At 64.0% G+C, this 55,894-nt stretch carries 55 protein-coding genes (1 of these 55 cut by a window edge); 33 read left to right on the top strand and 22 right to left on the bottom strand.

The features are described 5' to 3' along the window. From R3280_RS01650 to ubiE, 9 genes are all read right to left on the bottom strand, one after another. A protein-coding gene (locus tag R3280_RS01650; protein WP_318996836.1) for a 16S rRNA (uracil(1498)-N(3))-methyltransferase crosses the window boundary here: on the bottom strand, positions 1-220 show its beginning. 503 nt of this gene lie to the left of the window's left edge; only the first 220 of its 723 coding nucleotides appear in the window; the start codon lies at positions 218-220; the stop codon falls past the left edge of the window. Further along, complete coding sequence (gene tatC / locus R3280_RS01645) at positions 217-1,005, bottom strand: twin-arginine translocase subunit TatC (RefSeq protein WP_318996835.1); 789 nt, start codon at positions 1,003-1,005, stop codon at positions 217-219. The genes R3280_RS01650 and tatC overlap by 4 nt, the downstream gene beginning before the upstream one ends. Then, positions 1,002-1,511: a Sec-independent protein translocase protein TatB gene (gene tatB / locus R3280_RS01640; protein WP_318996834.1), complete on the bottom strand. Its 510-nt coding sequence runs from the start codon at positions 1,509-1,511 to the stop codon at positions 1,002-1,004. Before tatB ends, tatC begins: the two co-directional genes overlap by 4 nt. Positions 1,512-1,522: 11 nt before the next feature. Further along, the gene (gene tatA / locus R3280_RS01635) at positions 1,523-1,759 is read right to left on the bottom strand and encodes a Sec-independent protein translocase subunit TatA (protein WP_318996833.1); all 237 of its coding nucleotides are present in this window, start codon (positions 1,757-1,759) and stop codon (positions 1,523-1,525) included. A 78-nt stretch (positions 1,760-1,837) separates the two neighbouring features. Beyond that, complete coding sequence (locus tag R3280_RS01630; RefSeq protein ID WP_318996832.1) at positions 1,838-2,170, bottom strand: phosphoribosyl-ATP diphosphatase; 333 nt, start codon at positions 2,168-2,170, stop codon at positions 1,838-1,840. Next, positions 2,163-2,597: a phosphoribosyl-AMP cyclohydrolase gene (gene hisI, locus R3280_RS01625; protein ID WP_318996831.1), complete on the bottom strand. Its 435-nt coding sequence runs from the start codon at positions 2,595-2,597 to the stop codon at positions 2,163-2,165. The genes R3280_RS01630 and hisI overlap by 8 nt, the downstream gene beginning before the upstream one ends. A 48-nt stretch (positions 2,598-2,645) precedes the next feature. Next, positions 2,646-4,289 (bottom strand): ubiquinone biosynthesis regulatory protein kinase UbiB, encoded by a 1,644-nt coding sequence (gene ubiB, locus R3280_RS01620; RefSeq protein WP_318996830.1) that lies wholly within the window; start codon positions 4,287-4,289, stop codon positions 2,646-2,648. Beyond that, positions 4,286-4,957 carry an SCP2 domain-containing protein gene (locus R3280_RS01615; protein ID WP_318996829.1) on the bottom strand — a complete coding sequence of 224 codons (672 nt, stop codon included), beginning with the start codon at positions 4,955-4,957 and terminating at the stop codon, positions 4,286-4,288. Before R3280_RS01615 ends, ubiB begins: the two co-directional genes overlap by 4 nt. After that, positions 4,957-5,748: a bifunctional demethylmenaquinone methyltransferase/2-methoxy-6-polyprenyl-1,4-benzoquinol methylase UbiE gene (gene ubiE / locus R3280_RS01610; RefSeq protein ID WP_318996828.1), complete on the bottom strand. Its 792-nt coding sequence runs from the start codon at positions 5,746-5,748 to the stop codon at positions 4,957-4,959. The genes R3280_RS01615 and ubiE overlap by 1 nt, the downstream gene beginning before the upstream one ends. A 173-nt stretch (positions 5,749-5,921) precedes the next feature. Between ubiE and R3280_RS01605 the strand changes: the two genes are divergently transcribed. Beyond that, a complete protein-coding gene (locus R3280_RS01605) occupies positions 5,922-6,203 on the top strand; it encodes a polyhydroxyalkanoic acid system family protein (protein ID WP_318996827.1) in 282 nt (93 codons plus the stop codon). On the opposite strand, the gene R3280_RS01600 is transcribed toward R3280_RS01605, so the two are convergent. Next, positions 6,166-6,990, bottom strand: coding sequence for an FFLEELY motif protein (locus R3280_RS01600; protein WP_318996826.1), 825 nt, complete (start codon positions 6,988-6,990; stop codon positions 6,166-6,168). The two genes, R3280_RS01605 and R3280_RS01600, sit on opposite strands and share 38 nt — an antisense overlap. A gap of 104 nt (positions 6,991-7,094) precedes the next feature. Beyond that, positions 7,095-8,018: an alpha/beta hydrolase gene (locus R3280_RS01595; RefSeq protein ID WP_318996825.1), complete on the bottom strand. Its 924-nt coding sequence runs from the start codon at positions 8,016-8,018 to the stop codon at positions 7,095-7,097. A 368-nt stretch (positions 8,019-8,386) separates the two neighbouring features. On the opposite strand from R3280_RS01595, the gene R3280_RS01590 reads away from it, so the two are divergent. The 4 genes from R3280_RS01590 to R3280_RS01575 all read left to right on the top strand — a co-directional run bounded on the left by R3280_RS01590 (position 8,387) and on the right by R3280_RS01575 (position 15,136). Next, complete coding sequence (locus tag R3280_RS01590; RefSeq protein WP_318996824.1) at positions 8,387-9,739, top strand: WS/DGAT domain-containing protein; 1,353 nt, start codon at positions 8,387-8,389, stop codon at positions 9,737-9,739. Positions 9,740-9,989: 250 nt separating this feature from the next. Continuing rightward, positions 9,990-11,111 (top strand): porin, encoded by a 1,122-nt coding sequence (locus R3280_RS01585; RefSeq protein WP_318996823.1) that lies wholly within the window; start codon positions 9,990-9,992, stop codon positions 11,109-11,111. Positions 11,112-11,373: 262 nt separating this feature from the next. Further along, a complete protein-coding gene (gene nosP / locus R3280_RS01580; protein WP_318996822.1) occupies positions 11,374-12,543 on the top strand; it encodes a nitric oxide-sensing protein NosP in 1,170 nt (389 codons plus the stop codon). Continuing rightward, entirely contained in the window at positions 12,521-15,136 is a 2,616-nt protein-coding gene (locus R3280_RS01575; protein WP_318996821.1) for a NahK/ErcS family hybrid sensor histidine kinase/response regulator, read from the top strand. Before nosP ends, R3280_RS01575 begins: the two co-directional genes overlap by 23 nt. Before the next feature lie 53 nt (positions 15,137-15,189). Here R3280_RS01575 and R3280_RS01570 read toward each other — a convergent pair whose 3' ends face one another. After that, positions 15,190-15,864 (bottom strand): response regulator transcription factor, encoded by a 675-nt coding sequence (locus tag R3280_RS01570; protein WP_318996820.1) that lies wholly within the window; start codon positions 15,862-15,864, stop codon positions 15,190-15,192. Positions 15,865-15,959: 95 nt separating this feature from the next. After that, positions 15,960-16,562: a rhodanese-like domain-containing protein gene (locus R3280_RS01565; RefSeq protein ID WP_318996819.1), complete on the bottom strand. Its 603-nt coding sequence runs from the start codon at positions 16,560-16,562 to the stop codon at positions 15,960-15,962. 255 nt (positions 16,563-16,817) lie between these two features. Here R3280_RS01565 and R3280_RS01560 point away from each other — a divergent pair, with 255 nt between their 5' ends. From R3280_RS01560 to R3280_RS01550, 3 genes are read left to right on the top strand one after another with little or no spacing between them, the layout of a single operon-like run. After that, entirely contained in the window at positions 16,818-17,702 is an 885-nt protein-coding gene (locus tag R3280_RS01560; protein WP_413468728.1) for an ABC transporter substrate-binding protein, read from the top strand. Next, complete coding sequence (locus R3280_RS01555) at positions 17,699-18,460, top strand: ABC transporter permease (protein ID WP_318996817.1); 762 nt, start codon at positions 17,699-17,701, stop codon at positions 18,458-18,460. Before R3280_RS01560 ends, R3280_RS01555 begins: the two co-directional genes overlap by 4 nt. After that, complete coding sequence (locus R3280_RS01550) at positions 18,453-19,115, top strand: ABC transporter ATP-binding protein (RefSeq protein WP_318996816.1); 663 nt, start codon at positions 18,453-18,455, stop codon at positions 19,113-19,115. Before R3280_RS01555 ends, R3280_RS01550 begins: the two co-directional genes overlap by 8 nt. Before the next feature lie 8 nt (positions 19,116-19,123). On the opposite strand, the gene R3280_RS01545 is transcribed toward R3280_RS01550, so the two are convergent. From R3280_RS01545 to R3280_RS01530, 4 genes are all read right to left on the bottom strand, one after another. Then, positions 19,124-19,933 carry an ABC transporter permease gene (locus tag R3280_RS01545; protein WP_318996815.1) on the bottom strand — a complete coding sequence of 270 codons (810 nt, stop codon included), beginning with the start codon at positions 19,931-19,933 and terminating at the stop codon, positions 19,124-19,126. Then, positions 19,930-20,658 carry an ABC transporter ATP-binding protein gene (locus R3280_RS01540; protein WP_318996814.1) on the bottom strand — a complete coding sequence of 243 codons (729 nt, stop codon included), beginning with the start codon at positions 20,656-20,658 and terminating at the stop codon, positions 19,930-19,932. The genes R3280_RS01545 and R3280_RS01540 overlap by 4 nt, the downstream gene beginning before the upstream one ends. Before the next feature lie 13 nt (positions 20,659-20,671). Beyond that, a complete protein-coding gene (locus R3280_RS01535) occupies positions 20,672-21,640 on the bottom strand; it encodes a YVTN family beta-propeller repeat protein (RefSeq protein WP_318996813.1) in 969 nt (322 codons plus the stop codon). Between the two features lie 72 nt (positions 21,641-21,712). After that, on the bottom strand, positions 21,713-22,930 hold the full coding sequence (locus R3280_RS01530; protein ID WP_413468727.1) for an ABC transporter substrate-binding protein: 1,218 nt from the start codon (positions 22,928-22,930) through the stop codon (positions 21,713-21,715). Between the two features lie 340 nt (positions 22,931-23,270). On the opposite strand from R3280_RS01530, the gene pedF reads away from it, so the two are divergent. From pedF to R3280_RS01445, 17 genes are all read left to right on the top strand, one after another. Then, positions 23,271-23,693, top strand: coding sequence for a cytochrome c-550 PedF (gene pedF / locus R3280_RS01525; RefSeq protein WP_318996812.1), 423 nt, complete (start codon positions 23,271-23,273; stop codon positions 23,691-23,693). 60 nt (positions 23,694-23,753) lie between these two features. After that, the gene (locus R3280_RS01520; protein WP_318996811.1) at positions 23,754-24,680 is read left to right on the top strand and encodes a transporter substrate-binding domain-containing protein; all 927 of its coding nucleotides are present in this window, start codon (positions 23,754-23,756) and stop codon (positions 24,678-24,680) included. Between the two features lie 6 nt (positions 24,681-24,686). Further along, positions 24,687-25,475: a quinoprotein dehydrogenase-associated SoxYZ-like carrier gene (locus R3280_RS01515; protein ID WP_318996810.1), complete on the top strand. Its 789-nt coding sequence runs from the start codon at positions 24,687-24,689 to the stop codon at positions 25,473-25,475. Between the two features lie 2 nt (positions 25,476-25,477). Next, positions 25,478-26,416: a quinoprotein relay system zinc metallohydrolase 1 gene (locus R3280_RS01510; RefSeq protein ID WP_318996809.1), complete on the top strand. Its 939-nt coding sequence runs from the start codon at positions 25,478-25,480 to the stop codon at positions 26,414-26,416. Positions 26,417-26,605: 189 nt separating this feature from the next. Beyond that, complete coding sequence (locus R3280_RS01505) at positions 26,606-28,384, top strand: PQQ-dependent methanol/ethanol family dehydrogenase (RefSeq protein ID WP_318996808.1); 1,779 nt, start codon at positions 26,606-26,608, stop codon at positions 28,382-28,384. A gap of 215 nt (positions 28,385-28,599) precedes the next feature. Further along, positions 28,600-30,120 carry an aldehyde dehydrogenase family protein gene (locus tag R3280_RS01500; RefSeq protein WP_318996807.1) on the top strand — a complete coding sequence of 507 codons (1,521 nt, stop codon included), beginning with the start codon at positions 28,600-28,602 and terminating at the stop codon, positions 30,118-30,120. Between the two features lie 418 nt (positions 30,121-30,538). Next, positions 30,539-30,610: a pyrroloquinoline quinone precursor peptide PqqA gene (pqqA, locus tag R3280_RS01495; protein WP_007153157.1), complete on the top strand. Its 72-nt coding sequence runs from the start codon at positions 30,539-30,541 to the stop codon at positions 30,608-30,610. A gap of 59 nt (positions 30,611-30,669) precedes the next feature. Continuing rightward, positions 30,670-31,599 carry a pyrroloquinoline quinone biosynthesis protein PqqB gene (gene pqqB / locus R3280_RS01490; protein ID WP_318996806.1) on the top strand — a complete coding sequence of 310 codons (930 nt, stop codon included), beginning with the start codon at positions 30,670-30,672 and terminating at the stop codon, positions 31,597-31,599. Continuing rightward, entirely contained in the window at positions 31,596-32,360 is a 765-nt protein-coding gene (gene pqqC, locus R3280_RS01485; RefSeq protein ID WP_318996805.1) for a pyrroloquinoline-quinone synthase PqqC, read from the top strand. Before pqqB ends, pqqC begins: the two co-directional genes overlap by 4 nt. Then, positions 32,360-32,623 carry a pyrroloquinoline quinone biosynthesis peptide chaperone PqqD gene (gene pqqD, locus R3280_RS01480; protein ID WP_318996804.1) on the top strand — a complete coding sequence of 88 codons (264 nt, stop codon included), beginning with the start codon at positions 32,360-32,362 and terminating at the stop codon, positions 32,621-32,623. The genes pqqC and pqqD overlap by 1 nt, the downstream gene beginning before the upstream one ends. Continuing rightward, positions 32,620-33,768: a pyrroloquinoline quinone biosynthesis protein PqqE gene (gene pqqE / locus R3280_RS01475; protein ID WP_318996803.1), complete on the top strand. Its 1,149-nt coding sequence runs from the start codon at positions 32,620-32,622 to the stop codon at positions 33,766-33,768. Before pqqD ends, pqqE begins: the two co-directional genes overlap by 4 nt. Positions 33,769-33,844: 76 nt before the next feature. Beyond that, entirely contained in the window at positions 33,845-35,593 is a 1,749-nt protein-coding gene (locus R3280_RS01470) for an alpha/beta hydrolase family protein (protein ID WP_318996802.1), read from the top strand. Positions 35,594-35,698: 105 nt separating this feature from the next. After that, positions 35,699-36,862, top strand: a complete 1,164-nt coding sequence (gene ercA / locus R3280_RS01465; protein ID WP_318996801.1) for an alcohol dehydrogenase-like regulatory protein ErcA — start codon at positions 35,699-35,701, stop codon at positions 36,860-36,862. Then, entirely contained in the window at positions 36,846-38,624 is a 1,779-nt protein-coding gene (locus R3280_RS01460) for a NahK/ErcS family hybrid sensor histidine kinase/response regulator (protein WP_318996800.1), read from the top strand. Before ercA ends, R3280_RS01460 begins: the two co-directional genes overlap by 17 nt. A 76-nt stretch (positions 38,625-38,700) precedes the next feature. Beyond that, the gene (locus R3280_RS01455) at positions 38,701-38,979 is read left to right on the top strand and encodes a hypothetical protein (RefSeq protein ID WP_318996799.1); all 279 of its coding nucleotides are present in this window, start codon (positions 38,701-38,703) and stop codon (positions 38,977-38,979) included. 100 nt (positions 38,980-39,079) lie between these two features. Next, entirely contained in the window at positions 39,080-40,462 is a 1,383-nt protein-coding gene (locus R3280_RS01450; protein WP_318996798.1) for a class II fumarate hydratase, read from the top strand. Positions 40,463-40,483: 21 nt separating this feature from the next. Next, positions 40,484-41,002, top strand: coding sequence for a CDP-archaeol synthase (locus R3280_RS01445; RefSeq protein WP_318996797.1), 519 nt, complete (start codon positions 40,484-40,486; stop codon positions 41,000-41,002). A gap of 2 nt (positions 41,003-41,004) precedes the next feature. Here the strand turns inward: R3280_RS01445 and R3280_RS01440 are convergent, their stop codons facing one another. Further along, complete coding sequence (locus R3280_RS01440; RefSeq protein ID WP_318996796.1) at positions 41,005-41,979, bottom strand: metallophosphoesterase; 975 nt, start codon at positions 41,977-41,979, stop codon at positions 41,005-41,007. 273 nt (positions 41,980-42,252) lie between these two features. Between R3280_RS01440 and msrA the strand changes: the two genes are divergently transcribed. Then, the gene (gene msrA / locus R3280_RS01435; protein ID WP_318996795.1) at positions 42,253-42,897 is read left to right on the top strand and encodes a peptide-methionine (S)-S-oxide reductase MsrA; all 645 of its coding nucleotides are present in this window, start codon (positions 42,253-42,255) and stop codon (positions 42,895-42,897) included. Between the two features lie 10 nt (positions 42,898-42,907). Next, positions 42,908-43,330, top strand: coding sequence for a peptide-methionine (R)-S-oxide reductase MsrB (gene msrB, locus R3280_RS01430; RefSeq protein WP_318996794.1), 423 nt, complete (start codon positions 42,908-42,910; stop codon positions 43,328-43,330). On the opposite strand, the gene R3280_RS01425 is transcribed toward msrB, so the two are convergent. Continuing rightward, positions 43,311-43,949: an NAD(P)H-binding protein gene (locus R3280_RS01425; protein WP_318996793.1), complete on the bottom strand. Its 639-nt coding sequence runs from the start codon at positions 43,947-43,949 to the stop codon at positions 43,311-43,313. The genes msrB and R3280_RS01425 overlap by 20 nt on opposite strands. Before the next feature lie 341 nt (positions 43,950-44,290). Here R3280_RS01425 and R3280_RS01420 point away from each other — a divergent pair, with 341 nt between their 5' ends. Further along, a complete protein-coding gene (locus tag R3280_RS01420) occupies positions 44,291-46,507 on the top strand; it encodes a galactose oxidase-like domain-containing protein (protein WP_318996792.1) in 2,217 nt (738 codons plus the stop codon). Between the two features lie 29 nt (positions 46,508-46,536). Further along, on the top strand, positions 46,537-47,073 hold the full coding sequence (locus tag R3280_RS01415) for a hypothetical protein (RefSeq protein WP_318996791.1): 537 nt from the start codon (positions 46,537-46,539) through the stop codon (positions 47,071-47,073). A gap of 38 nt (positions 47,074-47,111) precedes the next feature. On the opposite strand, the gene R3280_RS01410 is transcribed toward R3280_RS01415, so the two are convergent. Next, positions 47,112-48,089, bottom strand: coding sequence for a calcium/sodium antiporter (locus R3280_RS01410; RefSeq protein WP_318996790.1), 978 nt, complete (start codon positions 48,087-48,089; stop codon positions 47,112-47,114). Between the two features lie 10 nt (positions 48,090-48,099). Next, positions 48,100-49,350: a sodium:proton antiporter NhaD gene (nhaD, locus tag R3280_RS01405; protein ID WP_318996789.1), complete on the bottom strand. Its 1,251-nt coding sequence runs from the start codon at positions 49,348-49,350 to the stop codon at positions 48,100-48,102. A 205-nt stretch (positions 49,351-49,555) separates the two neighbouring features. Between nhaD and mqo the strand changes: the two genes are divergently transcribed. The 3 genes from mqo to R3280_RS01390 all read left to right on the top strand — a co-directional run bounded on the left by mqo (position 49,556) and on the right by R3280_RS01390 (position 54,561). Continuing rightward, entirely contained in the window at positions 49,556-51,073 is a 1,518-nt protein-coding gene (gene mqo / locus R3280_RS01400; protein ID WP_318996788.1) for a malate dehydrogenase (quinone), read from the top strand. A 170-nt stretch (positions 51,074-51,243) separates the two neighbouring features. Next, the gene (locus R3280_RS01395; protein ID WP_318996787.1) at positions 51,244-52,485 is read left to right on the top strand and encodes a carboxylate--amine ligase; all 1,242 of its coding nucleotides are present in this window, start codon (positions 51,244-51,246) and stop codon (positions 52,483-52,485) included. Between the two features lie 138 nt (positions 52,486-52,623). After that, positions 52,624-54,561 carry a hypothetical protein gene (locus tag R3280_RS01390; protein WP_413468729.1) on the top strand — a complete coding sequence of 646 codons (1,938 nt, stop codon included), beginning with the start codon at positions 52,624-52,626 and terminating at the stop codon, positions 54,559-54,561. Positions 54,562-54,579: 18 nt separating this feature from the next. Here the strand turns inward: R3280_RS01390 and R3280_RS01385 are convergent, their stop codons facing one another. Continuing rightward, positions 54,580-55,404, bottom strand: coding sequence for a phosphosulfolactate synthase (locus R3280_RS01385; protein WP_318996785.1), 825 nt, complete (start codon positions 55,402-55,404; stop codon positions 54,580-54,582). A gap of 186 nt (positions 55,405-55,590) precedes the next feature. On the opposite strand from R3280_RS01385, the gene R3280_RS01380 reads away from it, so the two are divergent. Next, positions 55,591-55,894 (top strand): contractile injection system protein, VgrG/Pvc8 family (locus R3280_RS01380; RefSeq protein WP_318996784.1); only part of this gene is annotated, 304 nt, incomplete at its 3' end.

Raw genomic sequence — 55,894 nt, 5'->3', positions numbered from 1 at the left:
GATCGGGCGGTGGCTGGGTGAGGGTGACGGCCAGCTCCACAGCGTCTTCGTCCTGGGCCGTGACCAGGCCCTCTCCGAGTTCACCGTTGACCCGGCCCACGGGAATCCGGTCGCCTTCGGCGGCTTTGAGCACGGTCGCCAGATGGGCCCGGCGGCGCCCGGTCAGCCGGACCCGGTCAGGGCCGATGAAGTCCTCGTCAAACAGCAATGCCAGGTTCATTGCCCGGGGGCTTCCCCGGTGTCCTCCACGGGGGCGCGGCGCTGGGCCAGCCGGCCGAACACGATGCCCAGCTCGAACAGGAACCACATGGGCACCGCCAGCAGGGTCTGGGAGATCACGTCCGGCGGGGTCAGCAGCATGCCGATGACGAAACACCCCACCACCACATAGGGCCGTTTGGCGGCAAGGCTGTCAGCGGTGGTAGCGCCGGAGAGGATCATCAGGATGGTGGCAATGGGGATTTCGAAAGCCACGCCGAAGGCAAAGAACATCTTCAGCACGAAATTCAGGTAGCTGCTGATGTCCGGCAGTTCCACGATGCCTTCCGGTCCGATGGCGGTGAAGAAGCCGAACACCAGCGGGAAGACCACGAAGTAGGCGAAGGCGGCACCGAGGTAGAAGAGCACCACCGAGGTGAACAGAAGCGGGAACGCCAGGCGCTTTTCGTGCTTGTAGAGGCCGGGGGCAATGAAGCTCCAGATCTGGTAGAGGATGACCGGAATGGCGGCGAACACCGCCACTACCAGCGCCAGCTTCAGGGGCGCGAAGAAGGGCGCGGTGACGTCGGTTGCGATCATCATCTGGCCTTCCGGCAGCAGGTCCCGCAGCGGCTGGGACAGCCACAGGTACAGCTCGTTGGCAAAGGGGTAGATGGCGGCAAAGCAGATCAGCACGGCCAGCACCATCTTCAGCAGCCGGTTGCGCAGCTCCAGCAGGTGCTCCACCAGAGGCATTTCCGACTGCAGGGTGCTGTCGTCCGTCGGTTTGTGTTCTTGCTGGGTCATGAACGGGATTCCGGCGTACTGTCATGCGGGCGCTCCGGTTCGGCTTGCGCCCCGGGATCCCGTGGCTGCGCTTGGGTCCTTGGAGCGGTGTCCGCGCCAGAGCCCTGGTAGGGACCGGGTTCCGGGTTGGTGTCAGGCTCTTTTTTCGTACCGGCAGTCTCGGCGTCGGGCCGGTTCAGCCGCCGGGTTGCAGGCGCCGGCCTGGGCGGCCGGGTCTGGTCGTCCGGCAAGACCATGTGCTGGTATTTCTTGGCTTCGTCCAGGGCACTGCGTACGTTCTTCTCGACATCGTCCAGGCCCACGTCGCCGGCCTTGCGGAGCTGCTCCCGCAGCTCCTCGGCCTTGAGCTGGCGGTCCAGTTCGGAACTGAACTGGCTCACCAGGCGGCGGGTCTTGCCGATCCAGCGCCCGGCGGTGCGGGCCGCCGTGGGCAAACGCTCGGGGCCCAGCACCAGCAGGGCGATGACACCGCAAATCAATAGCTCAAGAAAGCCGATATCGAACATTCGAGGTTGGCTCAGCTAGGGGTCTTGTCTTCGGCCTTCTCGGACTGTCGTTCCTGGACCGGGGCCTCCGACTTGCTTTCAATCGAGCCCTTGTCTTCCTTCTTGTCGCTGTCCTCGTCCCCCATGGACTTCTTGAAGCCGCGAATGGCGCCCCCCAGATCGCTACCGATGTTGCGCAGCTTCTTGGTTCCGAACAGCAGTACCACAATGCCCAGGACGATCAACAGTTGCCAGATACTGATACCCATGACGGGCTCCTCAATACTCAGTTGGGTTGCTTCGATTGTACGTTACACCGGTCATAAAACTGAAATCCCGGCGACAGGTTATTTCTGTGTTCTCGCCGCTTTTTCCTCCAGGCCGGACAGGTCGAAACGGCGGGCCAGTTCCGCCAGCACCGCATCCGGTCCCAGGCCCAGGTTGGACAGCATGACCAGGGTGTGGAACCAAAGATCCGCGGTCTCGTAAACCAGCTCGTCGGTGTTGCCGCTGTGCTGGGCATCCTTGGCGGCGATCAGGGTTTCGGTACACTCCTCGCCCACCTTCTCCAGGATCTTGTTCAGTCCCTTGGCGTGCAGGCTGGCCACGTAGGAGCTGTCGGCGTCGGCGCTCTTGCGGGCTTCCAGCACGGCGGCCAGCTGCGTCAGTACATCATTCATGGCCAGCGCCCCCCTTACCACCGTAGATAGACTCCGGATCCCGCAGGACCGGATCCGTGGTCACCCATTCGCCATCCTGCAGACGCTGGTAAAAGCAGCTCCTGCGTCCGGTATGACAGGCAATACCGCCTTTTTGCTCCACCTTCAGCAGGATCACGTCGGCATCGCAGTCCAAGCGGATCTCGGCGATGAGCTGCTCGTGACCGGAAGACTCACCCTTGCGCCAGAGCTTGCCCCGGGAGCGGGACCAGTAGATGGCCTTGCCCTCGGTGGCGGTCAGCACCAGTGCCTGGGCGTTCATCCAGGCCATCATCAGGATATCGCCAGTGACGGCGTCCTGGGCAATGGCCGGTACCAGCCCGTCGGCGTTCCAGCGGACCTGGGCCAGCCACTCGGGTGTGCTTACACTAGGTGATGAATCTTGCATTTCTGTGAATCCTGACAATCGGTAAAGGGAACGGCTACTGCCACCATCCTAGCGGGTGCTGCGCAGCAGGAAAAACATCGCCGCCGCCATCAGACCCCAGGTCACCGGGGTGACATCCGCCGCCAGGGCGGGCAGGTCCTCGCGGGTGCTCAGCCAGGCCGCGGCGCCCAGTACACCGGCCACCAGCAGCTGGCGCCAGCGCCGGTCGGCCCGGGCCTGCTGCTGGCGGATCTGCTCCAGGGTGCCGACATTCTCGGCGATCACCGGGCTGGAGCCTCGCAGTTGTACCAGCGCATCGTGCACCAGTTGCGGCATGTCCGGGGACTGCTCGATCCAGGACGGCAGATGGGACTGCAGGGTCTGGAACAGGTGGGCCGGCCCGATGCGCCGGCGCATCCATTTTTCCAGGAACGGCTGCGCGGTGGTCCACAGATCCAGGTCCGGGTAGAGCTGGCGGCCCAGGCCTTCCACATTCAACAGGGTTTTCTGCAGCAACACCAGTTGCGGCTGGACCTCCATCTCGAAGCGGCGGGCGGTCTGGAACAGCCGCAGCAGGAAGTGGCCAAAGGAGATGTCCCGCAGCGGGCGTTCGAAAATCGGCTCGCAGGCGGTCCGGATGGAGGCCTCGAACTCGTTGACCCGGATGTGGGAGGGCACCCAGCCGGACTGGATGTGAAGCACCGCCACCTGGCGGTAATCCCGCCGGAAGAAGGCCAGCAGATTGCGGGCCAGGTAGCTCTGGTCCTCCGGCGCCAGGGTGCCGACGATGCCGAAATCAATGGCGATATAACGGGGGTCCGCCGGGTTGGTGGCGTCCACAAAGATGTTGCCCGGATGCATGTCGGCGTGGAAGAAACTGTCCCGGAACACCTGGGTGAAGAAGATCTCGACGCCCTTCTCCGCCAGCACCTTGAGGTCCACCCCGGCGGCCCGCAGGGCGTCCACATCGGCAATGGGAATGCCGCTGATGCGCTCCATGACCAGCACCTTGGGGGTGGTGAAGTCCCAGTCGATGTCCGGGATGTAGATCAGGTTGGAATTCTCGAAGTTGCGGCGCAGCTGGCTGGCGTTGGCGGCCTCGCGCTGCATGTCGAGTTCGTCGAAGATGGTGGTTTCGTAGTCCTGCACCACTTCCACCGGCCGCAGCCGCGGGCCCTCCGACCAGTAGCGCTGCAGGCCGTTGGCCATCAGGTACATGAGTGCGATGTCCTGGCGGATAACCCGCTCGATGCCGGGCCGGACCACCTTGACCACCACTGAGCGGCCGTCCTTCATGATGGCGGCGTGAACCTGGGCCACCGAGGCGGAGGCCATGGCGTCGGTTTCGAAGGCCTGGAACAGCTCGGTCACCGGTGCGCCCAGGGATTTCTCGATAATGGTCTTGGCCTGGGTGCCCGGGAAGGGCGGTACCCGGTCCTGCAGGTGGCGCAGGGATTCGGCCATGTCATCCGGCAGCAGGTCGCGCCGGGTGGAGAGGATCTGGCCGAACTTGACGAAAATCGGGCCCAGCTCCTGCAGCGCCAGCCGCAGCCGCTCGCCCCGGTCCAGCTTGGGCTGGGGGAACAGGTGCCAGGGCGCGAGCAGGAGCAGCAGCCTGATCACCATCGGCAGCTCGGTCAAAGGCAGCAGGGCATCCAGGCGGTAGCGGCAGAAAACCCAGGCAATACGGAACAGGCGTTGCAGGCGTGTCACGGCGACTCCGGGGGTGATGACGGTGATGATGGCTTTGCATCGGCCCGGGCCCGAGCCTTGTTGTCCAGGTGGGTCAGCCGGGCCTCCAGCCGCTCGACCCGCAGGGTCAGGTCGTCGATATCGGCAAAGGTGGCCTCCAGTTCCCGGCGGCCCGGCAGCTGGCGGCTTTCCTCGTGAATGTATTCTTCCAGGTTGCGGGTCAGGCGGTCGGCGGCCTGGCGGCGCCACGCCAGCGCCTCCCGCAGCCGCTGGCCGAGAAAGTGCGCCGGCAGATCGCCGATCCGCGCCGCCAGGGCCGCCTCCCAGTCCGGGTCGAGCTGCGCCAGGGCGCGCTGGAACTGGTGGGCCAGGGCGGTGTCACCGCTGACCGCAATGCGGCCCTCGGCAAAGACATTGCGATCCCCCAGGGCCAGGGCGGCAAACGCCAGGACCGAACCACGCAGCACCAGGACGGCATCTTCGGCAGGCTCCGTGCCCAGCCGGACCCGGTCCTCCTGGCGCCGCAGGGTCAGGGTCAGGGCCTGGCTCTGCCCCACCTCGAACTGCACCGGCCCGGCCAGCGCCGCCAGCAGCGCGCGGCGGCCGGCGGGATCCAGTGCCAAAGCCCGGTTGAGGGCGGCCTCCAGGGCGCCGGACAGGGCCGAGCGCAGGGTGGGGCCGGGGAACATCAGGGCTTGATCCCTACGTGCAGGGCCACCACGCCGCCGGTCATGTTGTGGTACTTGCAGTTCACCAGACCCGCGGCTTCCATCATGCTCTTCAGGGTGTCCTGGTCCGGATGCATGCGGATGGATTCCGCCAGGTACTGGTAGCTGCCCGAGTCGCCGGCAATAAGCTGGCCCATCAGCGGCAGGGCATTGAAGGAATAGACGTCGTAGGCCTTGCTCAGCAGCGGGTTGGTGGGCTTGGAGAACTCCAGCACCAGCAGCTTGCCACCGGGCTTGAGTACCCGGGTCATGTCCCGCAGGGCCTGGTCCTTGTCGGTGACGTTGCGCAGGCCGAAAGCGATGCTGACGGCGTTGAAGCTGTTGTCCGGGAAGGGCAGGTGCTCGGCATCCGCCTGCACATACTCGATGTTGCCGGCATAGCCCCGGTCCATCAGGCGGCCGCGGCCAACCTGCAGCATGGAAGCATTGATATCCGCCAGCACCACCTGGCCGTCACGGCCCACCAGGTCGGAGAACTTCATGGTCAGGTCGCCGGTGCCGCCGGCAATGTCCAGCACCCGGTGGCCGGGCCGCACACCGCTGATCTCGATGGTGAACCGCTTCCAGAGCCTGTGGATGCCCATGGACATGAGGTCATTCATCAGGTCGTACTTGCCCGCCACCGAATGGAAGACTTCCGCCACCTGGCCGGCCTTCTGGCTCCGGGCCACCTTGCGGAAGCCAAAGTGGGTGCTGTCGTCCTCGCTGATCTGGGCCTGGTTCGGCTCAGTGGGGCTTTGCTGTTCGCTCATGGGGGGATCCTGTCCGGTTCTGAACCTCGTATTCTAACGGTCGCGGGCCCGGCTACAAGCCAATTCCCGGTAAATGCCCGATGGATCGGGTTCGCAAACCTTGCGCGGGCGGCCGCTTTCCCTAAACTGATAGCAGCCAAGCCACCATGACCGTCACCTGTCAAGAGATCACCATGTCCTCGATTGATGTCCGCCGAAGCCACACCCTGGATCATGATCACGCCCGCGAGGCCGCCGAAACCCTGGCCCGGGACCTGTCCCGCCAGTTCGACGTGGACTACGAGTGGGACGGCGACGTGATGCGTTTCAAGCGCAGCGGCGTCAAGGGCCACCTGGATGTGGCACCCGACAGCCTGCATGTTCACCTGGAGCTGGGCCTGATGCTGAGACCCTTCAAGTCCCGCATCGAGCAGGAAATCAAGAGCCAGCTCGACCGGCTGACCGGTCCGGCCTGACGCCGGGCCCTTCGCCATTGTGCGGCTGCGCTTCGGTCGCCACTGAAAAAGGCGCCGGATGGCCGGCGAGGATACGCGCCATCACCTCGCTTTCCCGCCGGACCACCTCCTTGATGAGCCGGTCCACCCGCTCCATGGCCTGGAACGCCCGGTAGCCCCGATACATGAAGCTGTGCAAATCGGACAGTTCGGCCATCTCCGCCGGTGCCCGGCTCATGCTCAGCAGCCAGCCCAGGCTGCGATTCCGGACGTAGCGATCCAACTGCTGGCCAACCTCGGCCACCAGCGCAATCTGCCGCTCCCGTTCGTCCGGGTCGCCGGCGCGGAAGGCCTCGCAGTAGGTCTGATCGTCCAGCGCCCCGATAGTCAGATCCGCCGCCGGCAGACCCAGTGCGGCCAGGTTTTCCAGCAGCGTCAGGTCCAGCCTCTGGGTCACATGGTTGAGTTCCACCAGGCCCGCCAGGGTGTCCTGCAGGTTTTCCGGCAGCCATTTGACGATACGGGGAAAGATGCGGTCCAGATTGTCGTCCCGCCGGGTCATGCCGGCCGGCGCGTAGAGGTCGGTGAGCAGGAATTCCAGACCCTGGTGGTAGCCCGGCTGGTGATAGAGGTCGGCATGGGTGTGCCTGAGACGTGCGGCCTGCCAGTCACCCAGGGCCGCCAGGCCGCGGGCCAGGGGATGCTGGCTCTTGTGCTGGCGAAAATCGTGATAGCTGAGCAGCCGATTCTGGAGCCGGCGGGCGCTGTCGGTGGTGACAGGCGTGCCGGCCAGACGCTGGCGATACATGGTGCAAAGCCTCCCTGCGGCTGCGTAATCGTAGCGGGTCAGTCTAGCGGAGGTTTGCCTCCGCTGTCAGGACCCGGCTCGCAAACCGGGAATGACGGGGTCGGTCAGCCCTGTGCCGTGGCCGGGAGGGTCTCGAAACCGGGCACCCATTCCTTGCTGTCAAGGGTAATGAAGTGGCTCGGGGCTTCGGTCTCGACGATCCGCATGGTGGTGGGGCTCTGGCGGGCACTGGCCAGCATGGCGCCGCGGTCCAGAATCCGGTCCACCCTGGGCACCAGGAAGGTGCCGTGACGGACTTCATCGTAAATGGAGGTATCGGTGCGCGTCATCCACTCCATGATGTTCTCGATGTTGCGCACGATGGTGAGATGATCCTGGGTGGCAGAGAACAGCTTGCTCAGCAGCTGCTTCTTGCGGGGATTCATCTTGCCGAAGAAGGTCTGGCCATAGGCCGAGGAGGGCGCACTGTTGATCAGGCGGATCAACCAGGGCCACATGCCGTGGCTGACCGGCTCCAGCAGGGTGGTGACCAGGCCGTGCAGCTTGCCCTGGGGCAGCACCGGCGCTTCCAGTACGATCTCGACGTTGGCAAAAAGCTCGGGCCGGAACGCCAGCGCCTGCAGGATGATGGCACCGCCTCTTGAATGGCCGTGAATCCGGATGTTGTCGGTACTGGGCAGATGCTCGAGGGCTTGGTTCAGGATACAGGCGTCGTACTCGATGGTGGCTTCCAGGTGCTTGATGGGCACCTCCCACTCCGGTGATTCCGGTGTCACACCGTTGACCGGGATGTGATAGTTGCTGCAGGTGAGCAGGATGAGTTCGGTGGTGGGCGCCTCGTAGGCCTGGGTAAAGTAACAGTGATTCTCGAGGAAACCGTGGACTCCGATCACCGTTTGTTCGGCCTTGCCACTGTGGTTGCGGACCGAGACGGCACCACGGCCGACACGGTAGACCCGACCGGAAAACATCTCCGAGTATGCACTGTCGATCGGTTTGATCAGCTTGCGCACATGGCTTGCTTTCATAACCACTCTCCTACCGGCACGGTACGGCGTCATTATTGTTATGGTTTGAGTATTCGAGCTTTTTTTGCGTCTGTATCTAGCACTTTGTGCTTAGAACATACCGTCGATGTGCCGAGGATGTATTGGCGTGAATGGCGCGGATCCGGCCTCGCCAGGGCCAGTCCGTGGCGATCAACTTACGACTCGGTACCAACAAGCTTCTGTAAATCAGTATAGGAAATAGGGATTTCCTGGATGTAAATTTTTGTAACGGGGTCGTTGTGGAGCTGTTTCAGCTTGTCTGGCACAATGGCGGATCGTATTTTCTCGCCACTTTATATTGCAGCCGGGGTAGTCAGGGCTTGAGTCACGACGAGTCGCGTATATTATTGCCTGCTGATTCGGCCTGGCTGGCGCTGGAACGCGCCAACAACCCCATGACCATCACCGTGCTGATGCGGGTGGAGGGTCTCACCGCCGAGCGCCTGCTGGCATTCCTCGACACCTACTGGCTGGCCTGGGAGCGCTTTCGCTGCATGCCCGAGCAGCGGCCCACCGGCTGGTGGTGGCAGGCCGACCCCACCTTCGCCCTGAGTCACCATGTCCAGGTCAGCACCGAGGCGCTGGATGAAACCGGCCTCCAAAACTGGGTTTCTGCCCGTCTCAATCAGCCGCTACCGGACTACCGGCCGCGCTGGAAGTTCTGGCTGCTGCCCAATGCCAGCGGCGGCGCGGCCCTGGTCCTGCGCCTGCACCATTGCTATGCCGATGGCCTGTCCCTGATGGGGGTGTTCGACCGCATCTGCACCCCCTCGCCGCGACAGGCACCGGTGCTCTACGGCGGTCGCGAACGCACCGATCTTGCCCGCTGGCGAGAGGCGGCGCAGTCCTGGCTGGCGGCCCTGCAGGCCGCTGCCGGGCCGGTCACCGGCCGCATCGAACGCCCCCCTCCCGCCACCCCCCGTGCGCGTCTGGAAAAAACCGCCTTCAACGGCCTGCGACTGGTCAACGAGGTGAGTCAGTTTCTGGTGGAGCCGGAGGACACGCCGTCTCCGCTCAAGCGGTCGCTGCTGGGGCGGCGGGTCTGCCGCTGGTCGGCGCCGGTGGCGCTGGCGGACTTCCGGAAGGTGGCCCGCAGTACCGGCTGCACCATCAACGATGTCCTGCTGGCGTGTGTAACCGGGGCGGTGCGCAGATTGCTGGCGGACAGCGAGGTGACGCTGGGCGACGCCCTGGTGCACGCCGCAGTGCCGGTGGACATCCGCAGCCGGTTGCCGGATGGCATCCGGCCCGACCCCGGGGTGCTGGGCAACTACTTCGGGACCGTTTTCGTGCCCCTGCCGGTGGATGGCGACAGCCCGCTGGAGCGGCTCTACCGGGTCAAGCACGAGACCCGCAAACTAAAGAAAAGCTGGCAGCCGGGCATCGCCTGGGGCCTCACCGGCAGCGCCGCCTTCCTGCCCACCGGCTGGCGCCAGCCCCTGGCGGACATGTTCTGCCGCAAGGCCAGCGCCGTGGTGTCCAATGTGCCCGGCACCACCGAGCCGCGCTACCTGGCTGGCTGCCGGATTCGCGAGCAGATGTTCTGGGTGCCCCAGGCCGGGGACATCGGCCTGGGCATCAGCATTGTCAGCTACGCCGGCCAGGTCCAGTTCGGGGTCGTGGCCGACGAGGCCATCCTGCCGGAGCCGGCGGCCTTCCTGGGTCATTGCCAGGCGGCCCTGGCGGAATTCCAGGCCTGATCCGGCCGTTCCGCCCCCCCCTCAGAAAAGCCCGCGTTTCCTGCCGGAGTCCTGCCCGGTCTTAATCCCAAAGTGTTGTTTTTACCGCCTCCTAAATAAGCATTAAACCTGCTCACTAGGCGCATTTCCCCCTCCAGAGGCTTCCCTGACCATAACAATTGGACCATGGCTACCGGTCCCGAGGGAGACAGAACCAGCTTCGGCTTCTCCAACAGATCAAACAGACGAATAAAAATTTTCGGGGGAATATATGAAGAACAACAACTTCAGGCTGTCAGGTCTTGCCATTGCACTGACCGCCATGTCGGGTATGAGCGGCGGCGCCAACGCGGCGCTGGAACTGTACAGCACCGAGGGTACCGACGGCGCCAAGACGTCTTTCTCCGTCGACGGTTATTTCAACACGTTCTACGTCAACCGTGACGACAAGCAGAACGATCTGCGTACGTCCGACGTCAAGATGGGCTTCCTGCCCAACACCATCGGTTTCAACTTCAGCAAGGACGTGGGCGACCTGACCCTGGGCGGCCGCTCCTCCTTCTGGGCCACAATCAACGACAGCCTGAACAACCCCACCGACACCGCGATCGACGTGCGCCAGTTCTACGCCACCGTTGACGGTGACTTCGGTCAGGTGCTGATCGGTAAGGACTTCGGTCTGTACTCCCGCAGCAACATCTTCCTGGACGAGATCCTGCTGGGCTTCGGCTCCCCGGGTCTGAACCCGAACGGCGTTTCTTTCGGCAACATCCGCGCCGGCTACGAATACCCGACGCCGTCTGCCCAGATCACCTACCGGACCCCGGACCTGAGCGGCTTCAAGCTGGCGGTGGGTGTGCTTGAGCCTGCCAATACCACCGGTGCTGCCCAGTCCGAAGAGTCTGCGCCCCGCCTGGAAGCGGAAGCCACCTACAGCGCCGACCTGAACGGCCTGAACCTGACCGCGTGGGTCAACGGCCTGCAGCAGAGTTCCGAAAGCGCCACCACGGAAGTGGATACCACCGGGGTGGGTTACGGTGTGAAGGCCTCCATTGCCGGCCTGACCCTGGCCGCCTCCGGCTTCACCTCCGAGGGTACCAACGGCATTCTGCTGGTAAACGGTGCGTTCTCTGATGACAACGAGGCCGACGGTTTCCTGGTCCAGGGTTCCTACACCCTGGGTGCCAACCGTCTGGTGCTGTCGTACGGCGAGACCGACGCGGTGGATGCCGGTTACCTGGACACCGAGAACACCTCCATCGCGCTGTTCCACGACGTCAACAGCAACCTCAAGCTGGTGGGTGAGTACAACATGTACGAAGGCGAGAACGCCGCCGGTGCCACCGCTGAGGAAGTCGACACCATCGCCCTGGGCGCCGTGGTGCTGTTCTAAACCCTGACCTGCAGTACGGCGGTGCCCGTCCTGGTGGCGGCACCGCCGGTTTCCTCCGTCCAGCTCCGGCCGGACTAGCACTAAAGTGCTGCATTCTTGACGCTTTGGCAGCAATGTATTTCGGATAATCTTTTCGGAGGCAGACTAATCAATGGCTTACGTCAGATTTGGCGCCCCGATCAAAAGCACTGAAGTCGCATTGGCCCGCGGGACAGAAGCCGTAGAATCGTTATCAGACCCTGTCCATCCGGAGCCGGTCACGATGAAGCCTGCGACCACATTCCCGGCCGTCCGCGTTGCCAGTTCCAACGCCCGCGATCCCATGCTGGCGGCCACCAATCTCGCCAGTCAGCTTGCCCACGAGCACCTCGGCTCCGTGCTGTTTTTCTGCTCGGCCGAGTATGACCTGGGCCGTCTGGGCATTGCCCTGGAGCATGTATTCTCCGGTGTGGAGGTCTGTGGCTGCACATCGGCAGGGGAGATCACCCCCAATGGCTATGGCCGCGGCTGCATCACCGCCATCGGCTTTGACCGGCGCTATTTTTCCATCGGCTGCGGGCTGATCAGCGAACTGGAGCAGTTTTCCCTGCAGAATGCCCAGGATCTGATCGAGGACCTGCTGATTACCTGTCGCAACCCCAGGCTGGCGCCGGTCAAGGGCAATACCTTTGCCATTACCCTGCTGGATGGTCTGTCCAGCCGCGAGGAGCTTTTGCTGGCCACCCTCAATGCAGCCCTGGGCACTATCCCCCATTTTGGCGGCTCCGCCGGTGATGACGAGCGCCTGGCCAACACCCACGTGTTCTACAAGGGCCGTTTCCACACCAGTGCCGCCACCGTTTTGCTGGTCAACACCTCGCTGGACTTCCGGGTATTCTCCACCCATCACATGGTGGAGCGGGACGAAAAGCTGGTGGTTACGGCCGCCGACAGCGACACCCGCACCGTTTACGAACTCAATGCCGAGCCCGCCGCCGAGGCCTACGCCCGCGCCGCCGGCGTTGCCTTCGAGGATCTCGACCGCAAGGTGTTCGCGCTGCGACCCATGGCGGTGCGGATCGGCAACAACTATTTCCTGCGCTCGGTGCAGCGGGTCAACCCGGACAAGAGCCTGACCTTCTACTGCGCAGTGGAAACCGGCATCGTGATGACCGCCATGCACCCGGGCCCGCTGCTGGACAATCTGCGCACCCAGCTGCAGGAAGCCGAGGCGGCGGTGGGCCCGCCTCTGGTCACCATCGGCTGCGACTGTTTCCTGCGCCGGCTCGAGGCGGAGCTGACCGGTGTGGTGGAGGAGACATCGGAGTTCCTCAAGGCCCACAAGGTGATCGGTTTCAACACCTACGGCGAGCAGTTCGAAGGCATGCACATAAACCAGACGTTTACGGGGGTGGTCATTGGCCAGCCTGATGCCACTGCCCCAGGGCACTGAAGCCCTGACGCGGGAGATCGACCCAAGGGATCAGCGCATCGCCGAGCTGGAGGCGGAGAACCAGCGCCTCAAACGCATCCGCGACGCCCTCATTACCCGGGTGGAGTCCAGTGCCGCCCACAAGCCCGAGCCCTACGCCGCCTTCGAGCACTCGGTGATCCTGGCGGAACAGGTTCGCGAGCGCACCGAGGCCCTCAATGCCGCCATGGGCGAGCTCAAGTCCAGCAACAAGGCGCTGAACCGCGCCCGGGACGAGGCCGAGACCGCCCGCCAGCGCCTCAATGACGCCATCGAAAGCATCGCCGACGGCTTCGTGCTCTTTGATCATCGCCACCGCCTGATCCAGGCCAACAGCCGCTTCCGGAGCTACTGGCGCAGCGCCGGCCTTCAGGTGGTGCCCGGCACCTCCATCGCCGATGTCAAAGCCGAGGCCTTCAGCTCCGGCCTGATCGTCGAGGAACACACCGATCCCGCCGCCGAGGGCTCGGTGTTCCTGCTTTCCAACGACCGCTGGGTCCAGATGACCGAAAGGCCTACCCTGGAGGGTGGCCTGGTGGTGCTTTACTCGGACATCACCGACGTCAAGAACACCGAGACCGCCCGTCGGGAAGAGGCCCTGGCGGAGAAAACCCGGCTGCTGCAGTCCACCGTCGACAACCTGTCTCAGGGTGTGGTGCTGGTAAACCGGGAAGGTTACCCGGAGATCTGGAATGACCGCTTCCTGAGCCTGATTGGCCTGCGGGCCGATCGGATGAGTACCGAGCGCACCTTCGCCGAGCTGATGGCGGCGCCGGAAGTGCCCCTGCTGACCCCGCCGGTGCAGGGTCTGGACGGCAGCCGGGCGCTGGAGGAGGTCTACCGTCGGTCCGACGGCACGGTCATCGAGATCAAGACCCACCCCATGCCGGACGGTGGGTTCGTGAACACTTACACCGACATCACCGAGCGCTACCGCTACGCCGAAACCCTGAAGGAGAGCGAGCGCTGGATCCGCGTGGTGACCGACCATGTGCCGGCGCTGATTGCCTATGTCGGGGCCGATCTCACCATCCAGTTCTGCAACAAGGTCTACGAGGCCTGGTACAGCCCCGAGGGCGAGCCGCTGCTGGGCCGACCGCTGGACCAGATCCACTCCCCGGAGCTATACCAGCGCCTGATTCCCCGGGTGCGGGAAGCCCTGGCGGGGCAGAGCGTCACCTTCGAGTTCGAGGAGTCCAACAGCCGCGGCGAGCAGCGCTACATGCTGCGCTCCTACGTGCCAAACCTGGATTCCCAGGGTGCGGTGGTGGGTTTCTTCGTGATGATCCGTGACATCACCGATCGCAGGCGCACGGCCCTGGCCCTGCAGCAGGCCTATGACAACCTGGAGCGCCGGGTCAAGGAGCGCACCTCGGCGCTGACCGGCCTCAACAACCAGCTGCGTCAGGAAATCAACGAGCGGGCGGCGGTGGAGTCCCGGCTGCGGGACGCCAAGCTGGAGGCGGAGCGGGCCAACCTGTCCAAGACCAAGTTCCTGGCGGCGGTCAGCCACGACCTGCTGCAGCCGCTGAACGCCGCCCGCCTGTTCACCAGTGCCCTGCTGGAGCATTCCTTCGGGCCCCGGGCAGAAAGCCTGGTGCGCTCGGTCAGCACATCCCTGGACGACGTGGAGAATCTGCTGGGTACCCTGGTGGACATCTCCAAGCTGGACGCCGGCGTGATCAAGCCGGATGTCACCGCCTTCGATCTGCGGGACCTTCTCAACAACATTGCCCGGGAGTTCCGCCAGATGGCCATGGCGGAGGGCCTGGAGCTGTCGTTCGTGGCGTCCTCGGCGGTGGTGCGGTCCGACTCCCAGCTGCTGGCCCGGATCCTGCGCAATTTTCTCACCAACGCCATCCGCTACACCGGCAAGGGCCGTATCCTGCTGGGCTGCCGGCGTCGCGGCGACAAGCTGCTGCTGCAGGTCTGGGACACCGGGCCCGGTATTCCACAGGACAAACTCACCGAGATCTTCCAGGAATTCAAGCGGATCCGGCCGGCGGGTTCGCCGGCGGACAAGGGCCTGGGTCTGGGTCTGGCCATCGTCGACAAGATCGCCCGCATGCTGGGCCATCCGGTGACCGTGGCCTCGGTGGAGGGACGGGGTTCGGTGTTCAGTGTGGAGGTGCCGCTTGGGCAGCTGGAACCCAGCAAGCCCCAGCAGGAAGCCGATCTGCCGGTCATGGATGGCGGTCTGGAAGGCGCCCGGGTGTGGGTGGTGGACAATGACCGGGCCATCTGCAGCGGCATGGCAACCCTGCTGGAGGGCTGGGGCTGCCGGGTGGTGACGGCCGTGTCGCTGGAGGACCTGGAAGCCCAGGTGGACCTGGCGGGAAGCCGCTGTGACGTGATCCTGGCGGACTACCACCTGGACAATGACGAGAATGGCGTCGATGTCGTGGCGGAAGTGAACCGACGCCGGGCGACTGAGGTGCCGGTGCTGATGATCACCGCCAATTACAGCAACGACCTCAAGCAGCACATCCGCAGCCAGGGCTACCTGCTGATGAACAAGCCGGTCAAACCCCTCAAGCTTCGCAGCGCACTGAACCATCTGCTGCAAAGGCGCTAGCAGAAACAAAAACGCCCGGCAGGACCGGGCGTTTTCATGAGCAGCTCACGGGTTCAGCGTTTCAGGTACTGGCTGAAATCCACATCGCTGGCGGACAGGATGGCCTGCACGCGGTTATGGACGCCAAGCTTGCGCAGGATGGCGGACACGTGGGCCTTGACGGTGGTCTCGGCGATGTTGAGGTTGTAGGCGATCTGCTTGTTGGACTCACCCTTGGACATCCGCTCCAGCACCAGCAACTGGCGCCGCGTGAGGGAGTTGAGCAGCTCCGGTGAAATCGGGTTGTCGTCCTGGCGGTGGCGGCGCTGGGTTTCCTTGCCGGTGCGGATGATGTCCGACGGCAGATAGACGTTGCCATTGAGAATCTGCTGGATGGCTTCGGTCATCTGGGCCCGGGGCGAGGATTTGGTGATAAAGCCGATGGCGCCGTAGGTGATGGCCTGCAGCACGATCTGCTTGTCCTCCTCGGCGGAAACGATCACCACCGGGATGGTGGGGGCCTCGTTGCGAAGGGAGATCAGGCCGTTGAGGCCGTGCATGCCGGGCATGTTGAGGTCCAGCAGAATCAGGTCCAGGTCGTCGTGGTCACGGGTCAGGGCAAGGGCGCTGTCCAGGTCCGCGGTCTCCAGCACTTCGCTGCCGGCGAAACCGGACTGGATGACGCTGGTGATGGCCTCGCGGAAGAGCGGATGGTCATCCGCGATCAGAATCTTGTATACCGGCTCCATGGAAGGGCTCGCCTGTGTTTGGCTGGTGTCACGCGGTGACCTTAATCCAGCATCGTCGGTTTTTCGGGTTGCGGTGGCTTCCGGAGTCAACATGGTCAGCCCTCACTGGCTGTCGGGTTAATGTCAAAACGGGGCATGACCGGTTGCGCCGGCTCTGTCGGCATGCCGGCGTTCTGCCAGCTGTCGATACCGTCTTTATACCAGAACAGTTGCCGGTAGCCATGGTCGGCAAGCCGGCGGGTGGCGTTCCAGGACAGCCAGCAGTCGGACTTGCACAGCACGGCCACCGGGCGGTCACGGTTACCTTCGGTCAGCGCCTGCACATTGTCCAGCAGGTAGGACAGCCAGGGTTCGTCCAGCTGGCCGCGACCGGTGTTGGGCAGCCAATGGGCGCCAGGCACCGCCAGATGGGGTTTGTCCTCGAGAAAACGGCCGTGACGGTATTCCAGGTTGATGACGTCGATGATCACCAGGTCCGGGTGCTGGTCCATCAGGCGTTCGAGGTCGGCGGTGGAGACAGTGGTGGCACCCGCCACGGTGGCCGGAGTGGGGCTGCGGTAACGGTCGATGCGGTAACCCTGGTCGGAGAACAGGGCAGCGTCGCTTTGCTGGCTCTGGCCGGTGACCGAACGGCCAGGTTCGGCCGGCAGACTGAAGGGAGCGACGATCAGCGCCACGGCGATGAGGTGCCTCAGCATCGGGGTTCCTCTACTTATTATTGTCATAGTGTCATTACACGTGAACCGCCTCGGCGGTTGAATGCGACCATCGCACAAAAAAAGAAGCACTAAAGTACTATTCTGGCGCTTGCCGGCGGTTCGTAAGGTGAGGGCATGATGCGCCTACTGCTTTCTCCTATGGTTCAATCCTGCCGGCCACTGCTGTGGCTGTGGCTGTGCCTGCTTGTGATACTGACGTCGCTCTGGACGCGCCCGGTCACGGCAGCGGAGGAGATGCCCAGGCTCAGCATCAGCGTTCTGCAATTCGGCACCGCCCACTGGGAGCTGGATCATCTCCAGCGCGCCGGCCTGGACCGGGCCGAGGGCTTCGAGCTGGAGGTGCGCCTGGTGGCCAATCTGCCGGCGTCCCGGCTGGCGGTCTCCAGCGGGGATGTGGAAGGCGCGGTGGCGGACCTGCTCTGGGCCCAGGCCCGCTATGAAGCGGGCGATCCTTTCACCTACCTGCCCTTCTCCTCGCAGATCGGCGACATTCTCGTGGCGCCGGAATCGGGGATCCGCCAGGTCAGCGATCTGGTGGGCCAGCGCATCGGCGTTGCCGGCGGCCCCGACAGCAAAGGCTGGATCCTGCTGGAGCAGGTGGCCAGACGCCAGGGGATCGATCTGGCCAGCCAGGCCAGCGTCCAGTACGCGGCGCCGCCACTGTTGAGCCAGGCCCTGGTGCGGGACCAGGTGGATGTGCTCGTCACCTACTGGCATTTCGCCGCCCGGCTGCGGGCCGATGGCGACGCCCGCACCGCCTTCCGCATGGAGGACCTGCTGGCGGCGCTGGATTTTGACCCGAACCTGCCGGTGCTGGGCTATGTGTTCCGCGCCGACTGGGCCCAGGCCCACCCCGATCTGCTGGCCCGCTTCCATCGCGCCCTCAACACCGCCAAGACCCAGCTTGCCAGCAGCCCGGAGCACTGGCAGGCCCTCCGACCGCTGATGCGGGCGGACGACGATGCCATCTTTGCGCAATTGCGCGATGGCTTCATCGAGGGCACGCCGGCCCCCCTGACCCCTGAGCGTATTGAAGACCTGCAGCGCCTGCTGGCCCTGGCCGGCACCGACGAAGGGCGGGTCATGCCGTCGGCACTGTTCTACCGGCCCGGGCCATGAACCCGCCGCGCTGGACCTACTGGGTGATGCTGCCCGCCGGTGTGCTGGTGTGGGCCCTGCTGGCCCTGGCACTGGACACCTCGCTGCTGCCGACGCCGTTGGCGGTGCTGGACACCCTGGTGCAGGCCGCCGGCAACGGCGAGCTCTGGCACCATCTGGGGGTGACCCTGCGTCGGGTCCTGATCGCTTTTGTACTGGCAATGATCCTGGGCACGGCGCTGGGGGTGCTGATGGGCCGATCGCTCACCGCCAATGCCCTGTTCGATCCGCTACTGGTGCTGTTTCTCAATCTGCCGGCGCTGGTCACCATCATCCTGCTCTATGTCTGGTTCGGCCTGGTGGAGACGGCGGCGGTGCTGGCGGTGGTGATCAACAAGGTGCCCAACGTGGCGGTCACCGTGCGGGAGGGCGCCCGCAGCATCGACGCCAAACTCGAGCAGATGGCGCAGGTCTATCGCTTCACACCCATGCAGCGGGTGGTGCACATCTGGACGCCGCAACTGTTTCCCTACCTGAGGGCCGCCACCCGCGGCGGCCTGTCACTGATCTGGAAGATCGTTCTGGTGGTGGAGCTGCTGGGACGCTCCGACGGCATCGGCTTCCAGCTTCATATGGCCTTTCAGGTCTTCGACGTGGCCAGCATCCTGGCCTACAGCCTGGCGTTCGTCACGGTGGTGCAGCTGATCGAGCTGGCACTGCTGCAGCCGCTGGAGCGGCGGGCCTCGCGCTGGCGCCGGGCGGGGCTCCAGCATGCTTGAGCTGCGCATTGACGGCGAGGTGCTGGGTCACCCGGTACTGGGGGATATTTTCGTGACGGTGGCCCGGGGTGATCGCATCTGCCTGCTGGGGCCTTCCGGGGTAGGCAAGACCAGCCTGCTCAATGCCATCGCCGGTCTGGACCCACGGACACCGGCTGGCGCCGTGGTCGGCCGGGAGGCCGTGCGCCTGGGCTACCTGTTCCAGGAGCACCGGCTGCTGCCGTGGCGCACGGTACGCCAGAATCTGGCCCTGGTGGGCGCCGGTGCAGCGGATATCGAGCGGCTGCTGGCCGAGGTGGGGCTGGCCGGCAACGGTGACTACCTGCCGGACCAGCTGTCCCTGGGTATGGCCCGGCGAGCGGCGCTGGCGCGCTGCCTGGCGGTGAAACCGGACCTGTTGCTGCTGGACGAGCCTTTCGCTTCGCTGGACCCCCAACGAGCCACGGAATTACGAACCCTGATTGCCGGTCTGATGGATAGCCACCCGGAGATGGCGATGATCTGCGTCACCCACGATGCCGGCGACGCTGATCATCTGGCCAACCGGATCTGGTATCTGGACGGTCGCCCGGCCCGGTTGCAGTGGGATGACCGCCTGGCCCGCAACGCCCCCACCGAGAGTCTGGTGGCGCAGTTGCGCCAGCTGGGCCAATAGCCGGCGCCTTAGGCGGGTTTGCCGCCGGAGGAGAGTATCCGTGTGCGCTGGGGTCGGAAGCCGGCGGTAGCCAGTGCTGCCAGCACCACCGTGACCCCTGCGGTAATGCCGAACGCTTCCGGGCTCCATTTCAAATAGAGCGCAAAGCGGATGGCCTCCACCGCGTGGGTGAAGGGATTGAGCTGGCAGATCCAGTAGAGCCAGGGGCTGGCCTCCTGCATCTTCCACAGCGGGTAGAGCGCCGAGGACAGGAAGAACATGGGGAAGATCACGAAGTTCATCACCCCGGCGAAATTCTCCAGCTGTTTTACCCAGGTCGCGATCAGCAGGCCCAGAGCCCCCAGCATCAACGCTGTCAGCAGCAGCGCCGGCAGCACCGCCAGGTAGCCCCAGGCCGGCGGTTCCACGTCCAGCAGCAGCGCAATGGCCAGGAACAGGTAGACCTGGACAATGGACACGATGCCCATGGACAGCAGCTTGGTGACCAGCAGGAAAGGTCGGGGCAGGGGGCTCATCAGCAGCACCCGCATGCTGCCCAGCTCCCGGTCGTACACCATGGAAAGCGCCCCCTGCATGCTGTTGAACAGGATGATCATGCCGCACAGCCCCGGTGCGATGTAGGTCTGGTAGGTGATGTAGGTTTCGTAGGGCGGGACGATGGAGACCCCCAGCACCGCCCGGAAGCCGGCGGCGAAAACCACCAGCCAGAGCAGGGGCCGTACCAGGGCACTGAAGAAGCGGGTGCGCTGTTGCCAGAAACGCAGCCACTCCCGTGCCTGGATTCCCACAAAGCAGTGCCAGTACTGGGCCAATGTCATGATTGTCCGGCTCCGGTCAGGGCATGAAAGGTGTCCGCCAGGTTGCTCTGGCCCTCGGCCTGGCAGATGGCCCGGCCCTCGCCGTCAGCCAGAAGCCGGCCCTGGTGCAGGATCAGTACCCGGTCATCGGGCTGCACTTCCTCGATCAGATGGGTGGCCCAGAGCACCGTCAGATCGTCCTCGGCGCAGAGCCGCCGCACGTGCTCGTTGAGCCCGGCGCGGCTGCCCACGTCCAGGCCCACGGTGGGCTCGTCCAGCAGCAACAGGCTGGGCTGGTGCAGCAGCGCCCGGGCGATTTCCACCCGGCGCCGGTGGCCGCCGTTGAGCTGGCGCACCGGGTCGTTGGCGCGCTCGCTGAGGCCGAAGCGCTCCAGCTCCCGGTCGCCGCGGGCGCGGCCCTCACGCCGGGACAGGCCGTGCAGGGACGCGTGATAGAGCAGGTTCTGGCGTACCGTGAGGTCGAGGTCCAGGGCATTCTGCTGGAACACCACGCCGATCTGGCGCATGGCCTCGGCGGGCTGCCGGCGCAGGGATCGGCCATTGAGCAGCAGCTCGCCGGCCTGCAGTGCCAGCAGTCGCGTCATCAGGCCGAACAGGGTGGACTTGCCGGCCCCGTTGGGGCCCAGCAGGGCGTGAAAACGACCGGAGGCCAGCTCAAAGCTGACCTCCTTGAGTACCGGCTTGCTGCCGTACTGGAAACTGATCTGACGGGCTTCAAAGCTCATCGGTTACCTCGGGTCAGGGCGCGATCACCACGCCCCAGGGATAGCGACCTACCTTGATGGACTTGGTGACCTTCAGGTCCGCCACGTCGATCACCGAGACGTCACCGCTGACGCCGTTGGTGGTCAGCAGCAGGGACTCGTCCTGGTTCAGATCCAGCTGCCATACACGGCTGCCCACCAGCAGGTAGTCCAGGACTTCATAGGTCCGGGCATCCACCACGGCGACGTGATTGGAGGGCCCGAGCGCCACGAAAGCATAGCGGCCGTCGGAGGTGAGCTCAATGCCCACCGGCTGGACCCGGTCCTGGTTGACGCCGCGGATGCTGAACTCCAGCTTCTTGATTTCCTCGAGGCTGTCCACGTCGATGACGTGAACGGTGCCGCCGATCTCGGCGGAGGCCCAGGCGATCTTGCTGTCGCGGCTGAACTCCACGTGCCGGGGGCGCTGGCCCACCACGATGTTCTTCTTGATCTCGAAGGTCTCGGTGTCGATCCAGTGCAGCATGCTGGAGGTCTCACTGGTGTTGACCGCCCACTTGCCGTCCGGGCTCACCGCCATGCCTTCGGGTTCCACGCCCACTTCCACCTGGGCCAGCACGTCCTTGTTGGTGACATCCACCACCGTGACGATGGCATCGTCTTCGTTGGCGATGTAGAGGTGCTTGTTGTTGGGGTGCAGGGCGAACTGCTCGGGGTCCTCGCCGGAGGGCAGGGTGTCCACGATCTTGCGAGTTGCCAGGTCCAGCACCTGCACGGTGTCGTCGTCGCTGGCGCAGATGTAGAGCTTGGTGTAGTCCTTGGACAGCAGAATCCCGCGGGGGCGCTGGCCTACCGGGATGGTGTCCACCACCTCCAGACTGTCCATGTCGATCACCGACAGGCTGTTGTCCTTTTCATTGGACACGTAGGCGACACTGGCGTGCAGGCTGCCTGACAGGCCTATCATGGCGCAGAGGCCGGCGATTTTTAGAATGTTGTTCATAGATAACTCCAGAGCGGGGTCCGGGACCCGTTTCATTATGGTTCTGGCCGGGAGCTGCCCGGCCGGTCGCGGTCAGGGTTGCTGTATCCGGCACTGGCTCTCGGGCTCGTCGTAACCCAGGGTGTCCAATTCGGTCTTGGGGTGGAGGAAGCCTTCGATGGGGGCCTGGGTCACCAGACCCCGGGGGTGCACCAGCGGGATCGGCTGGCGCAGCTGACCATTCCAGTTCCGGTAGGTGAGGGGGCGGCCCTTGAAGGCCGCCAGCTCGAATTCATCGGACAGCAGGAATGCCCTGACGGAGTCGGCATCGGCCTGCTGGATCTGGGTCAGGGCGGTGCCCACTGAGCGAACGGCAGCCCAGGCGGCGTAGTCCTTGCTGTTCATGTCGCGCTTGGCCAGCTCGGTGAAACGGTTCTGCAGCTGGGCCGCACCCCAGCTCTCCACCACCCGGTGCCAGGCTACCGGGGTCATGCCCGCGGTGCCGGCTACCGGCCGCGGCAGCCAGGTGTTGTAGGGCACGTACTCGCCGAAGTCGCCGCGCTCGTCCGCCACCACCACCAGGTCGTAATCCGGACCCTGGGTGAACAGCGGCAATTCCTTGGAGGCGGTACGGCGCAGGTCGGCGTCAAAGGTCCAGGGCTTGTGCTCGACGATGTCCAGGCCGAAGCGCTTGCTGGCACGGCGGAAGGACTCCGCCCAGGCCAGGTCGCCTTCGGTGGCGCCGGTGATCAGGAACACATCGGTCCAGCGCCGGCTGTTGGCCCACTGGGCCAGGGCGTCGGTCAGCATGGCGTGGCTGGGGTGGGTGTGCAGCACGTTGGGCCGGCAGTCCCGGACCCGAAGATGATCCTCGCGGGCGCTGGCGTTGAACAGAAGCACCTGTCGCCCGCCGGAGCGGGTGCCCATGGCCTGCAGCTCCGTAGCGCGGTCGGCCATGGCCTGCAGGGTGTTGGCGGGCACGTTCAGCACAATCTTGTCGATGCCTTCGGCAACCAGAGCTTCCAGAGCCGCCATGGCGACGGTCTCGTCCGCCGCAACCACGGCCTTGAGGATGTATTTCTGGTTGAGGAAGCGGCCGGTACTGTTGTTGTCGTCAATGCCCAGCTCCGCGCCCCGCAGGCCGGCGTCCTCAGGCTCCGGCAATACGTTGGACAAGACCGGACCCGGGTCCGGCTGCCACTGGATATAGCCGATGAGAATGTCGACAGCCAGGGCCTGGGATGACTGCACAATCAGGGCAGCGCCCATGGCCAGGCAGGCAAGTGTGCGGCGGAGACCGAATATCGTCATGAACATGCCTCTTTTTGTTCTGGGGCGGATCAAAGGCTATAGGGCAAGGTTAGGGAAGCCGGGACAGTGCCGAAATATTCAGAAAGTCGCATTGGTGCAGTACCAAAGCACTATTCACGTTCCCTGGCCGCGAGCTAAGGTTGTTGACTGAGGGCAGCGACTTTGTTCGCTCCTGCCTCGTCCCGGCTCATCCGGCCGCCTCTCCTACTACCAAGGAACTAGGCTGAAGGCCCCAAAGTGGCATTCGGTCACGCCTTTGTCCTTCCCATACTTGGGTCACAGTCTATCGGCCATGGCGGCTCGATTGGTTCAGTTACATTCAAGGCAAAGGTAAACAGGTATGACAGTCTCTAACTCCGTCCGCGCGTTGTTCGCTGCGGCTATTCTCGGCTTCGCGGGGCTTGCAGCCGGTCATGGCAATGTCACACCACAGGGTGTGGACACCGGTGCGCTGCCGGACCTGGGCAAGGAGCCGCTGTCGGAGAACCCGTTCCGGGAAGGCGGCCAGCACGGCGACATGCACGCCGAAGCCGTTAAGGTGGGTGAAAGCGGCTATGCGGGCAACTGCGCCGGCTGCCACGGTATCCAGGCCATGTCCGGCGGCTTGACCCCCGACCTGCGCGAGCTGGAGCCCTGGGACGACGAATACTTCATTGGCCGCGTCCTCAACGGTACCGACCGCGGCATGCCCTCGTTCAAGTCCAACCTGGACCAGAACGCCATCTGGGCCATCAAGACTTACATCGAGTCCGTCAAGGAATAACTGAAGCGCCAGGCCCGGTGTTCGCGCCCCGGGCTTTTTGTCATTGGAGGGGGTAGTGTGGTGCTAGCTCGGCTTTTTCTGGTGTCGGCGATGCTCTTCGGCCAGCAGGTATGGGCGCAGGAGGGCAATATACTCAACCGGCCGGTGGAGCGTGACTACGATATCGTGGTGTCCTCCGGCTACCTCAACGTGGGCATGTACAAGGACTTTCCGCCCTATTCCTACGAGGTGGATGGCCAGGCCAGAGGTGTTGATGCCGATGTGGGCCGCCGTATTGCCGAGGAGCTGGGGGTGGAGTTTCGCTCCCACTGGATCACCCCGGACGAAAATCTGGGGGACGACCTGCGCAACAACGTCTGGAAGGGCCACTACCTGGCAAAGACCCGGGTTGCCGATGTGATGATGCGGGTCCCCTACGACAAGAAATACGCCTACATGCAGGACTCCACCGGCGAGTACATCAACGAACAGGTGGTGATCTTCGGGCCCTACCAGGAGGAAACCTGGCAGATCGCCTATGACAGCCAGCACCTGGACGGCGTGGAAACCATCGGGGTCTTCCAGTACCACCCTATTGGGGTGGAGATCGACACCCTGCCGGATCTTTACCTGAGTTCGGTGTTCGGTGGCCGGCTGCGCAGCCAGGTCAAGCACTATTTCAATGTCGGCGAAGCTTTCGATGCCCTGACCGCCGGTGACGTCCGCGGCGTCATGGCCATGCGGGCGGAGATCGATCATCAGCTGAGCCAGCTTGAGGGCGACCGCTATCGCGCCGCCAGCAATGGCTTCCCCAATGTCGGGAAGCAGGCCTGGGACGTGGGCATGGCCATCAAGCACACCCACCGCCAGCTCGGCTACGCCATTGAGGCGATCGTCGACAAGATGGTGCGAGAGGGCGAGATGGAGCAGATCTTTGCCCGTAACGGCCTGCGTTACGAGATTCCCGCCTACTACGACCAGATACTCGGTGTCGAACCGCAGGAGTGACGGACCATGGCCCGACCCGCGATAGCCCTCGCCCTGCTGCTTGTGACGGTGCTTGGCCCGACCGCGGCGCAGGCCGGAGTACCCGCTGACCCTCACAACTCCCCCATGTGGGAGTACAACCTGCAGAAATACCTCGGGGATGACCTCACGGTGGTCCACGACGACCGGGTTCAGGTCCAGGCACCGCCCTTCGCCGAGGATTCGGCCCAGGTGCCGCTGACGGTGGATCTGGCGGCCTTTCCCGGTCGGATCCAGCGCATTGTGGCCTGGGTGGACCTCAACCCGATTCCCCACTTGTTCACCTACCAGCCCGGTAACCGGGAGGCCCGGCTGATTGCCCTGAACTTCCGGGTCCAGCAGGCCACTACCGTGCGCGCGGCGGTCCTGGATGAAAGCGGTGTCTGGCACGTCGGCAGTGCCTATGTGGATGCCGCCGGGGGTGGTTGTACCGCGCCCAGCATGACGGCCGCCAATCCGGACTGGGAGAAGAATTTCGGTACCATTCGGGGCGGCGCCTTTTCCCGCCTGAACGCAACCAGGCTCAAAGCCAACGTCATGCACCCGATGGATTCCGGCATGGTGGGCAATATTCCCGCGTTCCACATCCAGCAGGTGGAGTTGCGGGCGGAAGGCTCCGCTGCCGATGCCAAGCCGGTGCTGGCCATGAGCCTCTCGGAGTCGGCGGCGGAGAACCCCATGTTCGTGTTCGAGCTGGTGGGTGAGAGTAGCGACCTGATCCTCTGGATGCGCGACAACAACGGCAACGTGTTCGAGCGCCGCTTCGGGGAGGGTTGATCATGGATCTGCGTTCATGTCTGTGCGCCGCTCTGATCGCCTGCCTCAGCCTGCCGGTTTCGGCTGAGCTGAACTACGACCTGCAGCCGAGGGAAATTGCCGAGGGTGTCTGGCTGGTGGAAGGCAGCACCGAGAACTTCTCACGGCTCAACGGCGGCAACATCGTCAACACCGCCTTCGTGGTGACCGGCGAGGGTGTGGTGGTGATCGACACCGGGCCGTCACGACGCTATGGCGAGCAGCTGAAAGCGGCCATTGCCGCCGTTACCGACCAGCCGGTGACCCACGTGCTGCTGACCCATCACCATCCCGATCACGTCTTTGGCAACCAGGCGTTCGAGGCGGGGAGACTGTATGCTCTGGCCGGCACCATCGACAAGCTGGCGTCGGATGGCGACGCCTTCTCCGACAACATGTATCGGCTGGTGGGGGACTGGATGCGGGGCACTGAAGTGGTGCTGCCACCCAATACCCTGGCCCCCGGCCTGCTGGAAGTGGGCGACCACCGGTTCCGCCTGATGGCATTTCGCGGCCATACCGGCGCCGACCTGGCGGTGCTGGATGAAACCTCGGGTGTGCTCTTCGCCTCCGACCTGGTGTTCTACAACCGGGCCCTGACCACACCCCAGAGCCCCGGCCTGTCGGTCTGGGCCGATGAGCTGGCGCAACTGGAGGCGCTGGACTTCGAGCTGCTGGTGCCGGGCCATGGTCCGGTGGTGGCGGATAACAGCGCCTTCGTCCAGATGCGGGACTACCTTGCCTGGCTGGACCGGACGATGACCGAGGCCGCCGAGCGAGGTCTCACCATGACCGAAGTCAGCAACCTGCCGATTCCGGCGCGCTTCGCCGACGTTGCCGAAAGTCGCTACGAGCTGATCCGCACCGTCACCCATCTTTATCCCCGTTACGAGAAGCAGGCCCTGGCGCTGCTGCCGGAATAGCGGGCGGCTCGTCGCACGGGGCTCGCCAGCCCGGGAAGTAAAAACCGGGTCTTACTACCAAGGGATGAGGGAAGTTGTTCCGGGGGTCAATTGTTGCAGGTGCTCACAGATCCAAGAATGGCTACAGAGGCGGGAAGACTTCCCGGTTCGCCGCTGAAACAGAAAACAAGAGACTTGGAGAGCGCAACCATGAGTTCGAATCCGATCGGTAAACAGTTTGCCGCCAGCGCCCTGGCGCTGGCGGTGTCCTTCGGTGCCCACGCGGTCACCGACCAGGACATCCTGAACGATCAGAACACCCCTGAAGATGTGGTCAGCTACGGCATGGGCCTGCAGGGACAGCGTTACAGCAACATCGACATGCTGAACGCCAGCAACGTCAAGAGCCTGCAGCCGGTCTGGGCCTTCTCCTTCGGTAGCGAGAAAATGCGCGGCCAGGAAGCCCAGCCGATGATCAAGGACGGCGTCATGTACGTGACTGCCTCCTACTCCCGCGTCTACGCCATCGACGCCAAGACCGGTGAGGAAAAATGGCAGTACGACGCCCGTCTGCCGGACGGAATCATGCCCTGCTGTGACGTGGTCAACCGTGGTGTGGCTCTCTACGGCGACAAAGTCATCTTCGGTACCCTGGACGCCAAGCTGGTTGCCCTGAACAAGGACACCGGCAACGTGGTCTGGATCAAGAAAGTCGCCGACTACCAGGCCGGCTATGCCATCACCGCCGCCCCCACCATCGTCAAGGGCAAGGTGATCACCGGTGTTTCCGGTGGCGAGTTCGGTATCGTGGGCAAGGTCGAAGCCTACGACGCCAATACCGGCGAGCTGATGTGGACCCGTCCCACCGTTGAAGGCCACATGGGCTACGTCTACAAGGACGGTAAGGCCATCGAGAACGGCATTTCCGGTGGCAAGGCCGGCCTGACCTGGCCCGGCGACATGTGGAAGCACGGCGGTGCCGCCACCTGGCTCGGCGGTACCTACGACGAGAGCACCGACTCCCTGTTCTTCGGTACCGGTAACCCGGCACCCTGGAACTCCCACCTGCGCCCGGGCGACAACCTGTTTTCGTCTTCCCGCGTCGCCATCGATCCGGATGACGGCAGCATCAAGTGGCACTTCCAGACCACCCCGAACGATGGCTGGGACTACGACGGTGTCAACGAGCTGATCTCCTTCGACTACAAGGACAAGAACGGCAAGATGGTCAAGGCGGCAGCCACCGCTGACCGTAACGGCTTCTTCTACGTACTGGACCGCACCAACGGCGACTTCATCCGCGGCTTCCCGTTCGTGGACAAGATCACCTGGGCCAGCGGCCTGGATAAGGATGGTCGTCCCATCTACACCGACGGCGGGCGTCCGGGTGATCCGGCAGCCAGCAGCGGTGAGAAGGGTGAAGTGGTTGTTGCTTACCCCTCCTTCCTGGGCGGCAAGAACTGGATGCCGATGGCCTACAGCCAGAAGACCGAGCTGTTCTACGTACCCTCCAACGAGTGGTCCATGGACATCTGGAACGAGCCGGTATCCTACAAGAAGGGCGCGGCCTACCTGGGTGCGGGCTTTACCATCAAGCCGGCGAACGACGACTACATCGGCGTTCTGCGGGCAATGGATCCGAAGACCGGCAAGGAAGTCTGGCGCTATGAAAACCCGGCTCCGCTGTGGGGTGGTGTCATGACCACCGCTGGTGACCTGGTATTCACCGGCACCCCGGAAGGCTTCCTGAAGGCCTTTGACGCCAAGACCGGCAAGGAACTGTACAAGTTCAACACCGGCTCCGGCGTGGTGGGTACTCCGGTGACCTGGACCATGGACGGTGAGCAGTACGTCTCCGTTCTGTCCGGCTGGGGCGGTGCGGTACCCCTGTGGGGCGGTGAAGTGGCCAAGGTTGTAAAAGACTTCAACCAGGGCGGCATGGTGTGGACCTTCAAACTGCCGAAGGACCGCGTCGCAGCTGCGAACTGATCGCCGCTGTCATGCATCGGGAAGGGGCCGCTCGCGGCCCCTTTTCTGTTTTGGCGCGGCGGAAGTCCTTCGCTGGTTGCAATGAGCATCTAATACCAAATAACGAGTTTTACGACCCCAAGGGATCATTTCGAGCGGCCAGGCTCAGGTCTAAATTGGGAAGGTCAGCGCGAGACCCGCGTGTACTGCGTTAAACAGAACAAGAGGCCACTACCATGATCTACGCACAACCAGGAAAGGAAGGTTCCGTCGTCTCCTTCAAGCCCCGCTACGAGAACTACATTGGTGGCGAGTGGGTTGCCCCCGTCAAGGGCCAGTACTTCGAGAACGTCACCCCGGTTACCGGTGACGTGATCTGTGAGATTCCGCGTTCCACCGCCGAAGACATCGATCTGGCGCTGGACGCCGCCCACAAGGCCGCGCCGGCCTGGGGCAAGACCTCTGTCCAGGAACGCTCAACCATCCTGCTGAAGATCGCCGACCGCATCGAGCAGAACCTGGAAAAGCTGGCCGTGGCTGAAACCTGGGACAACGGCAAGGCGGTCCGCGAGACCCTGAACGCCGACATTCCCCTGGCCGCTGACCATTTCCGTTATTTCGCCGGCTGCCTGCGCGCGCAGGAAGGCCACATGGGTGAAATCGACGCCAACACCGTGGCCTACCATTTCCATGAGCCCCTGGGCGTTGTCGGCCAGATCATCCCCTGGAACTTCCCGCTGCTGATGGCGGCCTGGAAACTGGGCCCCTGCCTGGCCGCCGGTAACTGCACCGTGCTGAAACCTGCCGAGCAGACCCCCGCCAGCATCCTGATCCTGATGGAACTGATCGGTGACCTGCTGCCCCCGGGCGTGCTGAACATCGTCAACGGCTACGGCATCGAGGCCGGTCAGGCCCTGGCCACCAGCAAGCGCATCGCCAAGATCGCCTTCACCGGCTCCACCCCGGTGGGCTCGCACATCATGAAGTGCGCCGCCGAGAACATCATCCCGTCCACCGTGGAGCTGGGTGGCAAGTCCCCCAACATCTACTTCTCCGACGTGATGAAGGCCGAGCCCGAGTTCATCGACAAGTGCGTCGAGGGCCTGGTGCTGGCGTTCTTCAACCAGGGCGAAGTCTGCACCTGTCCGTCCCGCGCGCTGGTGCAGGAAGACATGTACGACGAGTTCATGGCCAAGGTGGTGGAGCGCACCAAGAAGATCAAGCGCGGCAATCCGCTGGACACTGACGTACAGGTAGGTGCCCAGGCCAGCCGCGAGCAGTTCGACAAGATCATGTCCTATCTCGAGATTGGCAAGCAGGAAGGCGCCCAGGTGCTGACCGGCGGCGGTCGTGAGGAACTGGAGGGCGAATACAGCAACGGCTTCTACATCCAGCCGACCCTGTTCAAGGGTGACAACAAGATGCGTGTGTTCCAGGAGGAAATCTTCGGGCCGGTGGTGGGTGTCACCACCTTCAAGACCGAGGAAGAAGCCCTGGCCATCGCCAACGACACCGAGTTCGGTCTTGGCGCCGGCGTGTGGACCCGCGACACCAACCGGGCCTACCGGATGGGTCGCGCCATCCAGGCCGGCCGTGTGTGGATGAACTGTTACCACGCCTACCCGGCTCACGCTGCCTTCGGTGGCTACAAGAAGTCCGGTGTCGGTCGTGAAACCCACAAGATGGCGCTTGAGCACTACCAGCAGACCAAGAACATGCTGGTGAGCTACGACATCAACCCGCTGGGCTTCTTCTGAGTTATCGAGAGTTGTGTTTGTAAGCTTTGCCAGACAGGTGAAGAGAGCTTGTACCGGCCGCAAGGCCGGTCAGGTGGGCGAGTAGGCACAGGGAGGTGTCATTTACCCCGCCGCGAGGCGGGGCCCTTCAGTGAGGTTCATGCGTCTTGACTGGAGGTTGGGTCTTCCTGCCATTTTTCGGTCCTCCCCAGGGCCGTTTTTTTTTGCCCTTGGAAAATGCCTGCGGACTGACTAGGCTCAGAAGAGGCGGCTGGATGGGCACACGATGGGCCCAAAGGATGGCATTCCGGGAAAGAGAATGGCCAAATCTTGTTCCAAAGTACCATGTAGTCGCGGTCTGACTGGCTCTAGTATTGAAAGCACGTTATCGGAACACCTAGGGTAACGACAGAGTCTTAACAACAACGAGGAGATTCCTATGTGGACCAAACCAGCCTATGAAGATCTGCGGATTGGTTTCGAAGTCACCATGTACTTCGCCAACCGCTGAGCAAGTCACGGCCAGCACGCCTCAGGGTTGCTGGCCGTTTTCTTTCCCGGAGACCTCCCATGCAACTTCACGTCCTGGGCTCTGCCGCCGGCGGAGGCTTTCCCCAATGGAACTGCAACTGCGTGAACTGTGACGCCATGCGCCGCGGCACCCTGAACGCAAAGCCCCGCACCCAGTCCTCCATCGCCATCAGCCAGGACGGCGAGCACTGGATTCTCTGCAATGCCTCCCCGGACATTCGCGCCCAGCTGGCCGCCTTTGCGCCCATGCAGCCCAACCGGGCAGTGCGTGACACCGGTATTGATGCGGTGCTGCTGATGGACAGCCAGGTGGACCACACCACGGGTCTGCTGTCCTTGCGGGAGGGCTGCCCGCTGGACGTCTGGTGTACCGCCCAGGTCCACGAGGATCTCAGCACCGGATTTCCGCTGTTTCCCATGCTCAGGCACTGGAATGGCGGCCTGCAGTGGCGGGAAATGCCCTGCTCGGAGGATCGGAGCTTCAGCATCGACTGCGCCCCCGAGCTGCGGCTGACCGCCATCCCGCTGCTTAGCAACGCGCCGCCCTATTCACCGCGGCGCCACAAGACCCATCCCGGTGACAACGTCGGGCTGTTTATCGAAGACACCCGCACCGGCGCCACCGTGATGTACGCCCCGGGTCTGGGCAAGCCCGACGACACCATCCGGTCCTGGCTGGCGAAAGCGGATACGCTGCTGGTGGACGGCACCGTCTGGCACGATGACGAAATGCTGCGCCGGGAGGTGGGCACCAAGACCGGGCAGGAAATGGGGCACCTGGCCCAGAGTGGTCCGGGTGGCATGATCGAGCTGCTGGACAGCCTGCCGGCAAGCCGCAAGATCCTGATCCACATCAACAACACCAATCCGATTCTGGACGAGGATTCACCGGAGCGCGCCGAGCTGGCCAGGCACGGCATCGAAGTGGCCTGGGACGGCATGCACCTGGATCTGTCGGGGGAGAAATGAACGCCATCGCCAAGCAATCACCCATGAGCCGCGCCGACTTCGAGCAGGCGCTGCGGGCCAGGGGAAGGTACTACCACATCCACCATCCCTACCATAAGGCCATGTATGGCGGGCAGTGCACGCCCGAGCAGATCCGGGGCTGGGTGGCCAACCGCTTCTACTACCAGATCAACATACCCCGCAAGGACGCTGCCATCATGGCCAACTGTCCCGACGCCTCGGTGCGCCGGCTGTGGCTGCAGCGGGTACTGGATCATGACGGCCACAGTGACGACGAGGGCGGCATCGAGGCCTGGCTGAGTCTCGCCGAGGCCGTGGGCCTTAGCCGTGAGGAGGTGATCGACCAGCGTCACGTGCTGCCCGGGGTCCGCTTCGCGGTGGATGCCTATCTCAACTTTGCCCGGCGGGCCACCTGGCAGGAGGCGGCCTGTTCGTCCCTGACCGAGCTGTTCGCGCCGGAGATCCACCAGTCCCGCCTGGACAGCTGGCCCCAGCACTACCCCTGGATCCGGACCGAGGGCTACAGCTATTTCCGCAAGCGCCTGTCGGAAGCCCGCCGGGACGTGGAGCACGGGCTCACCATCACCCTGGATCATTTCCGCACCGTCGAGCAGCAGCAAAGAGCGCTTGAAATACTGCAGTTCAAGCTGGATATTCTATGGACTATGTTGGATGCCCTGACTATGGCGTATGTGCACCAGACGCCGCCCTACCATACCGTCACCCAGGATCAGGTGTATCACCGGGGGCTGGGCCTGTGATGGAGCTGACACCCAGGTTGCGGCCGGGTTTCCGGTTCCAGTGGGAGCCGGTACAGAACGCCCATGTGCTGCTGTACCCGGAGGGCATGGTCAAGCTCAATGACAGCGCTTCGGCCATACTTTCGGAGATCGACGGCAAGCGCACCGTGGCTGACATCGTCCGGCGCCTGGAACAGCGCTTCCCGGACGCCGGCGCCCTGGACAATGACGTCTGCGAGTTTCTCGAGGATGCCCGCCAGCAGCACTGGATCATGATGGTATGAATCCGATCCCCCAGCCCCGATCCCAACACCAGGTCGGCCCCCCGCTGTGGCTGCTGGCGGAGGTGACCTACCGTTGCCCGCTGCAGTGTCCCTACTGCTCCAACCCGCTGGATTTTGCCCAGACCGAGCAGGAGCTGACCACCGAGGAGTGGGTCAGCGTATTGCGCCAGGGCCGGGCCATGGGTGCGGCGCAATTGGGGTTCTCCGGCGGTGAGCCGCTGGTGCGCCAGGACCTGGCTGAACTGATTGCCGAGGCGAGGGGGCTGGGCTATTACACCAACCTGATCACCTCCGGCATCGGCCTCAACGAAACCAAGGTGGAGGCCTTTCGGGATGCCGGCCTGGACCATATCCAGGTCAGTTTCCAGGCGTCCGATCCGGAGCTGAACAACGCGGTCGCGGGCTCACGCAAGGCCTTCGAACAGAAGCTGGCAATGGCGCGGGCGGTGAAGGAGGCGGGCTACCCGATGGTGCTCAACTTCGTGATCCACCGTCACAACATCCACCAGATGAGCGACATCATCGACCTGTGTGAGCGCTTGGGAGCGGACTACGTCGAGCTGGCCACCTGCCAGTATTACGGCTGGGCTTTCAAGAACCGCGAGGGTCTGATGCCCTCGGCCGGGCAGTTGGAGATCGCCGAGCGGGAAGTGAACGCCAAGCGCCAGCGCCTGGCGGATGCCGGCTCCGCCATGAAACTGATCTTCGTGACGCCGGACTATTACGAGGTGCGCCCCAAAGCCTGCATGAACGGCTGGGGCAGCCTGTTCCTGACGGTGGCGCCGGACGGCACCGCGCTGCCCTGTCACAGTGCCCGCATCCTGCCCATCGAGTTTCCAAATGTGCGGAATCAGTCCTTGCAGTCGATCTGGTATGACAGCCCCGGCTTCAACCATTATCGTGGTGACAGCTGGATGCCCGAACCCTGTCGCTCCTGTGACGAAAAGGGCAAGGATTTCGGCGGCTGCCGCTGCCAGGCCTATATGCTGACGGGCAATGCCGACAACGCCGATCCGGTCTGTGACAAGTCGCCCCACCATGACCGCATCCTGGCGGCCCGGCGCGCAGCGGATCATGCCACCGCGGGCCTGGAGGAGCTGACCTATCGAAACGCCCGAAACTCGCGACTCTTCTTCCGCGGCTGACCCGACCCTCCTGAGCGCAGAGCAGGCCGCGGCGGCCCTGCGCCAGCGGGACAACCTGCGGGTCTCCGCCTCTACCGTGGCCTGGCTGGAATACGACCCGGGCGAAGCGGTCAACCAGCTCTGGTGCCTGCGCCGGGGCAATCCCGTCCGGCTCACCGACGACACCTTCAGTATTCGCAGCGCCGTCAACGGCTATGGTGGAGGCGCCCTCTGCCTGGACCGCTACATGGCTTACGTGGTGGAACTGAGCAGCCAGCAGGTGGTATGCGTGGACTGCCGCAGCGGCAGCCTGCGCCAGATCAGCAAGGACCCGGATGGCCAGTTCGGCGGCCTGGTCTGGGACGCCGCCCGGCAGCGGGTGCTTGCCATTCGTGAGGAGCGCAACCGGGGCACCGAGGCCCGCCAGCAACTGGTGGCCATCACCCCCAGGACGGGTCGCATTACGGTGTTGGCGGAGGGCGAGGACTTCTACGGCACCCCGGCGATTGCCAGTGATGGCCGCTCGATGGCCTGGGTGAGCTGGTCACTGCCGGACATGCCCTGGCTGGCCAGCCGCTTGTGGCGGGCGGATGTCACCGAGCTGGGGGAGCTGGCCCGGGTGCGGCCGCTGGACACCCCGGTGGCGGCCTCGATCCAGCAGCCGGCATTCGCCCACGGTAAGCTGGTAGCGCTGTCGGACCACGAGGGCTGGTGGCAGCCGTTCCACGTCAGTGAAACCGACACCGGCGTGCAGTGGAACCGCCTGGAGGACCGCGCGGCGGATCATGCCAACGCCCCCTGGCAACTGGCCGAGCAGCATGCCGTGGCCCTGTATGGCGGCGGTCGCGCCTGGGTCTGCTATCACCAGGGCTATGGCGAGCTCTGGTGGCGGCCTCACCGTGATGCCCAAGCCCGTCGGCTGCTGCCTGAATGCGTTGACTTCCGCGCCCTGCAGGCCCGCGGCGACCAGCTGTATTGCATCGCCCGTCATCACGATGCCATGGACTCTGTGGTGGCGATCGACCCGGAGAGCGGCCAGTGGCGACGGCTCGCCGGCGGTGAGCAGCCGGTGGACGCCGCCTGCTGTGTCTGGCCCCGGGGCATGACCATGCCGGTGGCCGATGGCCGGGTCCACCTGTTCTATTACCCGGCCCAGGGTCGTGATGAGGCGGTGCCGCCGGTGATCGTCCGGGTCCATGGCGGGCCCACCTCGGCGGCCTATCCGGTGTTCGACCCCCAGACCCAGTTCTGGGTCCAGCGTGGCTTTGCCGTGGTGGACGTCAATTACCGCGGCAGCTCCGGTTTTGGCCGCGACTATCGCCTGGCCCTGGCCGGGCGCTGGGGGGAGCTGGACGTGGCGGACGCCCGCCAGGCAGTGGCCTACCTGGACCGCGAGGGTCTGGTGGACGGCGGCCGGGCCTATATCCAGGGTCGCAGTGCCGGCGGTTTCACGGTGCTCATGGCGATGCTGGACAGCGACTGCTTCCGGGCCGGTGCCAGCCTGTTCGGGGTCAGCGACCCGACCCGCCTGCGCAGCATGACCCACCGTTTCGAATCCGGCTACCTGGACTGGTTGCTGGGGGATCCGCTCCAGCACGCCGGGCGCTGGCGCGAGCGCACCCCGGTGGATCATGGCCACCGTATTCGCCGGCCGATGATCTTTTTCCAGGGCGGCCAGGACCGGGTCGTGGTGCCCGAGCAGACCGAGGCCATGGTGGCGGCGCTGGAGGCCGGCGGCCAGCCGGTCAGTTACCATTTCTTCCCGGAGGAGGGGCATGGCTTCCGTCGCGCCGAACGCCAGGCCTTCCTGCTGCAGGCATTGCTGGCCTTTTATGACCAGCATTGACAAATGTTCTCTGCCCACACTACGCCGGTTGGAGTAAACTGCCGTATACAGGAGTAAGCCCCAGGGACTAGGGCGCGGTTTACAACAACAACCCAGAGAGCGCTCATGAGTTACGACGTTTCTGCGCTGCGCAAGTTCGTGTCGCCGGAGATTGTCTTCGGTGCCGGGTCGCGCAAGGCGGTGGCCAATTTCGCGAGCAACTTCGGTGCCCGCAAGGTATTGCTGGTGTCCGACCCGGGGGTCCAGGCCGCAGGGTGGGTCGCCCAGGTCGAGCAGCTGCTGCTTGAGGGCGGGCTTGGATATGCAACCTTTACGGGCGTTTCCGCCAACCCCAAGGTGGAGGAGGTCATGGCCGGAGCCGACCTTTACCGCTCCGCCGAATGCGACGTCATTGTGGCCATCGGCGGCGGCAGCCCCATGGACTGCGCCAAAGGGATCGGCATCGTCAGCGCCCACGGCCGCAACATCCTGGAATTCGAGGGCGTGGACACCATCCGGGTCCCCTCGCCGCCGCTGATCCTGATTCCCACCACCGCCGGCACCTCCGCCGATGTGTCCCAGTTCGCCATCATTTCCGACCCGCAGCGGCGCTTCAAGTTCTCCATCATTAGCAAGGCGGTGGTGCCTGATGTATCGCTGATCGACCCGGAAGTAACCGAGACCATGGACGCGTTCCTCACCGCCTGCACTGGTGTGGATGCCCTGGTCCACGCCATCGAGGCCTACGTCTCCACCGGCAGCGGTCCGCTCACCGACAGTCATGCCCTGGAGGCCATCAGGCTGATCAGCCGCCATCTGGAGCCGCTGGTGCAGAGTCCGGCCGACAGTTACCTGCGGGAACAGATCATGCTGGCGTCCATGCAGGCCGGCCTGGCGTTTTCCAACGCCATATTGGGGGCGGTGCACGCTATGTCCCACAGTCTTGGCGGCTTCCTGGACCTGCCCCACGGCCTGTGCAATGCCCTGCTGCTGGAGCATGTGATTGCCTACAATTTCAGTTCCGCCGAGGACCGCTTCAAGCGGGTGGCCGAGGCCATGGGGATCGACACCCGGGGCATGACCATGCCGGCGGTCAAGAAAGCCCTGATGGAGCGGGTCATCCTGCTCAAGCAGGCGGTGGGCCTGGAAGCCAAGCTGGCCTCGCTGGGGGTGAATGCCTCCGACATTCCGTCGCTGTCCAGCTACGCCATGCAGGACCCCTGCATCGTGACCAACCCCCGCAAGTCCTGTCAGCGCGATGTCGAAGTGGTTTATGAAGAAGCACTTTGAGCAGTCCCTGCCGGACCATGAGAACGAACGCTACGATGTGGGCGACCTGCTGGGCCTCGGCAGCCACTCGGTCCGCAAGAACTATTATCCCGCCCTCCAGGACCGGATCGAGGAACTGGAGCGGGAGCGCAACCGCTACAAATGGCTGTTCGAAAATGCCCTCCACGGCATTTTCCAGGGTGACCTGAAAGGCGGCTTCCTTGCGGTGAACCCCGCCATGGCCCATATCTGCGGCTACGCCACACCCGAAGCGCTCGCCAGCGGGGTCACCCGGCTTCGGGAACAGTTCTTCTGGCGCGCCCACGAATTTGACCAGCTCCGTTACGAGCTGTTGGACAAGGGCCGCATCAGCGCCCGCGAGGCCAGGCTGCGCCGGGTCGATGGCCGCCCGGTATACGTTGCCATCACTCTGCTGCGCCGGCCTGACCTGGGGGCGGAAGTGGTGGAGGCCTTCGTTGCCGACATCACCGAGCGGCATCTTGCCCGGGTCCGGCTGGAGCAGCTCAACACCGACCTGGAGCGGCGGGTGGAGGAGCGCACCGAGGCGCTGCAGAATGCCAACGTTGGCCTGCGCTACCAGATCGAGGAACGCGAGAAGGTGGAGCGGGAGCTGGTCGTGGCGGTTAACGCCGCCAAGGAAGCCAACCGCAGCAAGGACAAATACCTGGCCGCCGCCAGCCACGACCTGATGCAGCCCCTCAATGCGGCCCGGCTGCTGGTCTCCACCCTGCAGGACAGCAAACTGCCGGAGTACGAGAGCCGCCTGATCGACCGGGTCCATCGGGCCCTGGAAGGCGCTGAGGACCTGCTGGCGGATCTGCTGGACATCTCCAAGCTGGACCAGCAGGCGATGCAGCCGGACCTGTCTTATGTGGATGTGGAAAGCCTGGTGGCGGGCCTGGCGGAGGAGTTCGAACCGGTGGCCCGCAATGCTGCATTGATGTTCCGCAGCCGTCTTACACCGGCTACCGTACGAACCGACCCCAGGATGCTGACCCGCATCCTGCGCAACCTGCTGAGCAACGCCTTTCGCTACACTCGTTCCGGCGGCGTGTTGCTGGCCATGAGGGTAAGGTCGCAGCAGCTGCGTCTGGAGGTCTGGGATACCGGTATCGGTATTGCCGAGGACAAACTGGAAGAGATCTTTACCGAATTCCGCCAGTTGCTGGCGCCGGAGGCCGGCGGTCGCACCGGCGTCGGCCTGGGCTTGGCCATTGTCGAACGCATGGCCCGCATGCTGGGCTGCCGGGTGGAGGTGGTGTCCCGCCCCGGTAGCGGGTCCCGCTTCGCCATCACACTGCCTCTGGCCAATGCCGCGCCGGTAAGCCGCCCCGGTGCCGGATTGCCTGCCGCCGGACTGGCGCAGGGCTCGCTGGAAGGCTGCCGGGTGCTGGTGATCGACAACGACGAAGACATCACCGCCAGCATGGAGGCCCTGCTGTCCCGCTGGGGCTGTATCGTCACCACCGCCCGTGACGAGGCCGGGGCCCTGGTCATCTGTCGCCAGCAGGGAGCGCCCCAGGCCATCCTGGCGGACTACCACTTGGATGCCAACCGCACCGGCTGTGAAGCCATCTACGCCCTGCGCCGGGCGTGCAACCGGGACATACCGGCGGCCATCATCACGGCCGACCGCAGCGACGCCTGCCGGCGCGAGCTGCAGACCCAGTACATGCCGGTGCTGAACAAACCGGTCAAGCCAAACCGGCTTCGGGCGCTGCTGTCCAGCCTGGTAACGCCGCCCGGCCAGATGCGGGCCTGAGTCAGATTCGGGGGTTGCCGTAATCGGGTCTACACTGTCCAGAGAGACAGACCGCTTACTGGACAGGAGGCCTGATATGACCACACCCGAGCAATCCCTGAGCAATCACGAAGTCACCATCTGCCTGACTGGCGGCGCCGTGCTGGGGCCTTTCAACGCCACCTGGAGCAAGGACGAGGGCGGCGATGTGCGGGAGCTGGTGAAGGAGTACGACGCCTTCCTGCAGGGCGAGAAACAGCATCGATTCAAGTTCTTCCTGCACGACACCTACACCAACACCGTCCACACCGTCATCCTGCGTTTTGAGCAGGTTACCGGTATCTGCGACCATGTCCGTCTGCTGAGAGGCAGCTGAGCCCGGTCCGCTGGCGTGGTTAGGCGCCATTGAGACAGCCGGCCGCCGGTTGCGTAGGTTCCAGTAAGGATCAACGGCAAACCATCGAACGGAGGGTGATATGAGCGACTATCGAACCGAGAAAGACAGCCTGGGCGAGGTCAAGGTGCCCGCCAGCGCGCTCTGGGGTGCGCAGACCCAGCGCGCCATCGACAACTTCCCGGTCAGTGGCCAGCCCCTGCCGCCGGCGTTCATCCAGGCCGTGGTGCGGGTCAAGCGGGCCGCGGCCATTGCCAATCGAAAGCTCAGCCTGCTGGACAAAAAGCATAGTGAGGCCATCGTCGACGCTTGCGACAGCCTGCTGCGGGGTGAGCACGCCGATCAGTTCCCGGTTGACCGCTACCAGACCGGCAGCGGCACCAGTACCAACATGAATGTCAATGAGGTGATTGCCGCCATCGCCCGGGACGCCGGCCAGGAGGTCAACCCCAACGACCACGTCAACATGAGCCAGAGCTCCAACGACGTCATTCCCACCGCCATGCACGTCAGTGCCGTCACCCAGGTCTACCAGACCCTCCAGCCCGCGCTGTCACACCTGCAGGGTATGATCTACGAGCGTGAAACCAAGACCCAGGAACAGGTTAAGACCGGCCGCACCCACCTGATGGACGCCATGCCGGTGACCCTGGGCCAGGAGCTGCGCACCTGGCGCGAGCAGCTGGCGGCCACCGACAAGCGCCTGGAGAAGGCCTGCGACGAGCTGCTGGCCCTGCCCCAGGGCGGTACCGCGGTAGGCACCGGCATCAACGCCCACGAGGACTTTGCCGAGAAATTCATTGCCGCCCTCAACGAGGACACCGGTTTCCGCTTCCGCAGCCTGGAGCACAAGTTTGTCGGCCAGAGTGCCATCGATGCCCCGGTTGCGCTGTCGGCCCAGTTGCGGGGCAACGCCATCGCCCTGATGAAGGTGGCCAACGACCTGCGCTGGATGAACAGCGGTCCCATTCACGGCCTCGCCGAGATCAGCCTGCCGGCGCTGCAGCCCGGCAGCAGCATCATGCCGGGCAAGGTCAACCCGGTGATCCCGGAGTCGGTGGCCATGGTCTGTGCCCAGGTGATGGGGCTGGATTCGGCCAACGCCATCGCTGGCCAGTCCGGCAATTTCCAGCTCAACGTCATGCTGCCGTTGGTGGCCTCCAACCTGCTGGATATGGGGCAGTTGCTGAGCAATGCGGCGCTCATGCTGGCGGACAAGGCCATTACCGGCTTTACCGTGCACGGCGAGCGCCTCACCGAAGCCGTGGACAAGAACCCGGTACTGGTGACCGCGCTGAACCCGGAGATCGGCTATGAGCTGGCAGCAAAAATCGCCAAGGAAGCCTATGCCACCGGTCGGCCCATCATCGATGTGGCGGAGGAGCGTTGCGACCTTTCCCGCAAGAAGCTGGAGTCCCTGCTGGATCCGCTCAAGCTCACCAAAGGCGGTATCGGAGGCCAGTAGCCGGCGCCCCGGGATACCCTCGTGACGCTCGCCGGGCCGCCTGAACACGGTGCCGCTGCGCTGCTGGCACTGGCGCTGCTGATATTGCTGGTAGTGGCCAATGGCGCGCCGGTGCTGGCCCGCCGGCTGTTGCGCCAGACACTCGCCCGGCCCATCGACGGCGGCCGGCACTGGCGTGACGGCCGGCCCCTGTTGGGGGCCAGCAAGACCTGGCGGGGCCTGGTTTCCGGAACCCTGGCGGCCGGGCTGGCGAGCCTGTTCATGGGTTTGGGCTTTGGCTTCGGGCTGCTGTTTGGCCTGCTGGCGCTGCTGGGCGATCTGGCCAGCAGTTTCAGCAAGCGCCGGCTCGGCCTGGCCGCCAGTGCCCGGGCCACGGGACTCGATCAGCTCCCTGAAGCCATCCTGCCGCTGCTGCTGGCCATGGCCTGGTGGGGCCTGGCCTGGTACTGGGCGCTGGCGGTGGCGCTGGCCTTCATGGTGGTGGATATGCTGGTGTCACCCCTGCTGCACCGGCTCGGCATCCGGCGCCAACCTCATTGAAGCTATTTCTCTTTTATCAGGGTGTGGATGGTTACTTCCGGTGGGCAGTTCAGCCGCACGTTCACCACCGAGGTGCCGGCGCCCGGTGAGGTGTAGCCCTGCATGGCGCCACGCTGCCAGTGCCCGCGCCCCAGGGCACGCGGGCAGTCGGCGTCGAGGGTCACGGGGATGCCGCCGGGCAGGCAGATCTGGCCGCCGTGGGTATGGCCGCAGAGGTAAGCGTCAAAGCCGGCGTGGCTGGCCTCGCGCCAGATCTCCGGGCTGTGACTGAGCAGCACCGAGGCGGCGTTGTCCGGAATCTGGTCTCCGGCCCGCTGCAGGTTGTGAACCTTGTAGAAATGCGGGTCGTCGACGCCCGCGACATAGAGACTCTCACCCTTGCGCTCGATGGCCATCGACTCGTTCAGCAATACCCGGTAGCCCATGTCCTCCAGGCCCGGCAGCATCCGTATGCTGTCGTGGTTGCCCAGCACCGCCAGGGGCTGGCCTCGGATGGCTTTGCGCAGCTGGGCCATGCCCTCCAGGGCCTTGTCGATGGGCCCCCAGGTGAGGCAGCGGTAATCCCCGGTCAGCACGCAGAGGTCGTACTCCAGGGGTCTGATCTGGTCGATCACCGCCTGCAGGTTGGCGGCGTCCATATCCACATGCAGGTCGGTCAGGTGCAGGATCCGGTAGCCGTCGAAGGCGGCCGGCAGCCTGCGCAGGCGAAATTCGTGGTGCACGGTGCGCAGGCGCCGGCTGTTGCGCTGGCCCCGGCGGAGCAGGCCCGCCAGGCGCAGACAGGCACGAATCAGGCGCGGGGCGGTGTACAGGTTCTCCAGATGGAAGGAGCGCCGGTCCTTGCCGAAAACGCGGGCCTCCGCCTCCTGCTCGATGCCCAGGCGTTGGCGGGAGTGCACGGGCCCCATTCTCAGGCTGAGGCGGTATCGCAGCAGTTCATCGTCGTCATGGGTGTGAACATGGGCTCGGGCAGTCATGGCAAATCCTCGGCTCCAGCAGCCACGGCGGGCGGTGAATTGGCCAGAAAGACACAAGTGTCCCGTCGGGACACTAGGCAGTATGGTCGCCATTCGCCAGTTGGCAAAGCACTCTGGCCAAAACGTCATGTCACGGTCAGCATGGCTGGTGAGGCAAACGCACCGGTTGTTCGTAATATCAACCGCCAGCCGCCATGATTGCGATCAGCCACGGCGGCGTTTTATGGTAGCCACAAACGTCAGGCCAATGCCTCTGACCCAGGAGAAGATGTCATGAACGATTCCTGCATGATTCCCGGACTGAATGTGCCCAAGAGCCGTTTCCCCGAGCCGGAGCATGATCTGCCGGCGGGGCAGGGTGAGCAGCGGGTGGTGCTTGGGGGTGGCTGTTTCTGGTGTACCGAGGCGGTCTTCCTGGCGGTGGATGGCGTCACCGGGGTGACCTCCGGCTACGCCGGCGGCGAGGCCAGCACCGCCAACTACGATGATGTCTGCAGCGGTCAGACCGGCCACGCCGAGGTGATCGAGGTGCGTTACCAGCCCGAGAAGGTCAGTTTCGGTGAGCTGCTCAAGGTGTTCTTCTCGGTGGCCCATGACCCCACCCAGCTCAACCGGCAGGGCAACGACCGTGGCACCCAGTATCGCTCGGCGATCTTCTACGAGACCGAGGAGCAGAAGCGGGTGGCCGAGGACTACATCCGCCAGCTGGATGAATCCGGGGTCTACAGTGCCCCCATCGTGACCACCCTGGAGCCGCTTGAGGCCTTTTACCCGGCGGAGGACTACCACCAGAATTTTGCCGCCCGCAATCCGTTCCAACCCTATGTGATGGCCGTGGCGGCACCGAAAATGGACAAACTGCAGCAAGCCTTTCCGGAGTACCTGAAGCCGGAATTCACTGACGACGAATCACGTTGAGGAGCCTGCCATGACACAATCCCACGCCGGCCACGACCTGACCCCACTGAGCCGGGACGAGGTCAACCGTCTGGCCCGGGACCTCACCCAGGAAGAGCGCACGGTGCTGCTGGACCACGGCACCGAACGCCCCTTTTGCGGTACCCTGCTGGACAACAAGCAGGACGGCACCTACTTCTGCCGGCTCTGTGAGCTGCCGCTGTTCCGCTCCGACGCCAAGTTCGACTCCGGCACCGGCTGGCCCAGCTTCTTCCAGCCCTACGATCCGGACCACATCCGCTACATCGAAGACCGCAGCATGGGTATGACCCGTACCGAGATCCGTTGCCCGCGCTGTGACAGCCACCTGGGCCACGTGTTTCCCGACGGCCCGCCGCCCACAGGGCAGCGCTACTGCCTGAACTCCGTTGCCCTTACGTTCGAGCCGGACTGATCCGGTCTGACTCCACCGTGACGATGCCCTTGCCACCCTGCAGCTCTGAGAGCAGGGTGGCGGCTATGGCGTCGGCGCTGACCGGGCGGTAACGGCCCGGTATCAGCGGCTTGAGCAGGCGGCCGGCCAGCAGTCCCAGCTTTTCTGCGGGCCGGGCCTCCGGGCGTTCGGCATCAATCAGCGACGGCCGGACCTTCACCAGCCGCTCGAACCCCATGGTTTCCAGCTCCCTCTCCACTTCGCCCTTGGTCCGCAGGTAAAAGTTGCGGCTGTCGGGGTCAGCGCCCAGGGAAGAGTTGAGTACGAAGATCCGGGCCCCGGCCTCCCGGGCATGGCGGGCACAGGCCAGCACCAGGTCGTGATCGATGGCATGGAAGGCGCGCTTTGAGCCGGCCTTGCGCAGGGTGGTGCCGAGGCAGCAGATCACCGCGTCCACTCGCCACCAGTCCGCTTCCGGCAGCGGCAGCCGGAAGTCCAGTACCGGATTTTCCACCTCCGCCGACGAATCCAGTGGTCGTCTTGTCGGTGCCACGATCCGGCGGACATTCTTGTCCGTTTTCGCCTGCGCAAGCACCTGGCTTCCCACCGCACCGGTGGCGCCAAGAATCAGTACATCCATGGTGTTCCCCCGCGATCCGAGTTTTGAATCGGCTGTCACCAAGCTGTCATGCGGTCTGCATAGACTGGTGCTTACCGAGTAGCGATTCTGTGTTGTCGTGTCCGTTTTCCCCAAAACGGAGTTCCGATCGGCTGGAAGCCAGCTGCCGAGGCAGTTCGTGACCACGGAAGGTCCTTTTTCCAGCCTCCCTATCCTTTTTGGCCCAGCTCCCCCTGCCGGCACTGCATCCTTTTTCGTCCTTGAGTCGTTGTCCCCTTGGGGCGCTTTTCTGCCTGCCCCCAGACGATCCATTTCTCCGAGCCAAACAAAAATAATCGGCTCGGAACACGGGAGACGATGCAATGCCAACAACAATAGCCAAGATACTAACAGAACCCGCCAACCGGTATTGGCACCTGGGTCTGACATTGCCGCTGGCGGCCCTGGCCCTGGGGGTTCAGGCCGAAACCGGCGGCCGTTTCAGCGCGCCCTTCGCCGAGCCCACCATCGTGGTGGACGGCGAGGTGATCACCACCGACCAGAAATGCGTGAAGAATGCCGAGGGCCTGGATGAATGCAAGCCGGCCGCTGGCACCATGGCGCTGCTGGAAAACGGCAGGATACTGTATCTCAATGCCCTGGAGGGCACCGAAAATGTCGAGCTGTCCATTGTGGCCGAGTTCGGCGAGGTCTCCATCAATGACCAGACCCGGGTGCTGGAGCTGGGCGAAAACGACCAGCCGACCTGGACCAAGCCGGCACCGCTTCGGGCCGGGGCCAACCCCGACGGCAACGACAGCGAGACCCTGCTGAACGGCACCGACCTGGACGGCCTGATTGATACCGCCGACAACACCAGCAAGAACGACGGCGCCCTGTTCTGTTCCGACGTCATTGGCCTGGCGGACGGCCGCGTCATGGCGGTGGGTGGCACCGATTACTATTCCGAGCCGGGCATCGATGGCCTGCCGCTCGGTGTGGCGGAGCTGGAGGGCATCAAGAACTCGCGGATCTACAATCCGGCCACCAACAGCTGGACCCAGAGCGGCGACATGACCTACGGCCGCTGGTATCCCTCCATGGTGACCCTGCCGGACAGCCGCATCTTTGTGGCCAGTGGCGTGACCAAGCTGGTCAAGCCGGTGTACCCGGAGGATCCGCTGAACAGCGGCCGCAACGTGGTGCAGACCGAAACCTACGATCCCTGCGCCGGCACCTGGAGCCAGAACCCTGCCAGCGCCGACCGCTCGTTGCCGCTTTACCCGCGCCTGCACCTGCTGCCCAACGGCCATGTGCTCTACAACGCCGGTGGCCAGGCCTTCAATCCCTTTGGTCAGGGCTATGACCAGGCGCTCTGGAACATTGCCGCCAGTTACGACCCGGACACCCAGCGCTGGACCGACCTGGGCTACGCCGGCCTGCCCCTGCGCCTGGACGAGCTCGGCCTGGGTCAGCTCACCAGCACCCTGAACGTCACCAACCTGTCCGTCCGCCAGGTCACCGGCCTGCTGGGGGACCTTGTCCAGAGCGCGCCTGAACTGCTGACGTCGTTCGAGGGTACCAATGTCGACGCCGAGCAGTTGAAGATCGCGGTGGCCGGTGGCATGCGGGGGTCCACCTCGTCCACCATGCTGCCGCTCAGGCCCAACGCCCGGGGCGAGTACACCGATGTAAAGCTGCTCACTGCCGGTGGGGTACCCAGCTACGCCATCGCCACCAACCCCGGTGGTTACCTGCCGGTGGCCCAGAGCCGCATCGACACCATCCGCACCGACGGTGACCGTATCGACTACGAGAGCAGCCTCACCGGTCCCCTCAACCAGCCCCGCTGGTACGGTACCAACGTGCTGATGCCGGACGGCAGCGTGATGGTGTTCAGCGGCGCCAATCGCGATGGCGTGGTGGGCCCGGGTCTGGACACCCCGATCCGCACCGCCGAACGTTTCGACCCGGAAACCCGGACCTGGACCGAAATGGCCAGCGCCAACCAGCCACGCACCTATCACAATACCGCGTTGCTGCTGCCGGACGGCCGGGTGCTGCTGGGTGGTCACGCCCCCATCAACACCGCCTACCTGTCCAGCATCAACCTGGAGGACTTCGGCTTTTCGCCCAACGATGGCCGCGACCCCAGCTTCGAGATCTACACACCGCCCTACGCCGACCGCAACGACCGGCCGGAGATCCGCAAGGCCCCGAAGCACTTGACGGTGGGGCAGACCTTCCGGGTCACCGTGGATGATCCGGACGTGGACAAGGTGCTGCTGATCCGCCAGACCGTGATGACGCATCTGATCGATGGCGACCAGCGCGCCGTCGAGCTGCCGATCCAGGCCCGCATGGGCAATCGCTTGACCCTGCGGATGCCGGCCCGTCACAGCGTGGTGCCGGCCGGCAAGTACATGCTGTTCGCCAGCAAGGATACCGCTGAGGGGCGGGTACCCTCGGAGGCTGCGATCGTGACGGTGGTGAACACCGATCTCGCCTGCATGGCGCCTGCTGAAGTGGTTGAGGCTGACACCGGTGAAGATGAGGGCGGTCTGCTCGACACCACCACCAGCCTGTTGGGCTTCCAGTGATGGTAGGGTTGATCGTGCGGGGAGCGCTCTTGCTCCTAGCCTTTACCGTGCTGAGCAGCCTGGCGACCTTCAGCGAACCGGTGGCCGGGCATGGCCTCGAGGTGGCGGATTCGATCCCGTCCGGCGTCGTCCAGGCCCGCCTTGGGGAGCTGCCGGCGCTGGCCGGGCTCAATGTCATGTTGCTGGAGGGGGTGCGTCAGGGATTGATGCTGTCCTGGCATGAGTCCCGGCCGTTGCTGGTACTGGGGCGTGGGGGTGAACCCATGCTGAGGTTCAGCGAGGCGGGTGTCGAGGCCAATACCGGCAGTGCCACCTGGCAGGCACTGCAGGGAGCGGGCCCCGGCAGCCACGGCGGGGAGCACTGGCTGCCGGTTTCCCGTTCCCGCAGTTATGGCTGGATGGACCCGCGTCTCAGTCTGGAGACAGCCGGCGCGGTGACTGACACCGGCGCCCCAAGGCTGTGGCGGATTCCGCTGCAGACCGGTGGCCGCGGCTTCGAGCTGGCCGGTGAGTTCTACTGGCGCTCACTGCCGGCGGCGGCCACCCGGGTGCATGATCATCACTGACCGTATGCCGCCGGTAGCCTGGTCTGTCATGGGGTGCGCTACTGGCCGGCAATCACGGTGGACACCAGATAGCCGGTGTAGCCGAAGAAAACCGCCAGCAAAGCCGCACCCTCAAGCCGGTTGATACGGCCCTGGCGGCCCTTGAGGCCGAAGCCCATGATGAACAGGGCCACGGTCAGGGCGGTCATCAGCAGCCAGTCACGCTGAAGCACCACGGCCTCCACAGCCAGGGGCTGGATACTGGCGGCAATGCCCACCACTGCCAGGGTGTTGAAGATGCCGGAGCCGATGACGTTGCCCAGGGCGAGGTCGTGCTCGCCCTTCTTGATGGCCATCAGCGAGGATGCCAGCTCCGGCAGGGAGGTGCCGATGGCCACCACCGTCAGACCGATCACCAGGTCGCTCACACCCAGGCTCTGGGCCACGTAAACAGCGCCGAACACCAGCATGCGGGAGCTGACCACCAGCAGCGCCAGACCCACCACCAGCCACATCAGCGCCTTGTTCAGGGGCATCGGATGACTGATCAGCTCCTGGTCCACGTCGGTGGCCAGGGCGTCCGGGCCCTGTCGCATGCCCTGCACAACGGACCAGCCCATCACCACCGCAAACACCGCCAGCAGGGTCCAGCCGTCGGCGCGGGTGAGGTTGCCGTCCAACAGCTGCCAGCCCGCGATCAGGGAGATGGCGAACAGCAACGGCAGTTCCTTGCGCAGCACCTGGGAGTGCACCTGAATCGGGCTGAGCAGGGCCACCAGACCAATCACCAGGCCGATGTTGGTGATGTTGGAGCCATAGGCGTTACCCAGCGCCAGACCCGGGTTGCCGTCCACCGCGGCCATGGCGGACACCACCATTTCCGGGGCGGAAGTGCCGAAGCCGATGATCACCATGCCAATCAGCAGGGGCGGCATGCCGGCGTGACTTGCGGTAGCGGCGGCGCCGTCGACAAACCGGTCGGCGCTCCACACCAGAAGTGCCAGACCCACGATGATTGCTGCAATTGCAAGAAGCATGCTTGAAACCTCAGTTTATGAATCGGCCCAGCAGGATGACCCCTGCGTAGCCGAGGGTGTATGCAATAAACAGGAAGCCGAAGTAGCGCAGGTAACTGACGAAGGTCAGGCCCTGGACACGGCTCATGGCCACGATGCCCGCCGCCGAGCCGATCACCAGCAGCGAGCCACCCACTCCGACGGCGTAGGTCAGCGCCATCCACTCCGCCGGCGACATCTCGATGCCGGATTTCAGCAGCGCTGCGGTCAGGGGCACGTTGTCGATGAAGGCCGAGAAAATGCCCATCATGTAGTTTGCGGCCAGTGGCGGCATCATCTCGTAGATGGTCACCAGCGATTCCAGCGCGTGTATTTCCTTGAGCATGCCCACCAGCAGCAGGATACCGAGGAAAAACAGCAGGGTTTCGAACTCGATGGCGCGGACGTACTCCAGGATCGGGTCCAGGTCATTGTCATTGCTCATGAATCGCGAAACCAGGAACATCATGGACAGACCGAACAGGAACATCAAGACAGGCGGCACACTGAACACCACGTTGCCGATGATGGTGGCGATGATGGTAGCCAGGAACAGTAGGCTGATGACCACGTCCACCCGCCGCACCGGCCTGACCTGGCGCTCCAGGGTGACCGAGCCCGACATGCCCCGGGACAGCAGCAGCGCCAGGATCAGTACGCCGCCGAACGCCGGCACGGCGAGGGTCAGCAGGGTAAGGATCTCCACCTTGCCGGCCAGGAAGATCATCAGGGTGGTAACGTCGCCGGTGATCAGGGCGGCACCGCCGGAGTTGACGGCGAAGATCACCAGGGTGATGAAGCGGATGCGCTTTTTCAGGTCCAGGTCCAGTGACAGGATCAGCGTGGCCGAGACCAGGGTGGCGGTGATGTTGTCGGCAAGGGATGAGAACACAAAGCAAAAAAGACCGGTGAGAAGGAGCAGGGAGCGCTCGCTGACCTGTCTGGGCAGCGCCAGGTAGATCAGGTTCTCGATCATGCCTTTCTTGTTGAGGTAGGCGACGAAGGTCATGGCCGCCACCAGGAACAGCCAGAGTCCGGCGATTTCCGCCACGCTCTCGGCCAGACCCGCGGATACCCGGGCCGTTTCGGCCTCGCCCTCACTGCTGACAAACAGCAGTATCCACGCCAGTGTACCGAAAAACAGTGTGACCTTGGCCTTGTTGACGTGGGTGATCTCTTCAAAGATGACACCCAGGAGAGCGGCCAGGGCCAGGCCGATCAAAACCAGTTCAAGTGGCGACATAGGGGTTCCCGAAATGCCGGATGCGGGGGCGCGGCACGGAGTGTAATCGGTCGGTTCCGGCGCCACCAGTGGGGCGTGAAAGATTATTTTGGCGCCCGCTAACCGGGCCCGGGCGGCAAAACCGGGAGTCGTTTGCCGGCGTACCACCGTGTATTATCGCGCTGGAAAATGAAGGTGATCGCCCACACACTGGGTGTGACCCGGTTTGAAACTTGCTACTTGCCAAGGTGATAAACGAATGACCGCAAGACAGGCAGATGTGGTGCTGGTCGGCGGTGGCGTCATGAGCGCCACCCTCGGCATGATGCTCAGGCAGTTGGATCCGTCCCTGGACATCGTCATGGTGGAACGTCTCGATCACGTCGCCCATGAGAGCACAGACGGCTGGAACAACGCAGGTACCGGCCACGCCGGCTACTGCGAGCTCAACTACACGCCGGAAACCAAAGACGGCGATGTGGAAATCGAGCGGGCGCTGAAGATCAACGCGTCCTTCGAGATTTCCCTGCAACTGTGGTCCTACCTGGTGGAGCAGGGCATATTGCCCAAGCCCACCGAGTTCATAAACCCGACCCCGCACCAGAGCTTTGTCTGGGGCAAGGACAATGTCGCCTACCTCAAACGGCGTCATGAGCGCCTGAGCGCGCATCATCTGTTCCGGGACATGGAGTACACGGAATCCCCGGAGCTGCTCAAGGAGTGGATGCCGCTGGTTGTGAAGCACCGCGATCCCATGCAGGCGGTGGCCGCGACCCGGGTCAGCCATGGCTCGGACGTGGATTTTGGTTCCCTGACCCGCAACATGGTGAGTTACCTGCAGAAGCAGCCCAATTTCGAGCTGATGCTGAGTCATCCGGTCAAGACGCTGGCGCAACGGGACAACGGCCGCTGGAAGGTGCGGGTGCGGGACGAGAACACCGGCGAGACCAAGAAGCTGGAAGCCGGGTTCGTGTTCCTTGGTGCCGGCGGCGGCGCGCTGCCGCTGCTGCAGAAATCCGGCATCGAGGAAGCCCGGGGTTATGGCGGTTTCCCGGTATCGGGCCAGTGGCTGGTCTGCCAGAAGCCGGAGATCGTCAAGCAGCACAACTCCAAGGTCTACGGCAAGGCCCCGGTGGGCTCCCCGCCCATGTCCGTGCCGCATCTGGATACCCGCATCATCGACGGCAAGCCGGCGCTGCTGTTCGGCCCCTACGCCGGCTTCACCACCCGGTTCCTCAAGCAGGGCTCGATGTTCGACCTGTTCGGCTCGGTGAAATCCAGCAATATCCGGTCGATGCTGTCGGTCAGCAAGAACAACATGGACCTGACCCGTTACCTGATCGGCGAGGTGTTCCAGTCCCACGAAGACCGTGTCGAGTCCCTGCGCAATTTCTATCCGGACGCCAACGAGGAAGACTGGCGCCTGCAGATGGCCGGCCAGCGGGTGCAGATCATCAAACGCACTCCCGATGGCAGCGGCAAGCTGGAATTCGGCACCGAGATCGTGGCTTCCGGTGACGGCACCCTGGCGGCGCTTCTGGGGGCTTCTCCCGGAGCCTCCACCGCGGTCCACGCCATGATCGACGTCATCGAGCGCTGCTTCCCCGAGCGCATCAAGAGCGACGACTGGCAGGAGGCAATGCGCCGGATGGTGCCTTCCTACGGCCAGTCCCTGGTGGACAACGAGGCCTTGTTAACCGAGGTCAGGCAGCGCACGCTCACCACGCTAGGCCTTAAACCTTGAAACCCTATTGATCTTATTGCCAAATCGAATAAGTTGGCTAAAAGAGGCTGGAGGCCGCGTGAAAGGCGGCTTCCAGCCTTTTTTATGGCTGCTAATTGTAACCGTGTGTTTCTCAGGGGGCGCTATAGGGTGTAGGTTAAAGGTCTAAACGTCCGAAGGAGAACACGCGCATGAGCAAGAAAGACTCCGCAAAACATAATCCGGACAAGGGCTACATTGCATTACTTGGCTGGAGCCTGAACGCGGTTGAGGCCGCCGACAAGTTCGATCGCCGCTACGTGGTGGTTGCTCCCGACTGGGCCGAGGCCTATTGCGAGGAGCATAGCATCCCCTACGTACCGTGGAATTTCGAGCGCCTCAACGACCGCTCCATGGAAATTGCCACCACCCTGAAAGACATGGGTGTGGACGTGGCGATACCGCTGTTCGAGGAAACCGTGGAATGGGCCGGCGCCATCAACTCGGTGCTGCTGGACAATCCGCGCCTGTTTGGCCAGGCCATGCTGTTGCGGGACAAGGCGCTGATGAAGCGCCGGGCACAGCTTGGCGGAATCCGGGTCGGTATTTTCGAGGAGGCTCACGACCGCGAAGACGTCATACGCTTTCTCAAGCGGGTCAACCAGACGCTGCTCAAGCTTGATGGTGACCCCAACGACCCCATCCACCTGAAGGCCTTTGACAAGGCCGGCTGTCTGGGCCACCGGGTTATCCGTACCCCGGACGAGGTGGATACCATCCCGGAGGAGGAGTTCCCGGTACTGATGGAATCCCACCTGGACGGCTGGGAGTTTGCGGTGGAGGCCTGGATCCATAACGGCAAGATCCGCTTCCTGAACATCTCCGAGTACGTAACCCTGGGTTATTCCGTGTTCGTTCCGGCCACGCCGGAACTTGAGAAATACCGCGACAAGATCCGCCAGCAGATCGAGAAGCTGATCAAGACCTTCGACATCGAATTCGGTTTCATCCATCCAGAGTACTTCGTCACCAGTGACGGTGAAATGTACTTCGGCGAGGTGGCTTACCGTCCGCCCGGATTCAAGGTTTTTGAGCTGCTGGAGCGCGCCTACGGTTTCAATGCCTACCAGGGCATGTTCTTGGCCTTCGATCCCAAGACCACTGAGGAGGAAATCACCAACTTCTTCCCGAAAGAAGTGGTGGATGCCAAAGGTGTGGCCGGCTGCTTCGGGGTCTACCCGCGCCGCCGTGTGGTCAGCAAGCTCGAGATTCCGGAAGAGACCGAGAATCACGAGTACTTCGAGTCACACGAGCTTACCGCTCCGCTGGAGGAAACCGTCACCAAGCGCACTGCTTTCGGCACCCATTGGGGTCTGGTGTACTTCTTCGGTGACGACCCCCACACCATGAGAGATCTGCTCAAGCGTCAGGAAGACCTCGATTTCTATGTATAATTAACGGAAACGGCGCCCGTCCCCGGGCGCCGTTTGCCGATACAAGGAGTCAGTTTGAGTCATCCGGAAGCCAACCAAAACGCTCATCAGAAGAAACTGGACAACCTGACGGCCCGCCTGGATGAGGCCATCCAGGCGATGGCCGAGACCCGGGAGTTCGCCAAAGCCACGAAGCTGCGCCGGGTGTTCGAGGCCGCCAAACGGCTCATGATGCAGGAAGGCGGTTGCGCCGTGGTTGAAGCACGAGCGCCGCAGCTGGACCAGGCCGGAATTTTCCTCGGCTCCGACTGGGCCCAGCCCGAGATTCTGCTACCCTCCCTCAGTACTTTTTCCCTCCGCAGTCCTGAAGCGGACACCGTGGTCATCGAGGCCCTGAGTGAGCTGCGGCTGCTGGCCATCGCGAAGGGTGACTATCGCCACCCACACGTCTCCGAGGAGCAGGCTCACCATTATCTGACCCAGGTGATGGCGCTGAATCTGGGATTGCTGTTCGGCACCGTCAGCGAAGCCGAGCGGGAGCAGCAGGGCCGCCTGGCCGAGCTGCCTCGGGCCCTGTTCCGTCACCTGGCCCAGCGCATTGGTTACGAGCACATCATCGACCAGCTGGTGGACGAGATCTGGCGTATCCTGCAGCAGCGGCCGGTGCAGGTGGACAACGTTAAGCAGATGATTACCCAGATCGCCATCTGCCAGAGCAATCCGGACATCGACCTGGGCGCCAGCGGCCACGGCGCCGACCGTCTGATCAGCAGCCTGTTCGGGCCCACCACCGCCTGCCGGGAAGATCCCGGTGTGGAGGTCTATGAGGAGCGGCTCGGCTCCATGGACTACCAGGCGCTGCAGTACGAGGCCACCGGTTTCGCTCGCGCCATGCACGACACCGGCCTGGTGTCGCCTTACCACGCGGTGCTGCTCCGTTACCTGCTGGAACACAATGACCGCCTGATGTCCGAGGCCCTGGGTCTGTCCAGTACCGGCCGGGACTGCCTGATGTGCTACGACGAGCTGGTGCGGGCCATCATCGGGGAGGCCATCTATCCCCAGACCGCCCAGGGCATCTATGGCCTGGCGCTGGTGCTGGAGCGGGGCATTCTCTATCAGCCGCCGGTGGTGCCGGGGCTCTGGCGGCAGGTTTCACTGCCGCTGTCGGAATTTTCCAGCCAGCGCCTGGCCCTGGTGTTCGGCGACATTCCCTCCCCGCGGGCTCGCTTGCTGGAAGGTGTGCTCTGTCTGCTGGGCCAGCCGCTGGGGGTGGGGCAGGGCAACAACCCAACCTGCCAGTCCGCCCGGGCCCTGTCCATGTGGGCCTACAACGACCCGGACTACCTGCTGCAGATGGTGGCCTGGGCGGCGCGTGATGACGAGATCATCATCCATTTCGAGGGCCAGCCCATCTCGTCCCAGGAGAGTCAGTCCGGTGTGGCCTCGGAAATGTCGCTGGACCTGGATCCTGTCTCGCTGGTGGTGGTTCCCCACCTGGATCGTATCTACGCTGAGATGGGCCGCCGCTGCATCGGTCGCGAGGGCGACCCGCACCGCTGGGTCAACCCGGAGTTCCACGGCTGGTGGTCGGGCCGGGGTTTCCGCATCAATGTGGATGTGGCCACCGGCCAGCTCCATGACCTGGACAGCTTTCTTCGGCACTTCTATGCCTGCTATCACCCGTTCTACAACCGGAATCAGCCCCTGATCCACCCGCAGCCCGCCGGCATCGCGGTGACCGACAGCGCGGCCCGGTTCATCGGCTGGCACGCGATTACCATTCTGCGTGTGGCGGTGGATCCGAAGGACGTCATGCGGGTGTATTTCTACAACCCCAACAACGACAGCGGCCAGAACTGGGGAGACGGGGTGGTGGTCACCACCGGCGGCAATGGCGAGCGCTTTGGCGAGGCCTCACTGCCGTTCGAACAGTTCGCCTCGCGACTCTACATCTTCCATTTCGACCCGCTGGAGCACGGGGAACTGGCCAGTGTCGGGGAAGAGGAACTGGAGCGGGTCAAGCAGTACATTTACCGGAGCTGGGGCGCCAACCGTGTGCCCCCCGCCGGCCTGCAGGCCACCCCCGAACAGTAGCCCGGGAGCCGGCGGCGGTCAGCCCTTCCAGGTACGGACCCGGCCAAACAGGTCGTTCGTGCCCCAGACACCCGCGCGCATGGCTTCCAGTTCCAGGATCTGGGAGTGGTCGACGAACAGGTTTACCTCGGGGCCGAAGCTCTTGATGTACCACTCGTAAACCGCCGGATCCGCCGCTTCGAACACGGCATTCTCCAGGCCGACGCCCTCGGCGATTTGAGAAATTATGTCGGTGCGCCACTCCCGTACCTGTTCGGTAATGCCCTCGGATTCCACCATGATCTTGTAGGCGCCTGCATCCAGGTGACGGCGGGCCTCGCGGATGGCGTCACTGGGATCCTGTAGGCCCTGCTGCTCCAAGGCTTCGACGCTGCTGGTACCACCGGCGCCAAACTGCACGTTGATCTCCGGCTTGGCCTGCAGGCCGTGCTTGATCACCGCCTCGGTCAGCCTGACCAGATCGTCCTGGGGGATGGCGAGAAAGCCGCTGGAGATCTCCACCACGTCAAAGCCGAGGCGCTTGCACTCATCCAGGTAGTCGTCGACTTTCTCCGGGCAGCGCTCCAGCACCCGCTCGATAAAACCACCGGTGGAGACTTTGACATCGTGCTTGTGGCTGAGCTCGATGATCTCCTGCAGGGTGTTCTCCGGCATTAGGGTGAAGGAGCCACCACTGAACTTGAGGATGTCGACGAACTCGCCGCAGGTGTCGTAGATGTCCGCCAACTGGCGCTTGCCGAGCGGGTCGTAGTAGGGCCCGCGGATCTCGGTCAGACCCCGTTCCCGGGGCTTGGATTCCCGCTCATTGATGGGCAGGAAATCGAACGCGCGTGCGGATGCCATGGCAACCTCCTTTTGAACGGACACTGTAAGTGAGACCCTGAGGGCCCTTGGCGGGAAATCAAGCACCACTGGCCATCCGGGTATTGCGATGGCCGGATCATGCCGCTAACCTAATGACGGGTCAGGAGACCCGATGCCGCGTGTTCAGGAAGAACGCGCCCAGTGATAGCTCAAGGACGAACGACCATGCCCAAGCCAGTCGGCCTGCAGTTTACGGCCCGTCTCGGCAGTCTGGCGGCCGACACCTTTGCGGTGGTGGACTTCCAGCTGACCGAAGGTCTCTCCCGGCTTTTCCAGCTGACGCTGAACCTGGCCAGTGTCTTTCCCGATCTGACCGCCGCCGACGTCCTGGACCAGGACGCCGAACTGGCCATCCACCAGGACGGCGAGCTGCTGCGCCAGGTCCACGGCGTGGTCTCCAGCTTCAGCCGCGCCGACACCGGCCACCGCCGCACCCGCTACCAGGTGATCGTGCAGCCCGCGCTCTGGC

Source organism: Marinobacter sp., assembly GCF_033722195.1.
Taxonomy (GTDB): domain Bacteria; phylum Pseudomonadota; class Gammaproteobacteria; order Pseudomonadales; family Oleiphilaceae; genus Marinobacter.
The sequence above is the reverse complement of the archived record's forward strand: the minus strand, read 5'-3'. Positions and strand labels throughout refer to the sequence as shown.

What these genes read in the sequence shown, in the direction of transcription:
- R3280_RS01505 (WP_318996808.1), top strand. Translation starts at nt 26,606, where the DNA reads ATGAGTTCGAATCCGATCGGTAAACAGTTTGCCGCCAGCGCCCTGGCG.
- ercA (WP_318996801.1), top strand. Translation starts at nt 35,699, where the DNA reads ATGAGTTACGACGTTTCTGCGCTGCGCAAGTTCGTGTCGCCGGAGATT.
- R3280_RS01440 (WP_318996796.1), bottom strand. Translation starts at nt 41,979, where the DNA reads ATGACTGCCCGAGCCCATGTTCACACCCATGACGACGATGAACTGCTG.
- R3280_RS01605 (WP_318996827.1), top strand. Translation starts at nt 5,922, where the DNA reads ATGTCCTCGATTGATGTCCGCCGAAGCCACACCCTGGATCATGATCAC.
- R3280_RS01595 (WP_318996825.1), bottom strand. Translation starts at nt 8,018, where the DNA reads ATGAAAGCAAGCCATGTGCGCAAGCTGATCAAACCGATCGACAGTGCA.
- R3280_RS01515 (WP_318996810.1), top strand. Translation starts at nt 24,687, where the DNA reads ATGGCCCGACCCGCGATAGCCCTCGCCCTGCTGCTTGTGACGGTGCTT.
- R3280_RS01565 (WP_318996819.1), bottom strand. Translation starts at nt 16,562, where the DNA reads ATGCTGAGGCACCTCATCGCCGTGGCGCTGATCGTCGCTCCCTTCAGT.
- ubiE (WP_318996828.1), bottom strand. Translation starts at nt 5,748, where the DNA reads ATGAGCGAACAGCAAAGCCCCACTGAGCCGAACCAGGCCCAGATCAGC.
- nhaD (WP_318996789.1), bottom strand. Translation starts at nt 49,350, where the DNA reads ATGTCGCCACTTGAACTGGTTTTGATCGGCCTGGCCCTGGCCGCTCTC.
- msrB (WP_318996794.1), top strand. Translation starts at nt 42,908, where the DNA reads ATGACACAATCCCACGCCGGCCACGACCTGACCCCACTGAGCCGGGAC.
- pedF (WP_318996812.1), top strand. Translation starts at nt 23,271, where the DNA reads ATGACAGTCTCTAACTCCGTCCGCGCGTTGTTCGCTGCGGCTATTCTC.
- pqqC (WP_318996805.1), top strand. Translation starts at nt 31,596, where the DNA reads ATGAACGCCATCGCCAAGCAATCACCCATGAGCCGCGCCGACTTCGAG.
- R3280_RS01455 (WP_318996799.1), top strand. Translation starts at nt 38,701, where the DNA reads ATGACCACACCCGAGCAATCCCTGAGCAATCACGAAGTCACCATCTGC.
- R3280_RS01385 (WP_318996785.1), bottom strand. Translation starts at nt 55,404, where the DNA reads ATGGCATCCGCACGCGCGTTCGATTTCCTGCCCATCAATGAGCGGGAA.
- tatB (WP_318996834.1), bottom strand. Translation starts at nt 1,511, where the DNA reads ATGTTCGATATCGGCTTTCTTGAGCTATTGATTTGCGGTGTCATCGCC.
- R3280_RS01390 (WP_413468729.1), top strand. Translation starts at nt 52,624, where the DNA reads ATGGCCGAGACCCGGGAGTTCGCCAAAGCCACGAAGCTGCGCCGGGTG.
- R3280_RS01615 (WP_318996829.1), bottom strand. Translation starts at nt 4,957, where the DNA reads ATGTTCCCCGGCCCCACCCTGCGCTCGGCCCTGTCCGGCGCCCTGGAG.
- R3280_RS01585 (WP_318996823.1), top strand. Translation starts at nt 9,990, where the DNA reads ATGAAGAACAACAACTTCAGGCTGTCAGGTCTTGCCATTGCACTGACC.
- msrA (WP_318996795.1), top strand. Translation starts at nt 42,253, where the DNA reads ATGAACGATTCCTGCATGATTCCCGGACTGAATGTGCCCAAGAGCCGT.
- pqqE (WP_318996803.1), top strand. Translation starts at nt 32,620, where the DNA reads ATGAATCCGATCCCCCAGCCCCGATCCCAACACCAGGTCGGCCCCCCG.
- R3280_RS01630 (WP_318996832.1), bottom strand. Translation starts at nt 2,170, where the DNA reads ATGAATGATGTACTGACGCAGCTGGCCGCCGTGCTGGAAGCCCGCAAG.
- R3280_RS01420 (WP_318996792.1), top strand. Translation starts at nt 44,291, where the DNA reads ATGCCAACAACAATAGCCAAGATACTAACAGAACCCGCCAACCGGTAT.
- R3280_RS01550 (WP_318996816.1), top strand. Translation starts at nt 18,453, where the DNA reads ATGCTTGAGCTGCGCATTGACGGCGAGGTGCTGGGTCACCCGGTACTG.
- R3280_RS01425 (WP_318996793.1), bottom strand. Translation starts at nt 43,949, where the DNA reads ATGGATGTACTGATTCTTGGCGCCACCGGTGCGGTGGGAAGCCAGGTG.
- hisI (WP_318996831.1), bottom strand. Translation starts at nt 2,597, where the DNA reads ATGCAAGATTCATCACCTAGTGTAAGCACACCCGAGTGGCTGGCCCAG.
- R3280_RS01560 (WP_413468728.1), top strand. Translation starts at nt 16,818, where the DNA reads ATGCCCAGGCTCAGCATCAGCGTTCTGCAATTCGGCACCGCCCACTGG.
- R3280_RS01460 (WP_318996800.1), top strand. Translation starts at nt 36,846, where the DNA reads ATGAAGAAGCACTTTGAGCAGTCCCTGCCGGACCATGAGAACGAACGC.
- R3280_RS01600 (WP_318996826.1), bottom strand. Translation starts at nt 6,990, where the DNA reads ATGTATCGCCAGCGTCTGGCCGGCACGCCTGTCACCACCGACAGCGCC.
- R3280_RS01395 (WP_318996787.1), top strand. Translation starts at nt 51,244, where the DNA reads ATGAGCAAGAAAGACTCCGCAAAACATAATCCGGACAAGGGCTACATT.
- R3280_RS01555 (WP_318996817.1), top strand. Translation starts at nt 17,699, where the DNA reads ATGAACCCGCCGCGCTGGACCTACTGGGTGATGCTGCCCGCCGGTGTG.
- R3280_RS01540 (WP_318996814.1), bottom strand. Translation starts at nt 20,658, where the DNA reads ATGAGCTTTGAAGCCCGTCAGATCAGTTTCCAGTACGGCAGCAAGCCG.
- nosP (WP_318996822.1), top strand. Translation starts at nt 11,374, where the DNA reads ATGAAGCCTGCGACCACATTCCCGGCCGTCCGCGTTGCCAGTTCCAAC.
- R3280_RS01575 (WP_318996821.1), top strand. Translation starts at nt 12,521, where the DNA reads ATGCCACTGCCCCAGGGCACTGAAGCCCTGACGCGGGAGATCGACCCA.
- R3280_RS01570 (WP_318996820.1), bottom strand. Translation starts at nt 15,864, where the DNA reads ATGGAGCCGGTATACAAGATTCTGATCGCGGATGACCATCCGCTCTTC.
- R3280_RS01510 (WP_318996809.1), top strand. Translation starts at nt 25,478, where the DNA reads ATGGATCTGCGTTCATGTCTGTGCGCCGCTCTGATCGCCTGCCTCAGC.
- R3280_RS01530 (WP_413468727.1), bottom strand. Translation starts at nt 22,930, where the DNA reads ATGACGATATTCGGTCTCCGCCGCACACTTGCCTGCCTGGCCATGGGC.
- tatA (WP_318996833.1), bottom strand. Translation starts at nt 1,759, where the DNA reads ATGGGTATCAGTATCTGGCAACTGTTGATCGTCCTGGGCATTGTGGTA.
- R3280_RS01450 (WP_318996798.1), top strand. Translation starts at nt 39,080, where the DNA reads ATGAGCGACTATCGAACCGAGAAAGACAGCCTGGGCGAGGTCAAGGTG.
- pqqB (WP_318996806.1), top strand. Translation starts at nt 30,670, where the DNA reads ATGCAACTTCACGTCCTGGGCTCTGCCGCCGGCGGAGGCTTTCCCCAA.
- R3280_RS01535 (WP_318996813.1), bottom strand. Translation starts at nt 21,640, where the DNA reads ATGAACAACATTCTAAAAATCGCCGGCCTCTGCGCCATGATAGGCCTG.
- R3280_RS01500 (WP_318996807.1), top strand. Translation starts at nt 28,600, where the DNA reads ATGATCTACGCACAACCAGGAAAGGAAGGTTCCGTCGTCTCCTTCAAG.
- R3280_RS01410 (WP_318996790.1), bottom strand. Translation starts at nt 48,089, where the DNA reads ATGCTTCTTGCAATTGCAGCAATCATCGTGGGTCTGGCACTTCTGGTG.
- pqqD (WP_318996804.1), top strand. Translation starts at nt 32,360, where the DNA reads ATGGAGCTGACACCCAGGTTGCGGCCGGGTTTCCGGTTCCAGTGGGAG.
- R3280_RS01545 (WP_318996815.1), bottom strand. Translation starts at nt 19,933, where the DNA reads ATGACATTGGCCCAGTACTGGCACTGCTTTGTGGGAATCCAGGCACGG.
- tatC (WP_318996835.1), bottom strand. Translation starts at nt 1,005, where the DNA reads ATGACCCAGCAAGAACACAAACCGACGGACGACAGCACCCTGCAGTCG.